The sequence below is a fragment of the Pseudomonas sp. FR229a genome, assembly GCF_030209115.1.
GTDB lineage: Bacteria > Pseudomonadota > Gammaproteobacteria > Pseudomonadales > Pseudomonadaceae > Aquipseudomonas > Aquipseudomonas moraviensis_A.
The window spans coordinates 110,967-168,637 of the sequence record NZ_JARVSP010000012.1 but is presented as its reverse complement, the minus strand read 5'-3'; the positions used below and the strand labels follow the sequence as shown (position 1 = coordinate 168,637).

Genomic DNA, 57,671 nt, shown 5'->3' with positions numbered 1-57,671 from the left:
ATTGCGGAATACATTTATCAGCAAGTCGCCGCCGGCGAGTTCATGATCCTGCCCCACGAACAAGGGCGCATGGCCTGGGCGCTGAAACAGAAAAATCCGCAACTGCTCTACAACGAGATGACTTCGATGGCGGAGAAAATGCGCGCCAAGGCCCGACAAAACAACGCGTGATCTTGTTCGTTGCCCGCCGCGTGGTTAGGGTGGCCGCCATGGTCACCCTGTCGAGACGCATTCCATGCTCAATTACCTGTGGTTCTTCCTGGCGGCGCTGTTTGAGATCGCCGGCTGTTTTGCTTTCTATTTGTGGCTGCGCCAGGGCAAAAGTGCGTTGTGGGTGATTCCCGCGCTACTCAGCCTGACCCTGTTCGCACTGTTGCTCACCCGTGTTGAAGCGGCCTACGCCGGGCGCGCCTATGCCGCGTATGGCGGGATCTACATCGTCGCTTCGATCGGCTGGCTCGCGGTCGTCGAACGGGTGCGCCCGCTGGGCTCGGACTGGATCGGCATGGCGCTGTGCGTGGTCGGTGCGAGTGTGATTCTGTTGGGGCCGCGCTTTTCCGCCGCCTGATTCCTTTGTGCGAAGCGTCTGACGGCTGCGGGCGTGGGAGGCTGTAGGGCAAGACTGATTTGCTCGTCATGCATTGTGGAGCCGCTGTAAGCCGCGCATCTTCAGGGTTTGCCAGTCCTGAAGGATGAATCCCATGCTTGTACTCAGCCGTGTGGTCGGTGAGTTGATTTCAATCGGTGACGACATCACCCTGCGTGTTCTGTCGGTGAATGGCTCCAGCGTGCGCTTCGGCGTCGAGGCGCCGAAGAAAGTCCATGTGCACCGCGCCGAGGTCTATGACCGGATCAAGCGCAAGGAGGCCGCAGCGAAGGCTGGCTGACGGTTTCAGTCGAACAGATGCTTGGGTACGTCGTGCTTGAGCATCAACTGGCACTGTTCGCTTTCCGGGTCGAACACGATCAGCGCCTGACCTTTGGTCAATGCCTGGCGCACGCGCAGTACGCGGGTTTCCAGCGGGGTGTCATCGCCGTTGTCGGTACCATCGCGGGTGACGAAATCCTCGATCAGGCGGGTGAGAGTGTCGACTTCAAGCGCGTCGTGGGGAATGAGCATGGGCACCTCGGTCAAATCAATGTCGGGATGCTACGGGGATTGGGTTTTACCTGCCAGTTTTTGTAGTGCCTCGACCGGCGCCATCGCGAGCAGGCTCACTCTTACAGGGGAACGCATTCCCAATGTAGGAGTGAGCCTGCTCGCGATAGCGATGTTTCAGGCAACCAGTCTTAACTGTCGGAACGCTGCCCAACCAGACTGTCCACCGGCGGCACGCGGGTCTCGCTTTCCATCTGCGTGTCATGCTCGATCTGGTGGCTGAAGCGGTCCAGGGAGGCATTGGCCGGCGCCGCATCGCTGGCGAAGACCGGCGGGCTCAGAATGTACGCGCCGAGCAAACGACTGAGCGCCGCCAGGCTGTCGATGTGCGTGCGTTCGTAACCATGCGTGGCGTCGCAGCCGAAAGCGAGCAGGGCGGTGCGGATGTCGTGGCCGGCGGTGACCGCCGAGTGCGCATCGCTGAAGTAATAGCGGAACATGTCGCGGCGCACCGGCAGTTCGTGTTCATCGGCCAGACGCAACAGATGCCGTGACAAGTGATAGTCATACGGGCCACCGGAATCCTGCATCGCCACGCTCACTGCATGTTCGCTGGAATGCTGGCCCGGCGCGACCGGCGCAATGTCGATGCCGACAAATTCGCTGACGTCCCATGGCAATGCCGCCGCCGCGCCGCTGCCGGTTTCCTCGGTGATGGTGAACAGCGGATGACAATCGATGTTCAGTTCCTGGCCGCTGTCGACAATCGCCTTCAGTGCGGCGAGCAGTGCGGCAACGCCGGCCTTGTCGTCGAGGTGGCGCGCGCTGATATGGCCGCTTTCGGTGAACTCCGGCAGCGGGTCGAACGCCACCACGTCACCGACATGAATGCCCAGGGATTCGCAATCGGCCTTGGTCGTGCAGTAGGCATCCAGACGCAGTTCGACGTGATCCCAACTGATCGGCATTTCATCGACCTGAGTATTGAACGCATGCCCGGAAGCCATTAGCGGCAGCACGCTGCCGCGAATCACACCAGTGTCGGTAAACAGGCTGACCCGGCTGCCCTCGGCAAAGCGGCTCGACCAGCAACCGACCGGGGCGAGGGTCAGGCGACCGTTGTCTTTCACCGCACGGACGGCGGCACCGATGGTGTCCAGGTGCGCAGACACGGCGCGGTCAGGGCTGCTCTTTTTGCCTTTCAACGTCGCGCGAATGGTGCCGCGCCGGGTCATTTCGAACGGAATGCCCAGCTCTTCAAGACGTTCGGCAACGTAGCGCACGATCGTGTCGGTGAAGCCGGTGGGACTGGGAATGGCGAGCATTTCCAGCAGGACTTTTTGTAGGTAAGCCAGATCCGGTTCAGGGATTTGTGTGGTCATGGTCATGGAAACTCCTGATGGGTTGAGCACACCGATGGTTTCGATGAGAGAAATTTGTGATGACGTTCGGGCCTCTTCGCGAGCAGGCTCGCTCCCACGGGGAAACGCATTCCAAATGTGGGAGCGAGCCTGCTCGCGAAGGCGTCAGCCGGAACAATGAAGGTTCAAGAGGCAGCCGGCTGACTGTGCGGAAACAACAGATCGACAAAGCGCTCCGCCGTCGGCTGCGGTTCATGGTTGGCCAGGCCGGCACGTTCGTTGGCTTCGATGAAAACGTACTCGGGCTGATCCGCCGCCGGCACCATGAGATCGAGGCCGACCATCGGAATGTCCAGCGCTCGCGCCGCACGCACCGCCGCGTCCACCAGGGTCGGATGAAGAATCGCCGTCACGTCTTCCAGCGTCCCGCCGGTGTGCAGATTGGCCGTGCGCCGCACGAACAGATGCTCGCCGGCCGGCAGAATGCTGCTGTAGTCATAACCGGCAGCGTGCAGCGTGCGTTGGGTTTCGTGGTCCAGCGGAATCTTGCTTTCGCCACTGGTGGCCGCTTGCCGGCGGCGGCTTTGCGCTTCGATCAGCGCACCGATCGAATGCTGACCATCGCCAACCACTTCCGCCGGACGGCGTATCGCTGCCGCAACCACTTCGAAACCGATCACCACAATCCGTAGATCAAGGCCTTCGTGGAAGCTTTCCAGCAGCACGCGACTGTCGAACTGCTTGGCGGTTTCGATGGCCTTCTGCACTTCTTCAATGGTGCGCAGATCCACAGCCACGCCGTGGCCCTGTTCGCCGTCGAGAGGCTTTACCACCACCCGTTGGTGTTCATCGAGAAAGGCCAGATTATCGTCGGCATTCCCCGCCAATTGCTGGGCCGGCAGTTTCAGGCCTGCGGCCTTCAGCACTTTATGGGTCAGACTTTTGTCTTGGCACAGGGTCATGCTGATCGCGCTGGTCAGGTCACTCAGCGACTCGCGGCAGCGCACGCGGCGGCCGCCATGGCTGAGGGTAAACAGCCCGGCGTCGGCGTCATCCACTTGCACATCGATACCGCGCCGATGCGCTTCTTCGACAATGATCCGTGCGTAAGGATTGAAATTCGCCTCCGGCCCCGGACCGAGAAACAGCGGCTGGTTGATACCGTTCTTGCGCTTGATGGCGAAGGTCGGCAGGTTGCGGAAGCCCAGTTTGGCGTAAAGGCTTTTCGCCTGACGGTTGTCATGCAGTACCGAGAGGTCGAGATAAGCCAGGCCGCGGCTCATGAAGTGCTCGACCAGGTGCCGCACCAGCACTTCACCGACGCCCGGACGCGAGCAATGCGGATCGACCGCCAGGCACCAAAGGCTGCTGCCGTGTTCCGGGTCGTTGAAGGCTTTTTCATGATTGAGACCCATGACACTGCCGATCACCGCGCCGCTGTCCTCGTCTTCCGCCAGCCAGTACACCGGGCCGCCCTGATGATGCGGGGTCAGCAGCTCCGGATCGATCGGCAACATGCCGCGCGCCTGATACAAACGGTTGATGCCCTGCCAGTCGGTTTCGCTCTGCGCACGACGAATGCGGAAGCCGCGAAACACCCGTGTCGCCTGACGATAATCGCTGAACCACAGGCGCAGGGTGTCGGATGGATCGAGAAACAGCTGAGTCGGCTCGAGGCCGAGAATCTGCTGCGGTGCGGCGACGTACAGGGCGATGTCGCGCTCGCCGGGCTGCTCGTTGAGCAGTTCCTGCGCCAGTGACGCCGGGTCGGGAAAGGTGTGACCGATCAGCAGCCTGCCCCAACCGCAATGCACGGCAATCGGGGCGGTGGCAGGTTCGCTGCCGTCTTCGGCCAAGCGCGCCTGCAAACGTTCATACGAAGGGGCCTGACCACGCAACAGACGTTGGTTGATGGACGTGGCATGGGGTTTCATCAATCAGATTCCTTGTTCACTGAGCCACAGGTTCAGGGCCGCCAGTTGCCACAATTTCGAACCGCGCAACGGGGTCAGCTGGCCTTGTGGATCAGTCAAAAGCTTGTCGAGCATGGTCGGGTTGAACAGGCCGCGATCCTGGCTCGGATCCAGCAGCAGTTCGCGCACCCAATTGAGCGTGTCGCCCTGCAAATGCTTGAGGCCCGGCACCGGGAAATAGCCTTTCTTGCGGTCGATCACTTCGCTTGGAATGACCCGACGCGCGGCTTCCTTGAGCACTTGTTTGCCGCCATCGGGGAGCTTGAATTTGCCGGGCACGCGGGCCGACAGTTCGACCAGTCGATAGTCGAGGAACGGTGTGCGCGCTTCCAGGCCCCAGGCCATGGTCATGTTGTCGACGCGTTTGACCGGGTCATCGACCAGCATCACCGTGCTGTCCAGACGCAAGGCTTTGTCCACCGCGGCATCAGCGCCAGGCTGGGCAAAATGCTCTTTGACGAAGTCGCCTGCTGCGTCGTGATCGACCAGCCATTTCGGCTGCACGGTTGCGGCATAGTCGTCATAGCTGCGGTCGAAAAACGCATCGCGGTAAGCCGCGTAAGGATCGGCCGCGCCGTCGACTTGCGGATACCAGTGATAGCCGGCAAATAACTCGTCGGCACCCTGACCGCTCTGCACCACTTTGCAGTGCTTGGCCACTTCCCGGGACAACAGGTAGAAGGCAATGCAGTCGTGGCTGACCATCGGCTCGCTCATCGCGCGGAACGCGGCGGGCAGTTGCTCGATGATTTCTTTCTCGTCGATGCGCAATTGGTGGTGGCGGGTGCCGTAGTGCTTGGCGATCAGGTCCGAGTACTGGAATTCGTCGCCGCGTTCGCCGCCGGCGTCCTGAAACCCGATGGAGAAGGTCGAGAGATTCTCTACACCGACTTCGCGCAACAGGCCGACGAGCATGCTCGAATCGACACCGCCCGAGAGCAACACACCGACATCAACCGCCGCACGCTGACGAATTGCCACCGCTTCGCGGGTGCTGTCGAGAACGCGATCGACCCAGTCTTCGAGGTTGAGGTTTTTCTCGTCCTCATGCGGGCCGTAGGGCAGGGTCCACCAGGTCTTCTGTTCGGTGCGGCCATCGGCTTCAACGCGCATCCAGGTGGCCGGCGGCAGTTTTTCGATGCCGGCCAGCAATGTGCGCGGCGCAGGCACGACTGCGTGGAAATTCAGGTAGTGGTTGAGCGCCACCGGATCGAGGATCGGGTTGATATCGCCGCCCTTGAGCAGGGCTGGCAGTGCCGAGGCAAAGCGCAAGCGCTGGCCGGTGCGCGACAGGTACAACGGCTTCACGCCGAGACGGTCACGAGCGATGAACAGGCGCTGGGCATCGCGCTCCCAAATGGCAAAGGCGAACATGCCGTTGAGTTTCGGCAGCAGCGCCTCGCCCCAGGCGTGATAACCCTTGAGCAGCACTTCGGTGTCGCCACCGGAATAGAAGGCATAACCCAGCGCTTCGAGCTCTTCGCGCAATTCCGGGAAGTTGTAGATCGCGCCGTTGAAGGCCACGGACAGGCCCAACTGGCTGTCGATCATCGGCTGCGCCGAGCCGTCCGACAGGTCCATGATTTTCAGGCGTCGATGGCCCAGGGCAATCGGCCCTTGGGCATGGAAGCCCCACGCGTCAGGGCCGCGAGGGGCCAGGTGATGGGTGATTCTCTCGATCGCTGCAAGGTCTGCAGGTTGTTGATCAAAACGTAACTCGCCAGCTAATCCGCACATAAAGTCCTTACCGGTTTTTCCGTTGGGGAAGGTCAAGCCGTACCACGCGGAAAGTGCGGGTACTCAGAAACTGACCTGTCTCGGTATGTGGAGTTTTAGATCGATAAGTTATAAGTCGGCCGCGCTGCCTCCTGTCGTCACGCTATCAGCGCGGATCGAGCGCCGGATTTGCATGCGTGCCTTTACACTTTTTGTGCATAAGCCCCCGCTGGGCGTCGACGTTCCGCGCGGGTGGTGCAGGGCTATTTTTTCCATACAAAAACACGGTTGATCTGCGCGGATTCGGCCCAGGAATTTGGACTGTTATTGGCCGTCCGGCACCGCTAGGGTCGAGGGTTCAAATCGCAATAAAGGACTATTGCCATGCCCACCCAAGACAAGACAAATCCACCGATTCAGGCCTCGGTCCTGAGCACCCTGTACGACGCTACAGGCGACCTCGACACCGCTGAAGTCCTGGAAAAACGCTTGCCGGCGTATTTGCTCAAGGCGTCCACGGCCACGCTGGTCAAGCTGGACGAAATCAATCGTGAGCTGCACACCCTGCAACTCAAGGTCGATAAGCAATTGACCCGGCTCAAACCTTTGCACAGCTTCTGCATCAGCGAACTCGACGCGGCGCTGAGCGCGAAATGGCCAGCGGTCTATGACGCAGGCGAGGATGTGCTCAGTCTGCCGGGCGTCGATTGCGGCTGCGATGCGACGGCGACGGATCAGGCCGGTATCGACCTGGTCAGACACGCAACCCAGACCCTGTTGCAAGCAGCCATGCAGAATTTCACCGAAGACGAGGAACTGGCCGACGGTTTCCCCGCCGGCAGTCTGGTGCGCATCAAAAGTGCGCCCGCTGGCGTGAAAGATCTGACGCCGGCAGCGTTCGCAGCGTTTTGCCGCAAGCTGGATCTGGGCAAGAAGTACCAGGAGCATCTGCAGCAAGTGTTCGGTCTGCGTGATGACAGCGGCAAAGTCGTCGCGACCAGTGCCATGACCCGCGATATCGCCGCATTGAAGCAATCGCTGCTGGAACTGGACGCCCATCTGGCCGCGCTCAAGGGCGATATCACTACGGCAGGCCTGCGCATGCTGCAGGATCTGATGGTGGCCGAGGGCGTGGCGTCGGCGCAAAACCTGCGCTACGGCAAAGACCCGATGATCATGCAGGGCATCAAAATTCTCGACAGTTGCGTGTGGGGCGTGGTCGTGTTTTCCAAACGCTCCGTGCAGCAACACCCTGAGGACGGATGCATGGTGTACATGCCCGGCGAGCCCGAGCGAGCGGTGTATGAATATCCGAGTTTCAACGCGTTCAAGCGCTACCTCGCGCAACAACTCAAGAGCACCGAATATCAGCGGTATTTCGCCGGCAGCCTCGATGAAGATGACAAGGCCGACTTCTTCAAATCGCTTGCCGAAAAACCTGATCTGGGGTTGGTCGAACAGTGGCCGATCAACGTGCCGCTCTTCGATTTCATGGTGCAGAGCCATGTCGGCAAGCTGCAGATCGACGCGCGCAAACTGGCGGTGCCGACGGCTGATATCGATGAAGCGGCGCGGCAGAAACGTCTGTTGGATTTCGTTCAGCGCGGGGTGAGCGTGGCGTCGGTGGCCGGGCTGTTCGTGCCGGTCCTGGGGCAATTGATGATGGGCGTCGCGGTCGGGCAATTGCTCGGTGAAGTGTATGAAGGCCTCGAGGACTGGCGTCGCGGTGATCATCAACAAGCGCTGTCACATCTGCTCAGTGTGGTCGAGAACGTCGCATTGATGGGCGTCTTTGCCGGCGGTCAGAAAGCGCTGGGCACCCTGGGCACAAAGCTGCTGCGCGCGCATCCGCAGTTCTTCGCGCAGTTCACCGCCATTCTCGGTCAGGCCGGCAAGCCACGCCTGTGGAAGGCTGATTTGAGCCCGTACGAGCATTCTCTGCCGGCCGGATTCACCATCGATGCCGGCTCCAAGGAGTTCTACCAGATTGGCAGCAAGACCATCGGCCGCCTCGAGCACCGCCTGTTGGCCGGCAACTTTGATACCGACACCCAGCGCTGGCGCCTGGAACACGCCGGCCGCGCACAAGCCTATGCCCCCGAACTGATCCGCCACGTCGAGGGCGGCTGGCGGCTCCCTGCCGAGGAGCCCGAAGAATGGGGCAGTTCCGCCTACACGCTCAAGCGCATCGATCCGCAGTTGAGCGAGTTTGCCGACAGTGATCTGGACATGCTGCGCCGGCTGAGCGACACCTCGCAGCAGGCGCTGCTCGACACGTTCAATGACAATCTGAAGTTGCCGGTACGCCTGCGCGATACCGTCGAGCGCGTGCGCATCGGGCGGCAGCTGCGGGAGCTGACGACGGAGCTGGCCAATGGCGAGTTTCACTCCGGGCAACCTGTCGAGGAACAGATGCATGCCTTGACGCAACTGCCGGGCTGGCCGACTGACCGCTACATCAAGGTCGCCGGTCATGAAGGTGACGTCGACACCACTTATCCTGCCAACAGCACGCTCGACGAAACCCTGGAAGTGCCGGTCACTCAAGGCCAGTTGGCACTCGGACGCTTGCTGCAAACCGTGATCGATGGCCTTTACCCGCATGAAGTCGAGGCCATGCTCGGCGGCCAAGTCGCGAAAACCACCCAGGCTTCTGCGCTGGCGAAAAAACTGGCTGCTGCGCTCAAGGCGGATTACCGCGCGGCGTTCGAGCGGATGTACAAGCGCTACGACCACAGTGACGCGCAGGATCTGGACAAATTGCGCAAGGTCTTCGCCGACATTCCGGCGCGCCTTGGCCAAAGGCTGATTGACCGCGCTCCGAGTGTCGAGCGCCTGCACCTGCGTTCGACCGGGCGCGTGCCATTGCGCCTGGGGCAGCGGGTTCGGGCCGGTGTGGCCGAGGTGCGGCTTGACCGGGCGCTGAGCGGGTTGCACTGGTCGCGACTGGCCAATGCCGACACAGACAAGCTGGCCGTGAAATTGCTGCCGCGCCTCAGCGGATGGGACACTCAACTGCGTCTGCAGGTACGCGACAAGGCCTTGACCGGACCGTTGCTCGAAGAGGTCGGCGATGCGTCGGCGACCTCCGACAATACCGGCTATCTGGTGAAGTCCACTGAGGGCTATGAAGCCTTTGGCGGCGACAGGAAATCCCTGGGCAAGGTGAAATCCGGCCCCGGCGCGTTATACATGGCCATCCTCAAGGCGCTGCCGTCACGTCAGCGGGCAGCGCTCGGATTTGCCGACGCCGGACAGGTCAGTACGCAACAGTTACGCAAAAAGCTGCTCAATGTTGCCCTCGACGAACGCGAGGTCACTGCGCGGAAATTGCTCGGCGACAGCATTGAACCGTCGGCTGTCGAGCCGGCCTGTGTGCAAGGCGATCAGGTCCCCGCGACAGCTCATTCCCGCAAGCTGCTGCGCAAAGTGCGCAAACTGTTTCCACGCCTGGACGACACCCAGGCCGGCCAATTGCTCGATGAACTGGGCGACGATTCGCTGAGCCGCGCAACCCGGGTCAAAGCCTTGCGCGAGGACGTGAAAACCCTGCGCGATGCGCTGTTTACCTGGAGTGAGGATGGCGTTGCCCTGGCGGCCATGGGCGGTGATCGGGCAGAGGCGCGACACAGCCGCAAAATGGCCGCTGAGCTGATCGAGGAGGGCTTTCGTCGATTCAATTGGATCAATGATGAGCAGGGCGACCGGGTCTGCGCCCTCAATCTGGACGGCATGCGGGTCGGTAAACTGCCGACCCTGCCAACGGGTTTGAGCTTTGCCCATATCCAGCACCTGTCGATGAGAAACATGGAGCAGGATGACGATATCGTGTACTTCCTCAAATCCTTCAAACAGCTCGAGTCGCTGGAACTGGACAACAATAAAATCACCCGGCTCCCTGAAGTGCTCTCGTATATGCCCAGGCTCAAACGGTTGAGTCTGCCGGGCAATAAGCTGAAGTTGACCGAGCAGACACTGGCGAAACTGAATCGGCTGCGGGCGGTGCGGTATCTGAATCTGGACAGCAATCCGTTGGGCGCTACCCCTGATGTCAGTCAGATGACCGACCTGCGTCGATTGACGCTGCGCGAGACAGGCATCACGGAATTGCCCGAAGGCCTCAACAATGCTGCGCACATTGAATGGATGGATCTGAGCAAAAACCAGATCAGGGAACTGCCCGACTGGCTGTTTGAAAAAAATCGACGATTCACCGGCGTGCTCGACCTGGGGCTGAATCCCTTCAACGAAACAAGCAAAACGCATCTGGATGACTATCGCGAAAATTTCGGTATCGGAATGGGCTATTCCGCCGATGACATTCCCCGCCTCAACGAGCAAACCGCGCGATCGTTATGGTTGACCAGAACGTCCGCTGCGGACTCGGCCGAGCAGGCGCGAATCTGGGCGGCATTTCGTGACGATACCCGCGCCGAAGGCCTGTTTCATTTACTTGCGCAACTGGGCGACACGGCCGACGCCACCAAGGGCAGCGCAGACATGCAGCGACGGGTCTGGAGAGTGTTGAAGGCGGCGGAGGCTGACGGTGCTCTGTGCGATCAGTTGCTCGATCTGGCCGCCAACCCGATCAACTGCATTGACAGCGCGGCGCTCAATTTCAGTCACCTGGAAGTCGCCGTTGAAGTTGATCAGGTCACCAAGGGGGCAGGCGGCAGAGTCACGGCCAAACCGCTGCTCAATCTGGGGCGCGGCCTGTTCCGGCTGGATCGGTTGAACGCGATTGCCCGCGAACATGCCGTCAAGGCTGTGAAGTCGGATCCGTTGGAGGTCAATCTGGCGTATCGCGTCGGGCTGGCCAAAGCGCTGGAGCTGCCCGGCCAGCCGCAAAGCATGCTGTTCAATGCGCAGAGCGGCGTCACTGCAACGGATCTGGAAACCGCAAAAAACCGCATCACGACCGCCGAACTCTCGCCTCAGTGGCTGAAATTCATCCAGGCGCAAACATTCTGGCGCGACTACCTGAAGCGTACGTTTACACGCAAATTTTCGCTGATCGATGAATCGTTCGCCCCGCGAATGAGCGCGCTGGATGAGCAGGCGGACACACTGCTCAGTGCCGACTATGTGAGTCAGGCGGATGCCCTCAAACTTGAGAAGGAACAGGCGCAAGAGGCCGTGATCAAGCGCCTGACCGAAGAATCGATCCGCTTGATGGACCTCGGCCTCTGCGCGATGCCCGATACGTGAGGTTCACTTGCCGCGAATCAACTGCCGTAATGCGAAACGGTTGGGATGGCAGGCTTCGGCCACGCTGCGTGGCAACGGCAGCGGCTCGTTGTCCAGCCACGCGGCAAGCAGTTCGCCGGACAGCGGCGCGGTGATCAGTCCGCGAGAACCGTGGCCGCTGTTGACGTAGAGTCCGTCGAGCCATGGGCAGGGCGCGTCTGGCACTTGCCGGGCATCCTTGCTCAGGGCCGCGTAGGTCTGGACAAAGGCTGCGCGATCGGCGAGCGGGCCGACGATCGGCAGGTAGTCCGGGCTGGTGCAGCGGAAGGCGGCGCGGCCCTCAAGGTGCTCAAGCGGCTGCTCGCTGATGTTCAGACGTGCCAGCAGATCGCTGGAGATCTCTTCGAGCATTGCCAGATTGCCTTGATGCTCGGCGGTCGTGGGCGTCAGATCGTCGCTGTTGAAGTCGAAACTGGCGCCCAGGGTGTGCTCGCCCAGACGCGCCGGGGCGACGTAGCCTTCGGCGCACACCACCGTCGCCAAGGCATGACTTTCTGCGGTTTCAGCCAGACGCGTGATCTGTCCGCGAATGCGCTTGAGCGGCAATTCGGCGCTCTGGGCGAAGCGTTTGATGTCTGCGGCTCCGGCCAGTACCACAACCGCTGCACTGGCGAGCAGGCGTTCGCCGTCGAAGGCTTGCCACTGGTCAGCGACCTTGCGCAGCTCCAGGGCATGGTGATGGCTGAGCAGTTCGATGTTGACGTGCATCGCCTGGGCCTGACACAGCGCCGGCGGATGCACCCAACCGCCCTCGGGATAGAACAAACCGCCATGGGCCACGCCTACACCGGCACGCGCCTGGGCTTCAGGCTGTTCCAGCCATTGCAGAAGATCTTCGGGAAACGCCGTCGCCAGTTGCCCATGACGTTCGGCTTCCTTGGCATTGAACGCCAATTGCAGCACGCCGCAGTCATCCCAGTCAGTACCGCGCTGCAGCGTTTCGAGCAGTCGCCGGGTGTAACCGAAGCCGCTGACAATCAACTGCGACAACGCGGTGCCATGGGCGGACAGCTTCAGATAGAGCACGCCTTGCGGATTGCCCGAGGCTTCTTGCGCCACCTCAGCATGACGCTCCAGCAGACTCACGTGCCAGCCGCGTGCCGCCAGGCTCGACGCCGTTGCGCAGCCGGCGAGACCGGCGCCGATCACCAACGCCCGGCGTTCGCCGCGCAACGGAGCAGGGCGGGCAAACCAGGGTTTTGCCGGCACTGGCGCCGCCACCTCGGCGGGCCAGCCGAGAAACTCGCCACGCAGGATTTCCCATTTGTGGCCAATGCCCGGCGTGCGTTTCATCTTGAACCCGGCAGCATTGAGCAAGCGTCGCACCCAACCGGTGCTGGTAAAGGTGCTGATGGTCGAGCCCGGCGCGGCCAGACGCGCCAGTTCGACGAACAGTTCAGCCGTCCACATGTCGGGGTTTTTCGCCGGGGCGAAACCGTCGAGAAACCACGCGTCGATCTGCGCATCGAGTTGCGGCAGTTGCTCCAGTGCCTCGCCAATCAGCAAGGTCAGCGTCACCCGACCTCCGGCCAGCGTGATGCGCTGAAAGCCTGGATGAATCGCTACGTAGTGCTTGAGTAACTGATCGGCCAACGGCTTGAGCTCCGGCCACAAGGCCAAGGCTCGGTGCAGGTCCGCAGGCGCCAGCGGGTACTTCTCGACGCTGACAAAATGCAGGCGCGCGCCCGCCACTGCGTGTTGCTCGAACAGCTGCCAGGCACAGAGAAAATTCAACCCGGTGCCGAAGCCGGTTTCGCCAATGACCAGGCGCCCATTGGCCGGCAGCGCAGCGAAACGCTCGGCCAGGCGGTTCTGTTCGAGGAACACGTAACGGGTTTCCTCCAGCCCCGACTGGTCGGAAAAATACACGTCATCGAACACCCGCGAACGTGGGCGTCCGTGGTCATCCCAGTCGAGTTGGGCGTGGGGCATTTCGGCTTTCATGGCAGGCTCGGCAAACACAAGGCGGCCATTCTAGCCGATCGCGCGAGGGCTGCCTGATCCAGCGCAAGGTCCAGCATCGACCGCTCGGGGACAATCGTTGAACACAGGGAATTTCTGCGCCGCGCCCGTGCCCAATCCGCTAGTCTTGCTGAACCCTGGAAGGAGCCGTCCCATGTTTGAATCCGCTGAAATCGGTCACGCCATCGACAAAGACACTTATGAGGCGGCGGTCCCTGCGCTGCGTGAAGCCTTGCTGGAAGCGCAGTTCGAGTTGCAGCAGCAGAAGCGCTTCCCGGTGATCATCCTGATCAACGGCATCGAAGGGGCGGGCAAGGGCGAGACGGTCAAACTGCTCAATGAATGGATGGACCCGCGCCTGATCGAAGTGCGCACCTTCGACCAGCAAACCGATGAAGAACTCGCGCGGCCACCGGCCTGGCGCTACTGGCGGATGCTGCCGGCCAAGGGGCGGATGGGGGTGTTCTTCGGCAACTGGTACAGCCAGATGCTGCAGGGCAGGGTTCATGGGTTGTTCAAGGATCCCCGTCTGGATCAGGCGATTGCCGGCGCCGAGCGTCTGGAAAAGATGCTCTGCGATGAAGGTGCGCTGATCTTCAAGTTCTGGTTTCACCTGTCCAAAAAGCAGATGAAAGCGCGGCTCAAATCACTGGCCGACGACCCGCTGCACAGCTGGCGCATCAGTCCGCTGGACTGGCAGCAATCGCAGACCTACGACAAGTTCGTCAAATACGGCGAGCGCGTGTTGCGCCGCACCAGCCGCGACTATGCGCCGTGGCACATCATTGAAGGCGCCGACGCCAACTACCGCAGCCTGGCGGTGGGCAAGATTCTCCTTGAAGGACTGCAAAGTGCGCTCAAACGTGCCGAGGTCAATCCGCGTGAGGTGAGCGCCGCGCCGTTGGGGGCGCCGGTCGATCAGTTGAACCTGCTTGACAGCCTCGACCTGACACAGCGTCTGGACAAGAAAGACTACGAAGAACAACTGATCAGCGAGCAAGCGCGCCTGTCCGGGCTGATGCGCGATAAACGCATGCGTCGCCATGCGCTGATTGCGGTGTTCGAAGGCAACGATGCGGCCGGCAAGGGCGGCGCGATCCGGCGGGTGGCGGCGGCGCTCGACCCGCGTCAGTACAGCATCGTGCCGATTGCCGCGCCGACCGAAGAAGAGCGCGCGCAACCGTACCTGTGGCGGTTCTGGCGACACATTCCGGCACGGGGCAAATTCACCGTGTTCGACCGCTCGTGGTATGGGCGGGTGCTGGTCGAGCGCGTCGAAGGCTTCTGCACCCAGGCCGACTGGTTGCGCGCCTATGGCGAGATCAATGATTTCGAGGAGCAGCTGACCGACGCCGGGGTCATCGTCGTCAAGTTCTGGCTGGCCATCGACAAGGACACCCAGATGGAGCGCTTTCAGGAGCGCGAAGAGATTTCCTTCAAGCGTTTCAAGATCACTGAAGACGACTGGCGCAATCGGGAGAAGTGGGACGCCTATCGTGGAGCAGTCGGTGACATGGTCGATCGCACCAGCACCGAGATCGCGCCGTGGACCCTGGTCGAGGCCAACGACAAGCGCTGGGCACGGGTGAAAGTCCTGCGCACCATCAACCGCGCGCTGGAAGACGCGTTCGAGAAGTCCGACAAGAAGGCCCGGAAGCACAAGGACTGAGACGATGGCCGCGCATACGCCGGGTGAATGATCCTCGCGGTCGGCAAGAAGGTGGACTTATGCTCAGGTCCACTCTCAACCGACAACAACAATGAGGTATGCCATGCGTGAAGTGGTGATCGTCGACAGCGTGCGGACCGGCCTGGCCAAATCCTTTCGCGGCAAGTTCAACCAGACCCGCCCCGATGACATGGCGGCCCACTGCGTCAATGCGCTGCTGACACGCAACGATATCGACCCGGCGAGCGTCGAGGATTGCATCGTTGGCGCCGGCTCCAACGAAGGCGCGCAGGGCTACAACATCGGCCGCAACGTCGCGGTGCTCTCGCGATTGGGCACCGGCACCGCCGGCATGACCCTCAACCGCTTCTGCTCGTCGGGCCTGCAGGCGATTGCGATCGCCGCCAACCAGATCGCCTCCGGTTGCAGCGAGATCATCGTTGCCGGCGGCGTCGAGTCGATCAGCCTGACCCTGAAAAGCGTCAACACCGATCACCTGATCAACCCTCTGCTCAAGCAGCAGACTCCCGGCATCTACTACACCATGGGCCAGACCGCCGAAGTGGTGGCGCGCCGTTACGGCGTCAGCCGCGAAGCGCAGGATCGTTATGCGCTGCAAAGCCAGATGCGTACGGCGCAAGCGCAAGCAGCCGGCCTGTTCGATGACGAGATCGTGCCGATGGCGGTGAAATACCGCGTCGAAGACAAGACCAGCGGTGAAGTGCAGATTGTCGACGGTGTCGTCGAGCGCGACGACTGCAACCGTCCGGACACGACCTACGAAAGCCTTGCCGGTTTGAAGCCGGTATTCGCCGACGACGGTTCGGTGACGGCGGGCAATTCATCACAGCTGTCCGACGGTGCGTCGATGACGCTGGTGATGAGTCTGGACAAAGCCCTGGAGCTGGGGCTCAAACCCAAAGCGTTTTTCCGCGGTTTCACTGTGGCCGGTTGCGAGCCGGACGAAATGGGCATCGGCCCGGTGTTCTCGGTGCCGAAACTGCTCAAGGCCAAGGGCCTGCAAGTGGCGGATATCGATCTGTGGGAATTGAACGAGGCGTTCGCTTCGCAGTGCCTGTACAGCCGCGATCGGCTGGAGATCGACAACGAGAAGTACAACGTCAATGGCGGCTCGATTTCCATCGGCCACCCGTTCGGCATGACCGGCTCGCGCCAGGTCGGGCATCTGGTTCGCGAGTTGCAGCGGCGCAATCTCCGTTACGGCATCGTCACCATGTGTGTGGGTGGCGGGATGGGGGCAAGCGGGTTGTTTGAGGCGGTGCGCTAAATCCTGAAGATTGTGTTGATTGATCAACCGCTATCGCGAGCAGGCTCACTCCTACAGGGGAACGCGTTCCAAATGTAGGAGTGAGCCTGCTCGCGATGGCATCAACCGGTTGTCCGATTGGAATCCTGCCGCTGCATCCGCGCGATATAAGCCTGAATCTCCCGCTCAATCACCTGACTGTCAAACGGCCCCTCAAGGGTATTTTCCCGGGTGCTGAAATACAGCTCGCCATTGACCCGACACACACGGTCGCTGCGAAAACGGGTGGCGGGGGCGCTGTCCTCGGCGCGCATGGCGTACATGTCGGTCTCCCTGATCAATGTGTGGAAAAGTCTGCAATCAGCTTATGCCTGAAGCACTTGGCGCGCCTGTCCGGCCGATCAACGGCGGCGTGGCGGTTTACTGCTGCGACCTGCACAGTTTCATTCGCGGCCTGCCGGCAACTGTCCCTGTGTTGCACGGGACAGGGCGCCTAGAATGACCGCTCTTGTCAGCAGGCTTTTGGGGTTCGCATGCACATTTCATCGGGGCGCTGGGTGTACGGACTGTTCCTGGCGCTGCTGACCGCGTTTCTGTGGGGCATCCTGCCGATCAAGCTCAAACAGGTGCTGCTGGTGATGGACCCGGTCACGGTGACCTGGTTTCGCCTGTTGGTGTCCGGCGGCTGCCTGTTCATCTATCTGGCCTCGGTCAAACGCCTGCCGAGTCGCAAGGTGCTCGGCCCCAAGGGCGGCTGGTTGGTGCTGATGGCCGTGCTGGGGCTGGTCGGCAATTACGTGCTGTACCTGATGGGCCTCAACCTGCTCAGCCCCGGCACCGCGCAACTGGTGGTGCAAATGGGCCCGATCATGTTGCTGATTGCCAGCCTGTTCGTGTTCAGGGAACGCTTCAGCATCGGCCAGGGCATCGGCTTGCTGGTGCTGCTGATCGGCTTTGGTCTGTTCTTCAATCAGCGCCTGGCCGAACTGCTGACCTCGCTGTCCGATTACACCGCTGGCGTGCTGTTGGTGTTGCTGGCGTCGACCGTCTGGACCTTTTACGCGCTGGGTCAGAAGCAATTGCTGACGGTGTGGAATTCGTTGCAGGTGATGATGGTGATCTACCTGTTCTGCGCGCTGTTGCTGACGCCGTGGGTGCATCCGCTGGAAGCGCTGGCGCTGAGCCCGCTGCAGGGCTGGCTGTTGCTGGCGTGTTGCATGAATACCTTGATCGCTTACGGCGCATTCGCTGAAGCGCTGGCGCATTGGGAAGCGTCGCGGGTCAGTGCGACGCTGGCGATCACGCCGTTGGTGACGTTTGTTGCGGTGGCCATTGCGGCGCGGATCTGGCCCGAGTATGTGCATGCCGAGCAGATCAATGCCCTGGGCTATGGCGGGGCGGTGCTGGTGGTGCTGGGTTCGGCGCTGGTGGCGCTGGGGCCATCGTTGATTGCCGGGCTCAGGGCGCGGCGGCTGAAGATGGCAGCCAGTTAAACCGCGTCATCTTCATCGCGAGCAGGCTCACTCCTACAGTTGAAATGCGTACCCCCTGTAGGAGTGAGCCTGCTCGCGATGACTTACTAACAGACGCTACAGATCTAGCCCTTGGCGCCCGCTTCGATCATGTTCTCCGGCCGCACCCACGCATCGAACTCTTCATCGGTCAGATAACCCAGCTGCAGCGCCGCCTCACGCAAGGTCAGCCCTTCGCTGTAGGCCTTCTTGGCGATCTCCGCCGACTTGTCATAACCGATGTGCGGGTTCAGTGCAGTCACCAGCATCAGCCCACGCTCCAGATGTTTGGCCATGGCCTCGGCATCCGGCTCGAGTCCGGCGATGCAGTGCTGCTGGAAGTTGCTGCAGCCATCGCCGAGCAAGCGGATCGATTGCAGCAGGTTGTGGATGATCACTGGTTTGAACACGTTCAACTGCAAGTGCCCCTGGCTCGCAGCAATACCGATCGCCACGTCGTTGCCGAGCACCTGACAGGCGAGCATCGACAGCGCTTCGCACTGGGTCGGGTTGACCTTGCCGGGCATGATCGAGCTGCCCGGTTCGTTGGCCGGCAGCTTCACTTCCGCGAACCCCCCGCGCGGACCCGAGCCAAGCAGACGCAGGTCGTTGGCAATTTTCATCAGCGCCACAGCGAGGGTTTTCAGCGCACCGGACAGGGTGACCAGCGGCTCATGGCCGGCCAGCGCGGCAAATTTGTTCGGCGCGGTGACGAACGGCAAGCCGGACAGCGCAGCGAGCTCGGCAGCAATCGCCTCACCGAAGCCGTGGGGCGAATTCAGCCCGGTGCCCACCGCAGTGCCGCCCTGCGCCAGCTCGCAGACCGCGGGCAATGCGGCACGAATCGCGCGCTCGGCATAATCCAGTTGCGCGATGAACCCGGACAGCTCCTGACCGAAGGTGATCGGCGTCGCGTCCATCATGTGCGTGCGCCCGGTCTTCACCAGTTTCATATGGCGCGCCGCCAGTTCAGCGAGGCCGCCGGACAACTCGGCAATCGCCGGCAGCAGCTGTTCCTGCACCGCTTTGGCGGTGGCGATGCTCATGGCGGTAGGGAAGCAGTCGTTGGAGCTTTGCGAGCGGTTGACGTGATCGTTCGGGTGCACCGGCGACTTGCCGCCGCGCGGGTTGCCGGCCAGTTCATTGGCGCGGCCGGCGATCACCTCGTTGACATTCATGTTGCTCTGGGTGCCGCTGCCGGTCTGCCAGACCACCAGCGGAAACTGCTCGTCGTGCTCACCGGCGAGGACTTCATCGGCGGCCTGTTCGATCAGGCGGGCGATGTCGGCGGGCAGATCGCCGTTGCGGTCGTTGACCCGCGCGGCGGCTTTCTTGATTAGCGCCAGGGCATGCAGCACCGGTAGCGGCATGCGTTCCTGACCAATGGCGAAGTTGATCAGCGAGCGTTGCGTCTGAGCACCCCAGTAAGCGTCGTCCGGGACTTCGATCTGGCCCAGGCTGTCGGTTTCGATACGGCTCATCGTGCACACTCCTGTTGGTCTGTTGGCGCAATTTAGGCCGGCATCGGCCCGGGTGGTTCCATCGGCTCGATTGTTGACCGCAAAGCCCCGCCAATCAAGCGCGGCAAGGGGCGGGGGTTGAGCCACAGCGATTGTTAGGCGCAGAATGGTCGCCCTTGGGGTTCGACCTCGCTTTGCTTAAAGGAAACTCGATGACTCGTCTTCGCGCCATCTGTACCGCGGTTGCACTGGTTTGCGCCAGCGGCCAGGTGCTTGCCGATACCGCCAGCCACAACGCCAGTGCCGAAGCTTTCCTGACGCTGGCTCACGCTGACAAGCTGGGTACCCCGGTGTACATGCAAGTGCAGCAAATGTTCGCCCAGCGCTTTGAACAGACCAAAGCGCCGGAGTCGAAGAAAGCCGTTCTCGAAACCTACCAGGCCAAGGCCAACGCCGCGCTGGACCAGGCCATCGGCTGGAACAAGCTCAAGCCGGACATGGTCAAGCTCTACACCAGCAACTTCAGCGAATCCGAGCTGAAGGATCTGGTGGCTTTCTACCAGTCGCCACTGGGCAAGAAAGTCCTCGAAAAAATGCCGCAGCTGACCCAGCAGTCGGCGCAGATGACCCAGGGCAAACTCGAAAGCGCGGTGCCTGTGGTCAACAAGCTGCTCGACGACATGACCAAAGAGCTGGACCCGAAAGGCGCTGCTGCGCCGGCCAAGAAGAAGTAAGCGGAGTTCGTGATGACCATGCAACAACGCATCGAATCGACGCTGGCTTTGTTACAGCCTGAGCACCTGCAAGTGCTGGACGAAAGCCACATGCACAGTCGCGGGTTACAGACCCACTACAAGGCTGTGGTGGTCAGCGCGCAGTTCGAAGGCCTGAACCGGGTCAAGCGTCACCAGAAAGTCTACGGCACGCTCGGCGAGCTGATGGGCGAGTTCCATGCGTTGGCGCTGCACACCTATACCCCGCAGGAATGGGCAGAGCTCGATGGCGCCCCGGCGTCGCCGACCTGTGCTGGCGGTAGCAAACACTGAGGATAGTGAGGGCTGTTGTGGCAAGGGAGCTTGCTCCCGCTGGAGTGCGCAGCGCTCCCGAGGCTGCAAAGGTGCACGGGCTGAAGGAATGCGCTTGCTGGTTTTATGACTGCTGCGCAGCCAAGCGGGAACAAGCTCCCTCGCCACAGAGATATCAGTGCACCGTCAATTGACCGTGTTTTTTGCTAGAATCCGCAACGCGCCGCTTAGCCGGCGCGTTTTTTTTGAATCCGGTTCACCCTTTGCGAGGGTAGCCACCTGGAGAAATACCCATGACACAACCGATTGTCGTGGCGGCACTGTACAAGTTCGTCACCCTCGAAGATTACGTTGACCTGCGCGAGCCACTGCTGCAAGCGATGGTCGACAACGGCATCAAAGGCACCCTGTTGATCGCCGAAGAAGGCATCAACGGCACGGTTTCCGGCAGCCGTGAGGGTATCGATGGTCTGCTCGCCTGGCTGAAGAACGATCCGCGCATGGTCGATATCGACCACAAGGAATCCTACTGCGACGAGCAGCCGTTCTACCGCACCAAGGTCAAGCTGAAGAAAGAGATCGTCACCCTCGGCGTCGAAGGCGTTGACCCGAACAAGAAGGTCGGCACCTACGTCGAGCCGCAGGACTGGAATGCGCTGATCAGCGACCCGGAAGTGCTGCTGATCGACACGCGCAACGATTACGAAGTGTCGATCGGCACCTTCGAAGGCGCCATCGATCCGAAAACCACCAGTTTTCGCGAGTTTCCCGACTACATCAAAGAACACTTCGACCCGGCCGTGCACAAGAAGGTCGCGATGTTCTGCACCGGCGGCATTCGCTGCGAAAAAGCCTCGAGCTACATGCTCGGCGAAGGTTTCGAAGAGGTCTACCACCTCAAGGGCGGCATTCTGAAATACCTCGAAGAGGTGCCGCAGGAAGAAACCAAGTGGCACGGCGACTGTTTCGTCTTCGACAACCGCGTGACCGTGCGTCACGACCTGACGGAAGGCGACTACGATCAATGTCATGCCTGCCGCACACCGGTCAGCGTTGAGGATCGCGCCTCCGAGCACTACGTCGCCGGCATCAGTTGCCCGCATTGCTGGGACAAGCTCAGCGAGAAGACCCGGCGCAGCGCCATCGATCGGCAAAAGCAGATCGAACTGGCCAAGGCGCGCAACCAGCCGCACCCGATCGGCTACAACTATAAGCAAGCATCCACCGAGGCTTAACCATGTCTGCGCGCCTGCTCTATGTGATGGATCCGATGTGTTCATGGTGCTGGGGATTTGCTCCGGTGGCCAAGGCACTGGTCGAGCAGGCGCAGGCAGCCGGGGTCGAGCTGCATCTGGTGGTTGGCGGTTTGCGTACCGGCAGCGGTTCGGCGCTGGAGCCGACCACGCGACGCTACATTCTGGAGCACTGGCAAGCGGTCACCGAGGCCACCGGCCAGCCGTTCAAATTCGACGGCGCGTTGCCTGACGGATTTGTCTACGACACCGAACCGGCCTGTCGCGCCATCGTCACCGCGCGCAGTCTGGCGCCGGATTGCGCGTGGACGTTGGTCGGGCTGATCCAGCAGGCGTTCTATGCCGAAGGTCGCGATGTCACTCAGGCCAGCGTGCTGGTCGAACTGGCGGAGCAGGCCGGTGTGCCGCGTATCGAATTCGCCGCGCTGTTCGATCATGCCGAGCAGCACAAGGCGACCCAGGCCGATTTCAGCTGGGTGCAGGATCTGGGCATCGCCGGATTCCCGACCCTGCTCGCCGAGCGCAACGGTCAACTGGCGCTGCTGACCAACGGCTATCAACCGCTCAGCGAGCTTTCGCCATTGCTCGGCCGCTGGCTGGAGCGCGCGGCCTGTGTCTGACCGGGCCGATGACACGCCAGCCGTAGAGCGTGTCGACCGGCTGAGCTGGGCCGAAGTCCGGCGTCTGGCATTGCATCACAAGAAATCCCTGTGGATCGCCAACGGCGTGGCTGTGCTGGCGACGTTGTGCAGTGTGCCGATTCCGTTGCTGCTGCCATTGCTGGTCGACGAAGTCCTGCTCGGCCACGGCGATGCGGCACTGAAAGTCATGAACCATTTCCTGCCGAGCATGTGGCAGCAGGCGGCGGGTTATATCGGCCTGATGCTGGTGGTGACCCTGACTCTGCGTTGCAGCGCCCTGTGTTTTGGTGTTTTGCAGTCGCGGCTGTTCGCGCGGCTGGCCAAGGACATCGTCTACCGGATTCGCGTGCGTCTGATCGAACGGCTCAAGCGTATCTCCCTCGGCGAATACGAAAGCCTTGGCAGCGGTACGGTGACGACGCATCTGGTCACCGATCTGGACACGCTGGATAAATTCGTCGGCGAAACCCTTAGCCGCTTCCTTGTGGCCATGCTGACCCTGGTCGGCACCGCCAGCATCCTGATGTGGATGCACTGGAAGCTGGCGCTGCTGATTCTGCTGTTCAACCCGTTGGTGATCTACGCCACGGTGCAGTTGGGCAAACGTGTCAAACATCTGAAGAAACTGGAGAACGACAGCACTTCGCGCTTCACCCAGGCGCTGAGTGAAACCCTCGATGCGATTCAGGAAGTGCGCGCCGGCAACCGCCAGGGCTATTTCCTCGGGCGTCTCGGGGTGCGAGCGCAGGAAGTGCGCAACTACGCGGTCAACTCGCAGTGGAAAACCGACGCCTCGAACCGCGCCAGTGGTTTGCTGTTCCAGTTCGGCATCGACATCTTCCGCGCAGCAGCGATGCTCACCGTGCTGTTTTCCGACCTGTCGATCGGCCAGATGCTCGCGGTGTTCAGTTACCTGTGGTTCATGATCGGCCCGGTCGAACAGTTGCTTAACCTGCAATACGCCTACTACGCGGCGGGCGGCGCACTGGCGCGGATCAATGAACTGCTGGCGCGCGCCGACGAGCCGCAGTATCCCGGCGGCGTCGATCCGTTCAAGGGCCGCGACACCGTCGGCATCGAGGTGCAAGGCCTGAGCTTCGGTTATGGCGACGAGCTGGTGCTGGATCAGATGAACCTGTCGATCCTGCCCGGCGAGAAAGTTGCGATTGTCGGCGCCAGCGGCGGCGGCAAGAGTACCTTGGTGCAGCTGCTGTTGGGCCTGTACACGCCAGCGGCCGGGACCATCCGCTTCGGCGGCTCGACCCAGCAGGAAATCGGTCTGGAGACGGTGCGCGAGAACGTCGCGGTGGTGCTGCAGCATCCGGCACTGTTCAACGACAGCGTGCGCGCCAACCTGACCATGGGCCGGATTCGCAGCGACGAAGCCTGCTGGCAGGCTCTGGAAATTGCGCAAATGGCCTCGACCATCCGCGCGCTGCCAGATGGCCTCAACAGCATCGTCGGTCGTTCCGGCGTGCGTTTGTCCGGCGGCCAGCGCCAACGTCTGGCGATCGCACGGATGATCCTCGCCGAGCCGAAAGTGGTCATTCTCGACGAAGCCACCTCGGCCCTCGACGCCGCCACCGAGTACAACCTGCATCAGGCGATGGCGAAATTTCTCAACGGTCGCACCACATTGATCATTGCCCATCGCCTTTCGGCGGTTAAGCAGGCGGACCGGGTGCTGGTGTTCGACGGCGGGCAGATCGCCGAGGACGGCGACCATCGCCAACTGATCGCCGACGGCGGTCTGTACGCCAAGCTCTACGGCAACTTGCAACAGCACTGATCGAAACCTTCGCCGACCTGTCAGACGTTCTGCGCGCGGTGTAAGGCCGCGCCTTGCCTTGAACGAGAACCCCACCTAGTCTCGTCATAGCGAATTCGCCCGGAAGGCGAGCGGGCAGTGCTCATGCAAGGACTCTCATGAAGCAAAAGCAGACTCTGGGAACACCACGGTTGTTGGGTATCGTCTGGCCCTTTATTGCTGTCGTGGTGTTCCAGGCATTACTCGGGGGCGTGAGCCTTTACGTGCTTTCGGCCGTGCGTGGCTACGTGGCTGGAGAAAGCCTGTGGTCCAAGGGCCAGAAAGACGCCATCTATTATTTGAACCTCTACGCCGACAGCCGTGACGAGGCGATCTACCGCAAGTACCTGACGGCCATCGCCGTGCCCCAAGGCGGGCACGAATTGCGCCTGGCGCTGGATCGTCAGCCGCCGGATCTGCAGGCCGCGCGCGAAGGGATACTCAAGGGTGGTAATCACCCCGACGACGTTTCCAGCCTGATCTGGCTGTACCTCAATTTCCGTCACTTCAGTTATCTCGAAACGGCGATCGAGCGCTGGACCGTCGGCGACGCCTATCTCGACCGACTGCACGAAGTCGCGCAGGAGATGCATCAGGGCATTGCCCGGAACCAGGCCAGCCCCGGCGATGTGCAGCGCTGGAAAGTGCAGATCTTCGCCATCAACGATGCCGTGACCCCGGCAGCCAGGGCTTTCAGCGATGCCTTGGGCGAAGGGTCGCGGGTGATCATGCGGATTTTGCTGTTCACCAACCTGGCCACCGCGCTGGGTCTGATCGTGCTGGCGCTGTGGCGCACGCACAAACTGCTCAAACAACGACATGAGTTTGCCCAGGCACTGCAACTGGAGAAGGATCGCGCGCATATCACCTTGCAGTCGATTGGCGATGGCGTGATCACCACCGACGTCAACGGCGCGATCGATTACATGAACCCGGCCGCCGAAGCCATGACCCACTGGAAGGCCGAGCAGGCGGCGGGCCTGCCGCTGTCTGCGCTGTTCAACCTGCTCGACGAGAATGCCCAGACCGAAGGGCTGACCTTGATCGAGCACATTCTCAGCGGTCAGCTCAGCGGCGGCAGCGAGCATTCCAAATTGATTCAGCGTCTGGATGGCAGCACGTTGTCGGTGACCCTGGTCGGTGCGCCGATCCGCAATGCCGGCAATGTCAGCGGCACCGTGCTGGTGTTGCACGACATGACCCAGGAGCGGCAGTACATCGCCAATCTGTCGTGGCAGGCGACCCATGATGCGCTGACCGGGCTGGCCAACCGCCGCGAATTCGAATATCGCCTCGAACAGGCCTTGCACAACCTGACACGCCAGCCCGGGCGGCATGCGCTGATGTTCCTCGATCTGGACCAGTTCAAACTGGTCAACGACACCTGCGGCCATGCGGCAGGCGATGAGTTGTTGCGGCATATCTGCACGCTGCTGCAATCGGGCCTGCGCGAGGGCGACACGCTGGCGCGGTTGGGCGGCGACGAATTCGGCATCCTGCTGGAGAACTGCCCGCCGGAGGTGGCGGAGAAGATTGCCGAGAGCCTGCGCCAGACCGTGCAGAACCTGCATTTTGTCTGGAAAGGGCGGCCGTTTCTGACCACGGTCAGTATCGGCCTGGTCCACGTGGCGCAGAATCCGACCACCCTTGAGGCCTCGCTGCGGGCGGCGGACATGGCCTGCTACATGGCCAAGGAAAAGGGCCGCAACCGCGTGCAGGTCTATCACGCCGACGATTCCGAACTGTCCATGCGCTTCGGTGAAATGGCCTGGGTGCAACGGCTGCACATGGCGCTGGAGGAAAACCGCTTCTGCCTGTATGCGCAACAGATCGCGCCGCTCAAACCGCAACCCGGTCAGGCCGGGCACATCGAGATCCTCCTGCGTCTGCACGATGAGTCGGGGCGGATGATTTTGCCGGACAGCTTTATTCCGGCGGCAGAGCGCTATGGTTTGATGACCCAGTTAGATCGCTGGGTAGTTCAGAACGTGTTTAAGGTAATTGCTCAGTGTATTGAGCAGGAACATGAACTTCCGTTAGCGATGTGTGCGATTAATCTGTCAGGCATTACTATCGGAGATGACGCGTTTTTGCACTTCCTGCGCGAACAGTTTGTTAACTACGCTATACCGCCTGAAATGATTTGTTTTGAAATTACTGAAACCAGTGCAATCGCCAATCTTGGCAGCGCAATTCGTTTTATCAATGAACTCAAAGGCTTAGGTTGTCACTTTTCCCTGGATGACTTTTGTGCCGGAATGTCTTCATTCGCTTACTTGAAACATTTGCCTGTAGACTTCCTGAAGATCGACGGGAGTTTCGTAAAGGACATGCTGGACGACCCGATTAATCGGGCAATGGTCGAGGTGATCAATCACATCGGCCATGTTATGGGTAAGCAGACAATTGCCGAGTTTGTTGAAACTAACCAGATCGAACAGGCATTGCTTGAAATAGGTGTGGATTATGCTCAGGGTTATGTCATAGAGCGTCCGCAGTTGTTTACCTGTGACAGTTTGCAAAGTCGCCCTGCCAGACCGCAGCCGTTGTTGTTCAAAGCGCCTGGCACGTTCCGTTGAAGTCTCTCGCCGATCCTTGCCATCACAACTCAAAAGGAGCCGAACAGTGATCGACACATTCAACCGAACCGGACCCCTCATGGAAGCTGCAAGTTATCCTGCCTGGGCACAACAGCTCATCAAGGATTGCAGCGAGAGCAAGCGCCGGGTTGTCGAACATGAACTTTATCAGCGCATGCGTGACAACAAACTCAGCGCGAAAACCATGCGCCAGTACCTGATCGGCGGCTGGCCGGTGGTCGAGCAGTTTGCCTTGTACATGGCGCAGAACCTCACCAAGACCCGCTTCGCCCGCCATCCCGGCGAGGACATGGCGCGGCGCTGGCTGATGCGCAACATCCGCGTCGAACTCAATCACGCCGACTACTGGATGCACTGGAGCCGCGCCCATGGCGTCAGCCTCGAAGATCTCCAGGCTCAGCAAGTGCCACCGGAGCTGCACGCCCTGAGTCACTGGTGCTGGCACACCAGCTCGGCGGATTCGCTGATCGTCGCGATCGCCGCGACCAACTATGCGATCGAGGGCGCGACCGGGGAGTGGTCAGCGGTGGTCTGCTCGACCGGGGTCTATGCGGCGGCGTTCCCGGAAGAGGACCGCAAGCGCGCGATGAAGTGGTTGAAGATGCACGCCCAGTACGATGATGCCCACCCGTGGGAAGCGCTGGAAATCATCTGCACCCTGGCCGGCCTGAACCCGACCAAGGCTTTGCAGGCCGAGCTGCGGCAGGCGATCTGCAAGAGCTACGACTACATGTACCTGTTCCTCGAACGGTGCATGCAGCTTGAAACGTCGGAGCGGTTGCTGGTCGGCCGCGAGCGCAGGACCGTAACCGAGAGCTGATAGAACTGTGGGAGCGAGCCTGCTCGCGAAAGCGGTGGGTCATTCAACGAATCGTTGTCTGACACTCCCTCTTCGCGAGCAGGCTCGCTCCCACAATGATTTCTAGCCGGCCATCGCCAGCCGGTTACGCCCCTCGCGCTTTGCGACATAGAGCGCACTGTCCGCGCGGCGCAGCAAGCTGTCCGCCGATTCGCCCGGCAACAACGTCGAGCATCCCAGGCTCACGGTGATCTCGATCAACTGGCCATCGGCGAAATATTCCTCCGACTGCGTCGCCTGGCGCAAACGCTCGCCGACCATCGCCGCCGCTTCACGGCCGGTGTTGGACAGCAGGATCAGAAACTCCTCGCCGCCATAACGGAACACCATGTCGACGTTGCGCAGCTGCGCCTTGATCGACGCTGCGATAGCCTTGAGCACGTCATCCCCGGCGCCGTGGCCGTGTTCGTCGTTGACCCGTTTGAAGTGGTCGATGTCGAGCATCAGCACCGACAGCGGCTGCACATGGCGGCGCGACATGTCGATCTCGCGCTGTAAGGTCTGCTCCATCGCCACGCGATTGCCGGCGCCGGTCAACGGGTCGCGCAAGGCACTTTGAGTGGCGGCGCGATAGAGCAGGGCGTTGCGCATCGGATAGAGCAGGCAGGACAGCAGCGACTCGAGGTCGCCCTGTTCCTTGTCGTTGAAACGCTGATTGCGGCGGAAGACCAGCTCGCCCATGTGCTCGCCTTCGTGGCTCAGGGTGTAGCTGACCGAATGGTGGCCGCGCGCGCCGAACTCCAGGCGCAGATCACTGGCCTTATGCACGTAGCTCAGCGCGTCCAACGGCACCAGCCGCTGGATTTCGCGGAAAAAGAGGCCAAGGATGCGCTGTGGCTCAAGGCTGGTTTGCAGTTGCAGGCTCATTTGCTGACGCAATTGCGCCAGGCTGGTCGGGCGCTCGATCAGCGCCGGTAGTTGACCGAAGCCCAGGCGCTGCAATTTGGCACTGTCAAAGTCAATTGCATGGGTCTGGGAAGGAGATTTCATATGGCGTGAGCCCCTAAGCAGTAAGTCTGTCTTACAGGCTGGGTGAGAGCGGCTATGGGCTGCGCGTCGTACTGATCCATCAGTCCCGTAGGACGTTTGGCGTAAGTTTAGTCTGCCGCAGGACGATCAGTCAGCTATCGAAATCGGCGTTGCCCCATGGCCATCACACGGCATGTTTTGAGGGAATTTAGAGCGAAACCCGTGCCATTCGGTTCGATTTTATTTAAAGCTTTTCGAATCAATGACTTGCTGAAAGGTGCCAGCGTCTAGCGCTGGGTAATTGGCGGCTTTGTGACGCTTCTGAGCGGCAATGGTTTGCCGCGACAGCATTCTGCCGCGGCAACAAATGCGACGTATGGCGTTATTGAGCGTTGAAAGCCTGGCCATTGACGCCTGTGCTGTCGGGACCCATCAGGTACAGATACACCGGCATGATCTCTTCCGGCGTCGGGTTGTTCAGCGGATTTTCCGCCGGGTATGCCTGCGCACGCATGCTGGTGCGGGTGCCGCCGGGGTTGATGCTGTTGGAGCGCACCGGCGCCACGCCTTCGACTTCGTCGGCCAGGGTTTGCATCAGGCCTTCGGTGGCGAATTTCGACACGCCGTAGGCGCCCCAATACGCACGGCCCTTGCGCCCGACGCTGCTGGAGGTGAACACCACCGAAGCATCCTGGGACAGCTTGAGCAGCGGCAGCAAGGTGCTGGTCAGCATGAACATCGCGTTGACGTTGACCTGCATGACGCGCATGAAGTTTTCGCCGGACAGTTGCTCGATCGGCGTGCGTGGGCCGATGATCGAGGCGTTGTGCAGCAGCCCGTCGAGGTGGCCGAACTCGGTTTCGATCATCGCTGCCAGTTCATCGTACTGATGGGGCAGGGCAGTCTCAAGGTTGAACGGGATCACCGCCGGCTGCGGATGACCGGCCGCTTCGATCTCGTCGTAGACCTCGGTCAGATTGGCCTCTGTCTTGCCCAGCAGCAGCACGGTGGCGCCGTGTGCGGCATAGGTCTTCGCCGCAGCCGCGCCAATGCCACGACCGGCACCCGTGACGAGGATGACCCGGTCCTTGAGCAATTCGGGGCGAGCGGTGTAATCAAACATAAAAACCTCATAGTCCTTAAAAGATCGTCCGAACGCGGCCCGAGCCTTCGGCAGCTCCTGCATGGGAATGCATTCTCCTGTAGGAGCTGCCGAAGGCTGCGATCTTTTGATTTTGGTCAGCAGTTGCAAAGCGCGCTATCGAGCACCTTGCGCAACTCCAGCGGGTGATCCACGACCACGTCCGCGCCCCAATGCCGCGGGTTGTCATCAGGGTGAATGTAGCCGTAGGTCACCGCAGCGGTCTTGGTGCCGGCGTCGCGGCCCGATTCGATATCGCGCAGATCATCGCCGATAAACAGCACGGTCGACGGATCCAGATCAAGCATCTTGCAGGCGAGGATCAACGGCTCCGGGTCCGGCTTGCTGTTCTTCACATGGTCCGGGCAGATCAGCAGCGCCGAACGCTCGGCCAGCCCCAGACGTTGCATGATCGGCTCGGCGAAGCGCACCGGTTTGTTGGTGACCACACCCCAGATCAGATTGGCCTTTTCGATGTCGGCGAGCAGTTCGCTCATGCCGTCGAACAGTCTGCTGTGCACTGCGCAGCCGACCAGATAGCGCTCGAGAAACTCCAGGCGCAGCTCCTCGAAGCCTGGCGATTCGGGGTCCATCGAGAACGTCACCGCGACCATCGCCTTGGCGCCGCCGGAGATTTCATCGCGAATGTGCTTGTCGTTGATCGGCGGCAAACCGCGATCGGCGCGCATTGCCTGGCAGATGGCAATGAAGTCCGGCGCGGTGTCGAGCAGGGTGCCGTCCATGTCGAAAAGTACCGCTCTGATGGCCATCGGCTTATTCCTCGCGCAGGGTCTGGATCATGTAGTTGACGTCAACGTCGTTGGCCAGCTTGTAGTGCTTGGTCAGCGGGTTGTAGGTCAGACCGATGATGTCCTTGACCGTCAGGCCGGCCATGCGGCTCCACGCGCCGAGCTCGGACGGGCGAATGAATTTCTTGAAATCATGGGTGCCGCGCGGCAGCAGCTTCATGATGTATTCGGCGCCGATGATCGCGAACAGATACGCCTTCGGGTTGCGGTTGATGGTCGAGAAGAACACCTGGCCGCCCGGCTTGACCATGCGGAAGCAGGCGCGGATCACTGAGGACGGATCCGGCACGTGCTCGAGCATTTCCAGGCAGGTGACCACATCGAACTGCTCGGGCATCTCGTCAGCGAGGGCTTCGGCGGTGATCTGCCGGTATTCGACGCTGACCCCGGATTCCAGCTGATGCAGTTGCGCGACCGCCAGCGGCGCTTCGCCCATATCGATGCCCATCACCGTGGCGCCGCGCTGGGCCATGGCTTCGCTGAGGATGCCGCCGCCGCAGCCGACGTCGAGGACTTTCTTGCCGGCCAGGTTGACCCGTTCGTCGATCCAGTTGACCCGCAGCGGGTTGATGTCGTGCAGTGGCTTGAATTCGCTTTCGCGGTCCCACCAGCGATGGGCCAGGGCCTCGAATTTGGCGATTTCGGCGTGGTCGACGTTGCTCATGTTCAATTCCTCGAAAAACCTGAAAAGGGCTGTAGCCGCGGATATTGCGCCGCGGTGTTTACGATTCGGTATGGCCGCTGATGCGCTGGCCCCAGTGGCGGGCGGTCTCGCCCAGCTGTTGTTCGTCCATGCGGGTCAGGCGCCGATCGTCGAGCAGTTGTTTGCCGGCGACCCACAGGTGTTTCACGCAATCGCGCCCGGTGGCATAGATCAACTGCGACACCGGGTCGTACACCGGTTGCTGCGCCAGACCGGACAGATCGAAAGCGACGATGTCCGCGGCTTTGCCGATCTCCAGCGAGCCAACCTGCGTCTCGATGCCCAATGCACGGGCGCCATTCAGCGTGGCCATGCGCAAGGCGCGATGGGCATCCAGCGCGGTGGCGGAGCCAGCGACGGCTTTGGCCAGCAGGGCGGCAGTGCGGGTTTCCCCGAGCAGGTCGAGATCATTGTTGCTCGCCGCGCCATCGGTGCCGACAGCCACATTGACCCCAGCCTGCCACAAACGCTCGACCGGGCAGAAGCCGCTGGCCAGTTTGAGGTTGGATTCCGGGCAGTGGATCACGCTGCTGTTGCTTTCTACCAGCAGGGCGAGGTCGTCATCGCTGATCTGGGTCATGTGCACGGCCTGGAAGCGCGGGCCGAGCAGGCCAAGGCGCGCGAGGCGCGCCAGTGGCCGTTCGCCGGTCTGCTCGACGGCCTGCTGCACCTCGAATGCGGTTTCGTGCACGTGCATGTGGATCGAGGCGTCCAGCTCCTCGGCGATCACCCTGATTTTCTCGAGGTTCTCATCGCCGACGGTGTAGGGTGCATGAGGGCCGAAAGTGATCTTGATGCGTTCGTGATGCTTGAGGTCGCCGAACAACTCGACGCCCTGACGAATGGCTTCGTCGGCGCTGCTGGCACCGGGGATCGGGAAATCGAGGATCGGAATGGCGATCTGCGCACGGATGCCGCTGTTGTGCACGCGCTCGCTGGCGACTTTCGGGAAGAAATACATGTCCGAAAAACAGCTGATGCCGCCCTTGATCTGCTCGGCGATCGCCAGATCGGTGCCGTCGCGGACGAAGTCTTCATCGACCCATTTGCCTTCGGCCGGCCAGATGTGATTTTCCAGCCAGGTCATCAGCGGCAGATCGTCGGCCAGGCCCCGGAACAGTGTCATCGCCGCATGGCCGTGGGCGTTGATCAGCCCCGGCGCCAGCAAGATATCCGGCAGTTCACGGATCTGCGTGGCGTTACACTTCAATGCTTCAGCCCGCGGGCCGATAAATACGATGCGACCATCACGGATGCCCAGGCCGTGCTCCTTGAGCACCACGCCTGCAGGTTCGACGGGAACCAGCCAGGTCGGCAGCAATAACAGGTCGAGCGCAATGGCAGGTTTCGGCATCGAGGGTCGGTTCCAGTGCTTTTGTAAAGGATGGCGAAGTATACCCGAGCGTCTTCGCGGGGGGATCGCTATAATCGGCGGCTTTTGTTCATGAGTGCGGGGTGTGGGATGCGCGATCGACTGTTGGCTGCGGAGAAAGTGAAGGCCATCGATTGGCGTGATGGCGCGCTGCACCTGCTGGATCAGCGTATTTTGCCGTTCGAGGAAACCTGGATCGCTTACACCAGCGCCGCCGGCGTGGCCGAGGCGATTCGCTCGATGGTCGTGCGTGGCGCGCCGGCCATCGGCATCAGCGCGGCCTATGGCATCGTCCTCGCGGCGCGGGCGCGGATTGCCGAGGGTGGCGACTGGTACGCGGCGCTGGAAGAGGATTTTGCTTTGCTGGCGGATTCGCGGCCGACTGCGGTCAATCTGTTCTGGGCGCTGGGCCGCATGCACGATCGCCTGGATCGGTTGAAGAGCAACGCCGATCCGCTGGCGGCGCTCGAGGCCGAAGCCATCGCCATTCACCAAAGCGACCGCGAAGCCAACCTGACCATGGCGCAACTCGGCGTCGATCTGATTCGCAAGCATCAGGGCAACGCTCAGGCCATTCTGACTCACTGCAACACTGGCGCGCTGGCGACCGGCGGGTTCGGTACTGCGCTGGGTGTGATCCGCGCCGCTTATATAGAAGGCATGGTCGAGCGCGTCTACGCCGACGAAACCCGACCGTGGCTGCAGGGCTCGCGGCTGACCGCGTGGGAGCTGGCCAACGAAGGCATTCCGGTGACCCTGAACGCCGACTCCGCCGCCGCGCACATCATGAAAACCAAAGGCGTGACCTGGGTGATCGTCGGCGCTGATCGCATCACCGCCAATGGCGACGTGGCGAACAAGATCGGGACTTATCAACTGGCGGTGAACGCCATGCATCACGGCGTGCGCTTCATGGTGGTGGCGCCGAGTTCGACCATCGACATGAATCTGGCCAGCGGCGATGACATCCCGATCGAAGAGCGTGATGGCGCCGAGCTGCTGGAAGTTGGCGGCAAACGCGTCGGTGCCGACGTTGAAGCGTTCAACCCGGTGTTCGATGTCACTCCGGCGGATCTGATCGACGCGATCGTCACCGAAAAAGGCATCGTCGAGCGGCCGGACACCGCGAAAATGGCCCAGCTGATGTGCCGCAAGCGCCTGCATTGACAGGCTCTGGTCTTGCATTGAGCCCTTCGCGAGCAGGCTCGCTCCCACAGGTTTCGTGATCGCCACAGACCATTGTGGGAGCGAGCCTGCTCGCGAAGAGGCCGGTAAAGTCAATAAACACCTCCAATTCAGGCCGAGATTTCACATTCAACGAAGCTCTGAGCCTCTCTCGTCCCCCTCAAGCCTGTCATCGGTCAACTAACTATGCTCCATGCGCATCTGGGGGATAGGTGCGTGGCGGCCTTTGTGATAACATCCGGCGTTTTCCGAGGCGGCTCCACGGAGCTGTCTTTACTGCGCAAATCCGCGATCCAATGTTGATTTGTCGTAAGTCGGCGCATGGCACTCGGCCGGCCCCGACGAGCTTCGTTGCTCCCACATGGATATGACGAAGTTTCACCAGAAAAAGGAATCAGGCTTCTCATGGGCGAACTGGCCAAAGAAATCCTCCCGGTCAATATCGAAGACGAGCTGAAACAGTCCTACCTCGACTACGCAATGAGCGTGATCGTCGGCCGTGCACTGCCGGATGCGCGCGATGGCCTCAAGCCCGTGCACCGTCGCGTACTGTTCGCGATGAGCGAGCTGGGCAACGACTACAACAAGCCGTACAAGAAATCTGCCCGTGTCGTCGGCGACGTGATCGGTAAGTATCACCCGCACGGTGACACTGCCGTGTACGACACCATCGTTCGTATGGCCCAGCCTTTCTCCCTGCGCTACCTGCTGGTCGACGGCCAGGGCAACTTCGGTTCGGTCGACGGCGACAACGCCGCGGCCATGCGATACACCGAAGTGCGCATGACCAAGCTGGCGCACGAGCTGCTGGCTGACCTGCACAAGGAAACCGTGGACTGGGTGCCGAACTACGACGGCACCGAACTGATCCCGGCGGTCATGCCGACCCGCGTACCGAACCTCCTGGTCAACGGTTCCAGCGGTATCGCCGTGGGCATGGCGACCAACATTCCGCCGCACAACCTCGGTGAAGTCATCGACGGTTGCCTGGCCCTCATCGACAACCCCGAGCTGACCGTCGATGAGCTGATGCAATACATCCCCGGTCCGGACTTCCCGACTGCCGCGATCATCAACGGTCGCGCCGGCATCATCGAAGCCTATCGCACCGGTCGCGGGCGCATTTACATGCGTGCCCGCTCGATCATCGAAGACATCGACAAGGTCGGTGGCCGTCAGCAGATCGTCATCACCGAACTGCCTTACCAGTTGAACAAGGCGCGTCTGATCGAGAAAATCGCCGAACTGGTCAAGGAGAAGAAGCTCGAAGGTATCACCGAGCTGCGTGACGAGTCCGACAAGGACGGTATGCGCGTCGTGATCGAACTGCGTCGCGGCGAAGTGCCTGAGGTGATCCTCAACAACCTCTACGCCCAGACCCAGCTGCAATCGGTGTTCGGTATCAACATCGTCGCGCTGATCGACGGCCGTCCGCGCATCCTCAATCTCAAGGATTTGCTGGAAGCCTTCGTCCGTCACCGTCGCGAAGTGGTCACCCGCCGCACCGTGTTCGAACTGCGCAAGGCGCGCGAGCGCGGGCACATTCTCGAAGGCCAGGCCGTTGCCCTGTCGAACATCGACCCGGTGATCGCCCTGATCAAGGCCTCGCCAACGCCGTCGGAAGCCAAGGAAGCGCTGATCAGCACGCCTTGGGAATCCTCGGCGGTGGTGGCGATGGTTGAACGTGCCGGTGCCGATTCGTGCCGTCCGGAAAACCTCGATCCGCAATACGGTCTGCGCGAAGGCAAGTACTTCCTTTCGCCAGAACAGGCTCAAGCCATTCTCGAACTGCGTCTGCACCGCCTGACCGGTCTGGAGCACGAGAAGCTGCTGGCCGAGTACCAGGAGATCCTCAACCAGATCGGCGAGCTGATCCGCATCCTCAACAGCGCCGTGCGCCTGATGGAAGTGATCCGCGAAGAGCTGGAAGTGATCCGCGCCGAATACGGCGACGTGCGCCGCACCGAAATTCTCGATGCCCGTCTTGACCTGACCCTGGGTGACATGATCCCGGAAGAAGAGCGCGTCGTGACCATTTCCCACGGTGGCTACGCCAAGACCCAGCCGCTGGCTGCGTACCAGGCTCAGCGTCGTGGCGGCAAAGGCAAGTCGGCCACCGGCGTCAAGGACGAGGACTACATCGCTCACCTGCTGGTCGCCAACAGCCACACCACGCTGCTGCTGTTCTCCAGCAAGGGCAAGGTGTACTGGCTCAAGACCTACGAAATTCCGGAAGCATCCCGCGCGGCCCGTGGTCGTCCGCTGGTCAACCTGCTGCCGCTGGATGACGGTGAATACATCACCACCATGCTGCCGGTCGAGGAATACACCGAAGGTCACTACATCTTCATGGCCACCGCCAACGGCACCGTGAAGAAGACCCCGCTGGAATCCTTCAGTCGTCAGCGCAGCGTCGGTCTGATCGCGCTGGAGCTGGACGAAGGCGACGTGCTGATCTCTGCGGCCATTACCGATGGCCAGCGCGAAGTGATGCTGTTCTCCGACGGCGGCAAGGTCACCCGCTTCAAAGAGTCCGATGTACGTGCCATGGGCCGTACCGCGCGCGGCGTGCGCGGTATGCGTCTGCCGGAAGGGCAGAAGCTGATTTCCATGCTGATCCCGGAAGAAGGCAGCCAGATCCTCACCGCTTCCGAGCGTGGTTATGGCAAGCGCACCGCGATCACCGAGTTCCCTGAATACAAGCGTGGCGGCCAGGGCGTGATCGCCATGGTCAGCAACGAGCGTAACGGCCGTCTGGTCGGCGCGGTGCAGGTGCTCGACGGTGAAGAAATCATGCTGATCTCCGATCAGGGCACTCTGGTGCGTACCCGTGTCGGCGAAGTGTCGAGCCTGGGTCGTAACACTCAGGGCGTGACGCTGATCAAGCTGGCCAAGGATGAAACCCTGGTCGGGCTGGAGCGGGTCCAGGAGCCTTCGGAAGTCGAAGGCGAAGAGCTCGAAGGTGAAGAGGGCGAGGAATTCGCAGGCAGCGTCGGCATCGACGAGGCAGGTGAAGACCAGCAACTCGACGCCGCAGCTGACGAAGAACCGCAGGAATAAGCGGACAAACGAGGGGGCGGATGAGAATTCGCCCCCTTGTTATTTGTCCGGTATGAAATATCGTCAGGCAAGGAGATCCCCTGTAGGAGTGAGCCTGCTCGCGATAGCGGTGTTTCAGTCAGCGAATGTTTATCTGACACACCGCTATCGCGAGCAGGCTCACTCCTACACTGGAAAGCGGTTTATCGCCGTTCCAGTGTCGACGGTCGATACGATTTAATGCGTGATATCAAATCAGAGCGAGATTGGATGTGAGCAAGCGAGCCTATAACTTCTGCGCCGGTCCTGCGGCGCTGCCTGAAGCTGTCCTGCAGCGCGCCCAGGGTGAACTCCTTGATTGGCACGGCAAGGGTCTGTCGGTCATGGAAATGAGCCATCGCAGCGATGAGTTCGTGTCCATTGCCACCCAGGCCGAGCAGGATCTGCGTGACCTGCTGAATATCCCGTCGAACTACAAAGTGTTGTTCCTGCAGGGCGGCGCCAGCCAGCAGTTCGCACAGATCCCGCTGAACCTGCTGCCCGAAGGTGGTTCGGCCGACTACATCGACACCGGTATCTGGTCGCAGAAAGCCATCGAAGAAGCCTCGCGCTACGGTCACGTCAACGTTGCCGCCACCGCCAAGCCTTACGACTATTTCGCCATTCCCGGCCAGAACGAGTGGAATCTGTCGAAAGACGCCGCGTACGTTCACTACGCGCCGAACGAAACCATCGGCGGTCTGGAATTCCAGTGGATCCCGCAAACCGGTGACGTGCCGCTGGTGGCCGACATGTCCTCGGACATTCTCTCGCGTCCGGTCGACATCTCGCGTTTCGGCATGATCTACGCCGGCGCACAGAAGAACATCGGCCCGAGCGGCATCCTCGTCAACATCATCCGCGAAGACCTGCTCGGCAAGGCCCGCTCGCTGTGCCCGACCATGCTCGACTACAAGGTCGCGGCCGACAACGGCTCGATGTACAACACCCCGCCGACCCTGGCCTGGTACCTGTCCGGTCTGGTGTTCCAGTGGCTGAAAGAGCAGGGCGGCGTCGAAGCGATCGCCAGGCTCAATGACGTCAAGCAACGCACTCTGTACGACTTCATCGATGCCAGCGGCCTCTACAGCAACCCGATCAACAAATCGGATCGCTCGTGGATGAACGTGCCGTTCCGTCTGGCTGATGATCGTCTGGACAAGCCGTTCCTCGCCGGTGCCGACGAGCGCGGTCTGCTCAACCTCAAGGGCCACCGCTCGGTGGGCGGCATGCGCGCCTCCATCTACAACGCTGTCGACATCACTGCGGTCAACGCGCTGGTGGCTTACATGGCGGAATTCGAGAAGGAACACGGCTGATGTCCGAGCAAGAACTCAAGGCACTGCGCGTTCGCATCGACGCTCTGGACACCAAAGTCCTCGAGCTGATCAGTGAGCGTGCGCGTTGCGCCCAGGAAGTCGCCCGCGTGAAGATGGCCTCGCTGGCCGAAGGCGAAGTGCCGGTGTTCTATCGTCCCGAGCGCGAAGCTCAGGTGCTCAAGCGCGTGATGGAGCGCAATCAGGGGCCGCTGGGCAACGAAGAGATGGCGCGGCTGTTTCGCGAAATCATGTCCTCGTGCCTGGCGCTGGAGCAGCCGCTGAAAGTGGCGTATCTGGGCCCTGAGGGCACTTTCACCCAAGCGGCGGCGATGAAGCACTTCGGTCACGCAGTGATCAGCAAGCCAATGGCGGCGATCGACGAAGTGTTCCGTGAAGTCGCCGCCGGTGCGGTGAATTTCGGCGTGGTGCCGGTGGAAAACTCCACTGAAGGCGCGGTCAACCACACGCTGGACAGCTTCCTCGAGCACGACATGGTGATCTGCGGCGAAGTCGAGCTGCGCATCCACCATCATCTGCTGGTCGGCGAAAACACCAAGACCGACAGCATCAGCCGCATCTATTCCCATGCGCAGTCGCTGGCCCAGTGCCGCAAGTGGCTGGACGCGCATTACCCGAATGTCGAGCGCGTCGCGGTGTCGAGCAACGCCGAAGCGGCCAAGCGGGTCAAGGGTGAGTGGAATTCCGCGGCGATCGCCGGCGACATGGCAGCGGGGCTGTACGGCCTGACGCGCCTGGCCGAGAAGATCGAAGACCGTCCGGACAACTCCACGCGCTTTTTGATGATCGGTAATCAGGAAGTGCCGCCGACCGGCGACGACAAGACCTCGATCATTGTGTCGATGAGCAACAAGCCCGGCGCGCTCCATGAGCTGCTGGTGCCGTTCCATGACAATGGCATCGACCTGACCCGCATCGAAACCCGTCCGTCGCGCAGCGGCAAATGGACCTACGTGTTCTTCATCGACTTCGTCGGCCACCACCGTGATCCGTTGATCAAAGGTGTGCTGGAAAAGATCAGTCAGGAAGCAGTAGCACTCAAAGTGCTGGGTTCCTACCCGAAAGCAGTTCTCTAAGGGGCGGTAGCAAATGAGTGGCAACTTCCTCGCTCTGGCACAGCCGGGCGTGCAACAACTTTCGCCGTACGTTCCGGGCAAGCCTGTGGACGAACTGGCGCGCGAGCTGGATCTGGATCCGGCAAAAATCGTCAAACTGGCGAGCAATGAAAACCCGCTGGGCGCCAGCCCGAAAGCCTTGGCGGCGATTCGCGAAGAGCTGGCCGAGCTGACTCGTTACCCGGACGGCAACGGTTTCGCCCTGAAATCGCTGCTCGCCGAGCAGTGCCGCGTCGAGCTGAATCAGGTCACCCTGGGCAATGGCTCTAACGATATTCTTGAGCTGGTTGCCCGTGCCTATCTGGCACCGGGCCTGAATGCGGTGTTCAGCGAGCACGCTTTCGCCGTATATCCGATTGCCACCCAAGCGGTCGGTGCACAAGCCAAAGTCGTGCCGGCCAAGGATTGGGGACATGATCTGCCAGCGATGCTTGCGGCCATCGATGCCAACACCCGCGTGGTGTTCATTGCCAACCCGAACAACCCGACCGGCACCTGGTTCGGCGCAGAAGCGCTGGACGAGTTCCTGCAGGACGTTCCCGAGCACGTGCTGGTAGTGCTAGATGAGGCTTACATCGAATACGCCGAAGGCAGCGACTTGCCGGACGGCCTCGACTTTCTTGCGGCTTATCCAAACCTGCTGGTGTCGCGCACGTTCTCCAAAGCCTATGGCCTGGCAGCGCTGCGCGTCGGTTACGGCTTGTCGACGCCTGTGGTGGCAGATGTGCTGAACCGCGTTCGCCAGCCGTTCAACGTCAACAGCCTCGCCCTCGCCGCAGCTTGTGCAGCATTGAAGGACGATGAGTATCTGGCGCAGAGCCGTCAGCTCAACGAAGCAGGCATGCAGCAGTTGCAGGCTGGTTTCCGTGAGCTGGATCTGGGCTGGATCGAGTCCAAAGGCAACTTCATTTGCGTCGATCTCGGCCAGGTCGCGGCGCCGGTTTTCCAGGGCTTGCTGCGCGAAGGCGTGATCGTGCGTCCGGTGGCCAATTACGGCATGCCGAACCACCTGCGGGTGACCATTGGTCTGCCAGCGGAAAACAGCCGTTTCCTCGAGGCGCTGCGCAAGGTTCTGGCTCGTGGTTGATGTCACTGCGCTGCAACCTGCTGCACCTATGATCGATCGCCTTGTGGTGGTCGGTCTGGGATTGATCGGTGGTTCGTTTGCCAAAGGCTTGCGTGAAAGCGGCCTGTGCCGTGAAGTGGTCGGCGTCGATCTGGATCCGCAATCGCGCAAGCTCGCGGTCGAGTTGGGGGTCGTCGATCGCTGTGAAGACGACTTGGCGGCAGCCTGCGTCGGCGCTGATGTGATTCAGCTGGCGGTGCCGATTCTGGCGATGGAAAAACTGCTCGCACGTCTGGCTGTAATGGATCTGGGGCAGGCGATCCTCACGGATGTCGGCAGCGCCAAGGGCAATGTGGTGCGCGCGGCGACCGAAGCGTTCGGCGGCATGCCGGCGCGGTTCGTGCCGGGCCACCCGATTGCCGGTTCCGAGCAGAGCGGGGTGGAAGCCTCGAATGCCGAGCTGTTCCGTCGGCACAAGGTGATCCTGACGCCGCTTGAGCAGACCGATCCTGCCGCGCTGGCGCTGGTCGATCGCCTGTGGCGCGAGCTGGGCGCCGATGTCGAGCACATGCAGGTCGAGCGTCACGACGAAGTGCTTGCCGCGACCAGTCATCTACCGCACCTGCTGGCCTTTGGTCTGGTCGATTCGTTGGCCAAGCGCAATGAAAATCTGGAGATCTTCCGTTACGCTGCCGGTGGTTTTCGCGATTTCACAAGAATCGCCGGAAGCGACCCGGTGATGTGGCACGACATCTTCCTCGCCAACCGCGAGGCTGTCCTGCGCACACTCGATACATTTCGCAGCGACCTCGACGCCTTGCGCGACGCGGTCGATGCAGGGGATGGGCACCAATTGTTGGGCGTTTTCACGCGCGCCCGGGTTGCCCGCGAGCATTTCAGTAAAATCCTGGCCCGCAGGGCCTATGTGGACGCTATGAATTCCAACGATCTGATCTTCCTGGCTCAACCTGGTGGCCGCCTGTCCGGTCGGATTCGCGTACCGGGTGACAAATCGATTTCCCACCGTTCGATCATGCTCGGCTCGCTGGCCGAAGGCGTCACCGAAGTCGAAGGCTTCCTCGAGGGCGAAGACGCCCTGGCGACCTTGCAGGCGTTTCGCGACATGGGCGTGGTCATCGAAGGCCCGCACCACGGCCGCGTGACCATTCACGGTGTCGGCCTGCACGGCCTGAAACCGGCGCCGGGCCCGATCTATCTGGGCAACTCCGGCACCTCGATGCGCCTGCTCTCCGGCCTGCTGGCGGCGCAGAACTTCGACAGTACACTGACAGGCGACGCGTCGCTGTCCAAGCGTCCGATGAATCGTGTGGCCAATCCTCTGCGGGAAATGGGCGCCGTGATCGAAACCGCCGCTGAAGGTCGTCCGCCAATGACCATTCGCGGTGGCCACAAGCTCAAAGGCCTGACCTACACCATGCCGATGGCCAGCGCTCAGGTGAAATCCTGCCTGCTGCTTGCCGGCCTGTACGCCGAAGGCAAGACCACCGTCACCGAGCCAGCACCGACCCGTGACCACACCGAGCGCATGCTGCGTGGCTTCGGCTACCCGGTCAGCGTTGACGGTGCCACGGCTTCGGTCGAGTCCGGCGGCAAGCTCACTGCAACTCACATCGAAGTGCCGGGCGATATCTCGTCATCGGCGTTCTTCCTCGTCGCGGCCTCGATCGCCGAGGGTTCCGAGCTGGTGCTGGAGCACGTCGGTATCAACCCGACCCGTACTGGCGTGATCGACATCCTGCGTTTGATGGGCGCTGATATCACTCTGGAAAACCAGCGCGAAGTCGGCGGTGAGCCAGTGGCTGACTTGCGCGTGCGGGAAGCTAGACTCAAAGGTATCGAGATTCCGGAAGAACTGGTGCCGCTGGCGATCGACGAATTCCCGGTACTGTTCGTGGCTGCTGCATGCGCCGAAGGGCGGACCGTGCTGACCGGCGCCGAAGAGCTGCGGGTCAAGGAATCCGACCGGATCCAGGTCATGGCGGACGGTTTGCTGGCGCTGGGCGTCAAGTGCGAACCGACCCCGGACGGCATCATCATCGACGGCGGCCCGATCGGCGGCGGTGAAGTGCACGGTCACGGCGATCACCGTATTGCCATGGCTTTCAGCGTTGCCTCGTTGCGCGCTACCGCACCGATCCGCATCCACGATTGCGCTAACGTCGCGACCTCGTTCCCCAACTTCCTCGCGCTGTGCGGGCAAGTCGGCATTCGTGTGGCACAAGAGGCTCAGTCGTGAAAAACATTGCACCGGTCATCACCATCGATGGGCCAAGCGGCTCCGGCAAAGGCACGGTCGCCGGGATTCTGGCCAAGCGTCTGGGCTGGAACCTGCTGGATTCCGGTGCGCTTTATCGTTTGCTCGCGTTCGCTGCGCACAATCATGGCGTCGACCTGACCAACGAAGAGCTGTTGAAGACATTGGCCGCTCATCTGGATGTGCAGTTCATCGCCGCGACCGAAGGTCAGTTACAGCGGATCATTCTGGAAGGCGATGAAGTCAGCGATGTCATTCGCACTGAAAGCGTCGGTTCCGGTGCCTCGCAAGTGGCTGCGCTGCCCGCCGTCCGCGAGGCGCTGCTGCAGCGCCAGCGCGCATTCCAGGAGGCGCCAGGCCTGGTGGCTGACGGTCGCGACATGGGTACGGTGGTTTTTCCGGATGCACCGCTGAAGATTTTCCTGACCGCCAGTGCCGAGGAGCGGGCGCGCCGTCGATATTTGCAGTTGAAGGGCAAAGTCGAGGGTGTTAGTCTGTCGAGTCTGCTAGATGAGATCCGTGCACGCGATGAGCGTGACACCCAGCGCGCAGTAGCCCCGCTCAAGCCGGCGGCCGACGCGATTCAGCTGGATTCCACGGAGCTTTCCATCGATCAGGTGCTTGAACGCATCATGAGCGAGATCGCCATTCGCGATATCGCCGGGTGACCAAGAGGGCCGCAGGGGCCCAGTCATAGTCCTGCGGTGCTTCTTTTAAATGAAACTAACCCACACCGTCTGGGGTGTGGAGATGGGCGTTTACTTCGCCCTCATCTACAGGAATTAAAATGAGCGAAAGCTTTGCGGAACTCTTTGAAGAAAGCCTGAAAACCCTGAACCTTCAGGCAGGCTCCATCATCACCGGTGTTATCGTTGATATCGATTACCAGGCTCGCTGGGTAACCGTTCACGCTGGTCTGAAGTCTGAAGCACTCATCCCGCTTGAGCAGTTCTACAACGATGCTGGCGAACTGAACATCAACGTTGGTGATGAAGTTCACGTTGCTCTGGATTCGGTTGAAGACGGCTTTGGCGAAACCAAGCTGTCCCGTGAAAAAGCCAAGCGCGCTGAATGCTGGATCGTTCTGGAAGCAGCCTTCGCAGCCGAGGAAGTGGTCAAGGGCGTTATTAACGGTAAGGTTAAAGGCGGCTTCACTGTCGACGTTAACGGCATCCGTGCGTTCCTGCCAGGTTCCCTGGTTGACGTCCGTCCTGTGCGCGACACCACGCACCTGGAAGGCAAAGAGCTGGAATTCAAGGTCATCAAGCTGGACCAGAAGCGCAACAACGTTGTCGTTTCCCGTCGCAGCGTCCTCGAAGCCGAGAACTCCGCCGAGCGTGAAGCTCTGCTGGAATCCCTGCAGGAAGGCCAGCAAGTCAAAGGTATCGTCAAAAACCTCACCGATTACGGCGCATTCGTCGATCTGGGTGGCGTGGACGGCCTGCTGCACATCACCGACATGGCCTGGAAGCGCATCAAGCATCCTTCCGAGATCGTCAACGTTGGTGACGAAATCGACGTCAAGGTTCTGAAATACGATCGCGAACGCAACCGTGTTTCCCTGGGCCTGAAGCAACTGGGCGAAGATCCATGGGTTGCTATCAAAGCCCGTTACCCAGAAGGCACTCGCGTAACCGCTCGTGTAACCAACCTGACTGACTACGGCTGCTTCGCTGAGCTGGAAGAAGGCGTTGAAGGCCTGGTACACGTTTCGGAAATGGACTGGACCAACAAGAACATCCACCCTTCGAAAGTCGTACAAGTCGGCGACGAAGTGGAAGTCATGGTTCTGGACATCGACGAAGAGCGTCGTCGTATCTCCCTGGGCATCAAGCAGTGCAAGTCGAACCCATGGGAAGACTTTTCTGGCCAGTTCAACAAGGGCGACAAGATCTCCGGCACCATCAAGTCGATCACCGATTTCGGTATCTTCATTGGTCTGGACGGCGGCATCGACGGTCTGGTTCACCTGTCCGACATCTCCTGGAACGAAGTGGGCGAAGAAGCCGTACGTCGTTTCAAGAAGGGCGACGAGCTGGACACTGTCATCCTGTCGGTTGACCCGGAGCGCGAGCGCATCTCCCTGGGCATCAAGCAACTGGAAAGCGATCCGTTCTCCGAGTACGTCTCGGTTAACGACAAGGGCGCTATCGTGACCGGTACCGTGAAAGAAGTTGACGCCAAAGGCGCCATCATCGTTCTGGCCGACGACATCGAAGCTACCCTGAAAGCCTCCGAAATCAGCCGTGACCGCGTTGAAGACGCGCGCAACGTTCTGAAAGAAGGTCAGGAAGTTGAAGCCAAGATCATCAGCGTTGATCGCAAGAGCCGCGTAATCCAGCTCTCGATCAAGTCGAAAGACGATGCTGAAGAGAAAGAAGCCATCCAGAGCCTGAAAGCAGCTCCGGAAGGTGAAGCAGCTGACACCACTATGGCGGCACTGCTGCGTCAAGCAATGGCCAAACAGAACTAAGTTCTGCTTGATCATGAAAAAGGGCGACTTCGGTCGCCCTTTTTTGTGTCTGCGATTTGGTCTTTGTACGCCCGTGCATGAAACCATTGCGTCCGCCTGTGGGTCTGTTTCTTTAATCGGATCAATCGCCTATTCGCGACTAAGCTTGGTCTTGAGCGTGTAGTCGTCGGGCTTGCCTGGCATAAGGAAGTGGATGAACAAGTTATATGTTGTTGCAATGGTATTGGCGCTGGCAGGGTGTACCACCAGCGCAAAGACCCATGCAGTGCGTGGCGTTAGCGGTATCGAGGTCGACTGCTCGGGGCTGGGCTCCGGTTGGGAAAAGTGTCAGAAACGTGCAGCGAAGGAGTGTAAGGGCAAGGGATACAAGGTGATCACCCGCTCTGATGATGCGAAAGATGAAGACGACTATCCGTTCGGCTTCAATCCCGCAGGCTTTGTCACCCGGACCATGCTGGTGATGTGTCGCTAGGTGCGCAGCGTTCCGGCTCGCGGGTTCGATGCCCTGAAAATGGGCGTTTTAACGCGGGGGAAGATATGTCAATCCCTGGGCTGTTCAAATTCTTCGGGGCATGCTAAAACCTTTCAAGCGCTGATCTAGCTGCTTGAAAAAGAAGGGAAAAATATGACGAAGTCGGAGTTGATCGAACGAATTGTCACCCATCAAGGGCTACTCTCATCCAAGGATGTTGAGCTGGCTATCAAGACCATGCTTGAACAAATGTCTCAGTGCCTTGCCACCGGTGATCGCATTGAGATCCGTGGATTCGGCAGCTTCTCCCTGCACTACCGCGCGCCCCGCGTCGGCCGTAACCCAAAGACCGGCCAGTCTGTCAGTCTGGACGGCAAATTCGTTCCGCATTTCAAACCGGGCAAGGAATTGCGTGACCGCGTGAACGAGGAAGAGGAGGAGGGCGCTTGATCTTCGCTATTCAAATTCGAGGGCGCGTGAATGCGTAATCTGAAACGCATACTGCTTGGCGTATTTCTTCTGTTGATGGTTCTGGTTGTTCTGGCGTTTGTACTGGAGAACCAGCAATCGGTTGCGCTTTTGTTTCTGGGTTTTTCCGGCCCGCAGTTGCCAGTCTCGGTGGTTACAGTATTGGCGCTGCTGATCGGCATGCTGATCGGCCCGGTGTTGGGCTGGCTTCTGGGGCGTTCGTCCAGAGCTGCACGCAAGCGAATGGTCTGAAAACGGCAGGCGCACGGCATCTGTCGAAATTGCGCCTCGGCCTGTCTTTATCCATTAGTAAAACCATCATTAAGCTGTAAAATGCGTCCCTTGTTCGATCGTGCCTTCTGCATGTCGATTCAGACTGACTCTGACGGATGCCGACTGATAGTGGCTTCTGCAATCATGGACTAGACCGCGCTCGCTGGCAGCGCTGTCCGCAGCTCAAGGGTATCGCTTCGCGTGAAAATTCTAGTTACCGGCGGTGCCGGCTTCATTGGCTCGGCAGTCATCCGTCACATCATCTCCAACACTTCCGATGCAGTCGTTAACGTCGATAAACTCACGTACGCCGGCAATCTGGAGTCCTTGGCGGAAGTCAGCCAGAATTCGCGTTATGCGTTCGAGCGAGTCGATATCTGTGATCGTGAGCAGATCGACCGCGTTCTGCGTGAGCATCAACCGGATGCAATCATGCACCTGGCCGCAGAATCCCACGTCGATCGCTCGATATCGGGCCCGTCTGACTTCATCCAGACCAATATCATCGGTACCTACACGCTGCTCGAGGCCGCGCGCCACTACTGGGCTGCGCTGGACGATGCGCGTAAAGCGCGCTTCCGCTTCCACCACATTTCGACTGACGAAGTTTACGGAGACCTCGAAGGTCCGGAAGACCTCTTCACCGAAACCACGCCTTATCAACCAAGCTCACCCTACTCGGCGAGCAAGGCCAGCTCCGATCATCTGGTTCGTGCCTGGGCACGCACTTATGGCTTGCCTACGCTGGTGACCAACTGCTCGAACAACTATGGCCCATGTCACTTCCCTGAGAAGCTGATCCCGCTGATCATTCTCAACGCACTTGAAGGCAAGCCGCTGCCGGTGTACGGCAAAGGCGATCAGGTTCGCGATTGGTTGTATGTCGAGGATCATGCTCGTGCGTTGTACAAAGTAGTCACCGAAGGCGTCATCGGTGAGACCTACAACATCGGTGGACACAACGAAAAACAGAACATCGACGTGGTGCATACCCTGTGTTCGTTGCTCGATGAGTTGCGACCTGATTCGGCCCATCGTCCCCATGCCAGCCTGATTACCTATGTCCAGGACCGCCCGGGGCATGATCAGCGTTATGCAATCGATGCCAGCAAGATCCAGCGGGAATTGGGTTGGGCGCCTGAAGAGACCTTCGAGACCGGGATCCGCAAGACCGTCGAATGGTATTTGAACAACGCTGATTGGGTTGAGCACGTGAAGAGCGGCAGCTATCAGCAGTGGATCGATCAGAACTACACGGATCGCTCGAACAACGCATGAAAATTCTGTTGCTGGGCAAGAACGGTCAGGTGGGCTGGGAGCTGCAACGCTCTCTGGCTCCGCTTGGAGAGTTGATTGCACTTGATCGCCATCAGGCCGATGGATTGAATGGCGATCTGTCGAATCCCGAGGCTCTTCGCGCGACGATTCGGCAGGTGCGGCCCAACGTTATCGTTAACGCTGCTGCTTACACTGCCGTTGATAAAGCCGAATCGGAAACCGAGTTGGCTGACCGTGTAAACGGCATTGCAGCGGGTGTTATGGCTGAAGAAGCCGCCGCCTCCGGTGCCTGGCTGGTTCATTACTCGACCGATTACGTTTTCAATGGCCAGGGCACTGCCGCGTGGCGGGAAACCGATGCCGTTGCGCCGGTGAACCACTATGGCTCCAGCAAACTCGCCGGCGAGCGGGCAATCACTGCATCGGACTGCAAGCACCTGATCTTCCGTACCAGCTGGGTTTATGGTGCTCGCGGTAACAACTTCGCGAAGACGATGCTGCGCTTGGCCAGCGATCGCGAAACGTTGAGCGTGGTCGCGGATCAGATTGGTGCGCCTACCGGTGCAGATCTGATTGCCGACGTAACGGCTCAGGCGCTTCGCCAGGCCCTGCAACAGCCCGAGCTGGCGGGGTTGTACCACTTGGCAGCCGCTGGTGAAGTGTCCTGGCATGGCTACGCAAGCGAGGTGATCGCTTTCGCTAAAGCCAATGGTGAATTACTCGCCGTGAAGGCTATCGAGCCGGTCGAAACCACTGCCTATCCGACGCCCGCACACCGGCCGCTTAACTCGCGACTGGATACTCAAAAGCTGCGCACTACTTTTTCTCTACACTTGCCGGATTGGCAAAGTGGTGTAACCCGAATGCTCAGGGAAATTCTGAATAAATGATCAAGACCAATCGTAAAGGCATCATTCTGGCAGGTGGCTCCGGGACACGTTTGCATCCGGTCACGCTGGGGGTGTCCAAGCAGCTGCTGCCTATCTACGACAAACCGATGATTTTCTATCCGTTGTCGGTGCTCATGCTCGCGGGCATACGAGAAATCCTGATCATTTCGACCCCTGAAGACTTGCCCAATTTCCGCAAGCTCTTGGGTGACGGCAGTCTGTATGGCATCGAGTTGAGTTATGCCGAGCAGCCGAGCCCGGACGGCCTTGCGCAGGCGTTCATCATCGGCGAGTCGTTTATCGGTAGCGACCCTTGCTGCCTGATTCTCGGCGACAATATCTTTTACGGTCAGTACTTCACTGAAAACCTGCGCTCTGCCAACGCTCAGGCCTCAGGCGCGACAGTGTTCGGCTATCACGTGTCCGACCCGGAGCGTTTCGGAGTGGTGGAATTCGATGCCAATGGCTGCGCGCTGAGCATCGAAGAAAAGCCACTGAAGCCGAAATCCAACTACGCCGTGACCGGGTTGTACTTCTACGATAACCAGGTCGTTGAAATTGCCAAGAACATCAAACCGTCGGAGCGGGGCGAGCTGGAAATCACCGACATCAATCGCGCGTATCTGGAACAGAAAACCCTGAACGTCGAAATGTTGGGGCGCGGCTTTGCCTGGCTGGATACCGGTACGCATGACTCGCTGCTGGAAGCCGGGCATTTCGTCCACACCATCGAGCACCGTCAGGGGCTCAAAGTCGCTTGCCTTGAAGAAATCGCCTACCACAACGGCTGGATCAGCGCAGAGCAAGTCGAAGCTCAGGCGCTGCGCCTGAAGAAAACCGGTTACGGGCAATATCTGCAGAAGCTGCTCGATCAGCCAGCACGTTGACGGGCGCGGTTTATCGAGCGCTGTTTGTTGCATTCTGTCGAGGTATCAATTGCGATTGGCGCTGTAGAATGGCAGGCAATTACGCAACGTATTCAGCGCTCGCGAGGGCGCATGTGTCATCAGTCCCGCTGTCTTGAGATCGAGAGGCGGGGCAAGGATTCTGCACCGGGTTTGGTGCAGTTGGATTGCAAACATAATTGAGACTGCTTTCCTGACAATCACTGGCGGGAGAGAGGGTTAAGGACTTTGAGCATGGAACTGATTCCCGTAATTTTGTCTGGCGGAGTGGGCAGCCGGTTGTGGCCTGTATCCCGTGAAGCCCATCCCAAGCCCTTCATGGAGTTGCCGGATGGTCAGAATCTGATCCAGAAGACGTTCCTGCGTGCCTCACGGCTGGACGGTGTGGTGGAAGTCCTCACCGTGACCAATCGTGAGCTGCTGTTCAAGACTGAAGATGAATACGGCCTCGTCAACACGGCCAGGCACGCGCAGGGCTTCATTCTCGAGCCGTTCGGGCGCAATACTGCCGCTGCAGTCGCGGCGGCAGCCTTGCAACTGGAGGCCACCCACGGCCCCGATGCGCACATGCTGGTGCTCGCAGCCGATCATTTGATTCAGGACGAAAAAGCCTTTGCCGCGGCGGTGTCCAATGCCGTGGCGCTGGCCAGTGAAGGCTGGCTGGTCACGTTCGGCATTCAGCCGACCTATCCGGAAACCGGGTTCGGTTACATCGAGGCGCAGAAAGAGGCGCCGCTCAAAGGCGGGCTGAAGGTCGCCCGGTTTGTCGAGAAGCCTGATCTGGAGACTGCACAGAACTACGTCGGTGCCGGCAACTATTTCTGGAACTCGGGCATGTTCTGTTTCCGTGTAGGCACCGTCCTGGAAGAGCTTCGGCTGCACGCCCCCGACGTTGTCGAGGCAGTTGCAAAGACTATCGAGGTGTCTCGCCTGACTTCCTCCAACAAATATCGTTGCCTGGCGCTGGACAGCGAAAGCTTTGCGCAGGTGCCGGATATTTCAATCGACTATGCATTGATGGAGCGTTCCCAGAAAGTCGCAACCATTCCGTGTGACATCGGCTGGAGTGACATCGGCTCATGGAACGCGGTGAGCGAACTGACTGCGCCGGATGAAAACGGCAACCGCTTTGAAGGCGAAGTGCTGTCCCATGGCTCGCGCAATAATTATGTGAACAGCGAAGGTCGTCTGACCGCGCTGGTCGGTGTGGAAGACCTGTTGGTCATCGACACACCTGATGCGGTGATGATTGCTCATAAAGATCACGCTCAAGACGTGAAACACATCGTCAATCAGCTCAAGGCGTGCAGCCATACCGTGCATTTGCTGCACCGTACGGTCCACCGTCCATGGGGGACCTACACGACCCTGGAAAATGGCGAACGCTTCAAGATCAAGCGGATTGTCGTAAAGCCCAAGGCGTCGCTGTCGCTGCAGATGCATCATCACCGCAGTGAACACTGGATCGTCGTCAGCGGGATGGCGGTCGTGGTCAACGACCAGCAGGAACTGATGCTCAACACCAACGAGTCGACGTTCATCCGTGCCGGTCACCAGCATCGCCTCATGAACCCGGGCGTCATTGACCTGGTGCTGATCGAGGTGCAGAGCGGCGATTATCTGGGTGAAGACGATATCGTCCGCTTCGAAGACAACTATGGTCGCGTAGATAAATAACAGCGGGTTGCAGCCATAAGCCTGATCGGCGATTTTACCGGTCGGGCTTATTTGTATGTGTTGACCTTCAAAATTCTATCCTCATAGATGATGTGCCGTTGCGGTCAGGTGCGTCATCGCAGATTCCCGGGCAAGAGATCAGAATGCATACCCCTATCAAAACCCTGTGTTTCAAGGCTTATGACATCCGTGGCCAAGTGCCTTCGGATCTCAACGAGGACGTTGCCTATCAAATTGGCCGGGCAATGGTCACCGAGTTGCGAGGTAAAAGCATCGTATTGGGGCGGGATATGCGGCTGGAAAGCCCGATGCTGGCTGATGCGATGACTCGCGGGCTAATTGAGGCTGGCGCAGACGTTATCGATATCGGGCTGTGCGGCACCGAGGAAGTGTACTTCGCCACGAGCGCATTCGATGCGGATGGCGGCGTGATGATTACTGCAAGCCACAATCCCAAGGGTTATAACGGGATGAAACTGGTCAAGTCGCAATCGCGCCCGATCAGCGGTGACACCGGTCTGAACGCCATCCGTGATCGTGTGGAAAGTGGAGACCTGGGCGAGTTGGCCGACAAGGCTGGCGAAGTCCGCCACGAGTCAGACAAAACTCGTTACATCGATCACTTGCTCTCCTACATCAACGTTGCGGATTTGAAGCCTCTGAAGGTACTGGCAGATCCGGGTAATGGCGCTGCCGGCCCGGTTCTGCAGGCATTGATCGACAAACTGCCGTTCGAATGGGTGCTGATCAATGCTGAGCCAGACGGTAATTTCCCCAATGGCGTACCGAACCCGTTGTTGCCCGAAAACCGTGAGCTGACTCGTCAGGCGCTGCTCGACAACGCTTGCGATCTCGGGTTGGCCTGGGATGGGGATTTCGACCGCTGTTTCTTTTTCGATGAAACAGGCCGGTTTATCGAAGGTTATTACCTGGTCGGTCTACTGGCGGAAATGCTCCTCAAGCAACATCCGGGCAGCAAGATCATTCACGACCCGCGCCTGACCTGGAACACCATCGATCAGGTTGAGCAGGCGGGCGGAGTGCCGGTGCTGTGCAAGACCGGGCATGCCTTCATCAAAGAGCGGATGCGCGTTGAAGATGCAATCTATGGTGGTGAAATGAGTGCCCACCACTACTTTCGTGACTTTGCCTACTGCGACAGCGGGATGATTCCGTGGTTGTTGGTGACGGCTTTGATGTCTTCCACTGGCAAGACTTTGGCCCAACTGGTTGATGAACGTATTTCTGCATACCCTTGCACCGGTGAGATCAATTACCGGGTCGAGGATGTGCCGGCCATGTTGCAGAAGGTTCTGGAGCATTACTTGCCTCAGAATCCAAAGCTCGACAAAACCGACGGTATCAGCGTTTCCTTTGCAGATTGGCGCTTTAATTTGCGCGGCTCAAATACCGAGCCGCTGTTGCGATTGAACGTTGAAGCGAAGGGCGATGAGGCGCTGATGTGGGCGCGTCTGAAGGATCTCGAGTTGTTGATCAAGGGGGCGTGAGAACTCCGGTTTTTTGGTATTCATCGGCGCCCGTGCTTCGATGGTCGCAACATTGTGGCGCGGTCGCGGGTTGTGAAATATCAATTCAATAGGTTCATATTTTGAAAACGGTTTTATTGCTAAGTACTTACCCAATTATCAGCCCCCGACATGGCGGGCAGGTCCGTGTCGCCAATATCGCGAAAACGTTCAGCGAAAACGGTTGGGATGTTACACACCTGGCGGTTTATGAACCCGAAGGCTATCCGCCGTCGACATTGGGTGCCAACGACGTCAAATTCCCGGCCGGTAGCATCTTCAGAAAGTACAAGGGCACCTATGTGCCGTTGATCAACGATCTGCTTTCGGGTGAGTTCGCGGCTTCGCAAGAGGGCGGCTTTGCCGAGATTCTCAAGAAGCTGCCTGCGGTCATCGATGTGATTCATGTTGAGCAACCATGGCTTTGGCCTCTGGTGATGAAAATCAAGGAGATGCCTCAGTACAGCAACGCGTGCCTTGTTTATGGTTCGCAGAATATCGAGGCGCCGCTCAAGCTGGAAATCCTCGACAGTTACAACATCAAGGGTGCCGAGCCGGTCATTGCCGATATCGAAGCGCTTGAGCGCAAGGCTGCGCTGGAGGCCGACATCGCCGTGGCCGTCACGCAGGCGGACTTCGACATCCTCAGGGAGTGGGGCGCGAAAATGCCTTTGCTCGCTCCCAACGGCATCGCGCCCTGGAATGCCAAGGCTGACGTGCTTGAAACCTGGAAGTCGCGTTTGCCCCGGTCGCCGTGGATTCTCTATGTTGCCAGCGCTCATCCTCCCAACTTCAAAGGTTTCAACGAGTGCCTGGGCAGTTCCCTGGCCTGCATTCCACCCGACAGTAAACTGGTTGTGGTCGGCAGTGTCTGTGAACACCTGGAGTCGACACTTCGGGACAGTCGCTGGGGTCAGTTGAACCTCTCGCGCCTGCAGCTTTTATACATGCTGCCGGATGACGACCTGGATGCAGTTAAAACCCTCGCCCATGCATTTTTGTTGCCGATTCCTCATGGCGGCGGTTCAAACATCAAGACGGCTGAAGCCATCTATTCGGGCAAGTACGTTGTCGGTACCGAATCGGCGTTCCGGGGTTTCGAGCAGCACTTGAATCTTCCGGAAATCAGCGTTGCCCGCACGCCAAGTGAATTTCATGCGGCCATCCGTAACCGTTTGACAGGGCCTGCGACAGTTGACAGCAAGGGGCCGGACAAGGACGCCCGGGAGTCTCTGACCTGGGCGCGAAGCCTGGAATCAATACCGCTTGCAGCGGCAGCAGTCATAGAGAAGAAGGCGCAAGCATGACCACGTGGTTTGATGTAACGACCATCCTGGGCTGGCATCGGCCAGCGGTAGGCATTATTCGTACCGAGGCGGAAGCGGCTGCCCATGCGCTTGAACTGATTGCGGCGGGTGAGGATGTGAAGTTCTGCTTCTACAACCACTCTACGGGTTACAGCGCCATTGGCGCGGGCGAAGTGACAGCGACGCTGAAAAGAATATCGGCAGGGCATTCAAGTGCCCCGTCTCAAGTGGCTGTCATCAGTTCGAACAAGAGTTCGATCGAAGCCCGTGTCAAAGAAAAAGCCCTTAAAGTGTTGAATCGACTGCCGACGAAAATCAGCGGTCGCATCTATCAGTTTTTCCAACAGCGACGCGTATCCATCGTCGAGGCCGTTGTCGGTGTTCGGCACCTGCGCTCGGCGCTCAGAGGCTTTTTCAAGCCTGCTCATCGAGGCCACGTATTTAATCCGTCGTCGCAACAGGCGAGCATCACTGAACATCCTTTTTCAAAAGGTGACAGTTACATTTCTGTCGGGCTGGATTGGGATAACAAGAACCTTCCATACCTGTATGAGCTGAAGAAGAATGTCGGCCTGCGCGTTGTTCTCTTCTGCTACGACGTCATTCCGGTCAGGCTTCCTCACCTGTGTGTCGGCGATGTGGCAGCCAGGTTTGCCAATTACTTCACCGACGTTGCCTGGTGCGCGGACAAGATTCTGTGTATCTCTGAATGCACCCGCAAGGATCTTGTGGCGCTGCTGGAAGAGTTGGGTGCGCCTGTACCCGAGACCGCCGTGGTCAAGCTGGGATGTCAGCTCTCTCATGAGTTGAGCGACAATATTTCCCCTGAAGTGAAAGCGCTGCTCAAAGAGCGGTTTGTGCTGTTCGTTTCGACGATCGAGCGCCGCAAGAACCATGAAGTCCTTTACCGAGCCTACGCCCGTTTGATTGACGAGGGCGTTCAGGATTTGCCCAAACTTGTATTCGTCGGAATGCCGGGATGGGGGGTTGGAGACTTACTGGCGGACATTCGGCTGGATCCGAGAACGAAGCCCTACATCCGCATTCTCAACAATGTGTCCGATTCTGATCTCATGCATTTATATCGTCATTGCATGATGACTGCGTTTCCATCGTTGTATGAAGGGTGGGGGTTGCCGGTTGCGGAAAGCCTGGCGGCCGGCAAGTATTGCCTGGCTTCGAGCGCCGCATCAATTCCTGAAGTCGGTGGAGAGCTTCTGGATTATCTGGAGCCGTGGGATGTTTCGGTGTGGGCCACCGAACTACAGAAATATGCTTTCGATCCTTTCGCACTTGCTGCCAAGGAAGAGGCTATCAACCGAGATTATAAACCTGTGGCCTGGGCTGAGACCGCACAGTTCATCTTTGCAAGTCTGAAGTAGCAGTAACACGTTTTCGGTGGATCACAGGGTGATCCACCGAAAACGCAGATTCAGACAATCGTGTTGGTATTAAAAATGCTCAGCGGCTTGGTGATGTCTTGCGTTGTCAGCAACTCAGGATTTGCTGACCATCTATCAATGATATGTGCAAAGTGATCGACCGCCGAGATGATTACTTGTGCGCGACGAACTACCGGGATGGCTTGTTCAAGTCGGTGTGCATAGTTTTCAGCTGTAAATGTTTCTTTCGCCCACGCTTGTGCATTTTTTCCAATATCCACGGTAGAGGCGCGATCGTTGTGCAGCGAAAGAAAGATCTGCTTCAGATCCTCCATCTCCTGGTCGGGCGACACCTTGCGCACATACTGGTCTGGTAGTTCTTTATAAAAACCGGTGTCTGTCACGATCGTTGCTTTGCCGTAGAGCATCGCTTCAATGGCTGAAGCTGAGGCGGCTTCCAGGCTTGGCCACCGCAGACAGCTGATCACATCGGCTTCCCTGATGGCCTGTGACAAAGTAGCGTCATCGACTTCATTGGAAATAACCAGTTCGACACCGCTGCTGGCCGCCAACTCTGTGAGCTGTTGGGCAACTTCGGGAGCAACTGCGCCGACCAGCCGATAGCTCAGGTTTTTCCTCAGCAGAGGATCGCTCGCAATTGCCTTGATGCAACTCTCAACTCGTTTATTCGGATTGACGTGACCAATGGTCAATACCTTCAGTTTTTTACCACCACTGGATTGACCTGTCGCCGTGATAGCGCCTGGCGCATCGTAGGCGAGTGGCGTTACAAAAACCGGGCCTGCGCATGCCGCCATGACCCGATCACAACCCCAATAACTATGAGTCATCACGCCGGTGGCAAGCGAACTGATCCATTCAGTCAAAGGTGCAGCTTCCCGGGTCGACCTGATAAAGGCCGCGCTGTCACTGACGTTGAAGTAATCGGCCGCAATTTGCTCTCCGTACCACCGGGTCAGCACGCTATGGGCTTGATCGCGTCGCTCCTGCGACCAGCCCCAGAATAAATGGCCAAGAAAAAAGTCGTGCAGGCAGACGATGCCAGGTGCCTTTTGGAGCCAGGTTACGCCACCTTCATGAAACTCGTAGTTATCGCCAATTTGATAAATCAGGCTATCAGCGGTCGCTATTTCATGGGCGACCTGCGCTTCGTCCGTCCACTGCAATAGCGTACAGCCGAAGTCGTGGGGTTCTCTGGAGAGAACATGTTGACTTTCGGTTCGGACGAGAACTACGTGATGCTTTTGCGCCAGCAAGGCACGCACGACGAGACGTGTCATTCGACCAATGGCTGAAGATTTGACACCTGGTGTGAAAATGACAAGTTTCATTTGAGCAGCGCCTCGACGGTCTCGGGCCAGTTTATGCCAAGGCTGTTCCACAATGCCTGGGCGTCCTCGCCATACTGTTGGGTGCGGGTCTTGTTTTCATAGGCGGCGCTCATTGCTTCAGCCAGACCTTGCACTGTCGGTTCCGCTCTCCAGCCGGTTTCCTCGTGATTGACCAGTCCGAGGATGCCACCGCTGTCGGTAGTCGTGATCAAGGCCTTACGAGCGGTGGCTGCTTCCATGGCCACATAACCCAGCGAATCTTCATCAAAAGGAATGTATGCCACGGCCAGGGCGCGATTAACGTAATCCGCGTACGTGGCTCGGGGCAAGAAACGCAGGTCAAGCTTTACGCGATCCTGTAAGCCGAACTCTTCAACGATCGAATGCAGTTGCTTCGTGTCGGAATCGGATTCAGGTGGGCCGGCGATAATTAACTTGACCCGTTTGTCGGCTTTGGCCAGCGCTTGCAGTAGCAAGTATTGGCGCTTCATGCCATTTACTCTGCCGCCGGCAAAAATATAGTCGTCATGCTTGCCGCCGCCAAAGGCTTGCGGATCATTGACGGGGGGGAGCAGCACCTGAGAATCAAAGCCGTTGTACTTGAGCAGCCGCTGCCGAGTGATTTCGGAATTGGTATAGATATGACGACTTTCAGCAAAACTTTCATTATCAGCATGGATAATTGCTTTTCGAATGTCATCGCCAGTTTTGTCCGCAGGCAGGTTGGTTTGCCCTACATCGAACAGATCATAGGCCTGGCGGTATTGATGAAGCAGCCATAGGGATTTTCTGTGGTGCCGGATCAGATACGCCGGAAACTTGAGAGCAATGACGTGATCAGCATTGAAGACTTCAAGAGTACGTGCCAGCAACATCTGCGAGGGGATCCTGGAAGCCGGTTCCCATTGAAAAGGAATACGCATGATTTCCGCATCATGCCCGGCAATGATCAGATTTTTTTCCAGGTTGACAGCCAGTTCTTCTGCGCCGCCCCAGATGAACGGAGCCATGTTGTTAACGATCAAGACTTTCATGCCAAAAGGCGCTCCAACACATGCGACCAAGAAATTTTCAAATCAACCAGTCGCTGTTTGGCGTTCTTGCCCATGGCTTCTGTCACGTTTCGCTCCCTGAACAATTTGTCCATTGCGTTGGCTAATGACTCGGG

Annotated in this window: 47 protein-coding genes (2 of these 47 cut by a window edge); 32 read left to right on the top strand and 15 right to left on the bottom strand. The window is 59.7% G+C overall.

Annotation, left to right across the window (positions count from 1 at the left end):
- From QRN33_RS11300 to csrA, 3 genes are all read left to right on the top strand, one after another.
- Window positions 1-171 carry the end of an SDR family oxidoreductase gene (locus QRN33_RS11300; RefSeq protein WP_281923300.1) on the top strand. The gene continues 645 nt to the left of window position 1, outside the view, so the window shows 171 of its 816 coding nt (coding positions 646-816); its start codon lies beyond the left edge, outside the window; it ends in the stop codon at window positions 169-171.
- Between the two features lie 64 nt (window positions 172-235).
- Complete coding sequence (locus tag QRN33_RS11295; RefSeq protein WP_042607961.1) at window positions 236-568, top strand: YnfA family protein; 333 nt, start codon at window positions 236-238, stop codon at window positions 566-568.
- 133 nt (window positions 569-701) lie between these two features.
- Complete coding sequence (gene csrA / locus QRN33_RS11290; protein WP_024013891.1) at window positions 702-887, top strand: carbon storage regulator CsrA; 186 nt, start codon at window positions 702-704, stop codon at window positions 885-887.
- A 5-nt stretch (window positions 888-892) separates the two neighbouring features.
- Here the strand turns inward: csrA and QRN33_RS11285 are convergent, their stop codons facing one another.
- The 4 genes from QRN33_RS11285 to QRN33_RS11270 all read right to left on the bottom strand — a co-directional run bounded on the left by QRN33_RS11285 (window position 893) and on the right by QRN33_RS11270 (window position 6,170).
- Window positions 893-1,120 (bottom strand): YheU family protein, encoded by a 228-nt coding sequence (locus QRN33_RS11285; RefSeq protein ID WP_003172962.1) that lies wholly within the window; start codon window positions 1,118-1,120, stop codon window positions 893-895.
- Window positions 1,121-1,290: 170 nt separating this feature from the next.
- On the bottom strand, window positions 1,291-2,481 hold the full coding sequence (locus tag QRN33_RS11280) for an osmoprotectant NAGGN system M42 family peptidase (RefSeq protein WP_024013890.1): 1,191 nt from the start codon (window positions 2,479-2,481) through the stop codon (window positions 1,291-1,293).
- A 164-nt stretch (window positions 2,482-2,645) separates the two neighbouring features.
- Window positions 2,646-4,394, bottom strand: a complete 1,749-nt coding sequence (gene ngg / locus QRN33_RS11275) for an N-acetylglutaminylglutamine synthetase (protein WP_159245565.1) — start codon at window positions 4,392-4,394, stop codon at window positions 2,646-2,648.
- 3 nt (window positions 4,395-4,397) lie between these two features.
- Window positions 4,398-6,170, bottom strand: coding sequence for an N-acetylglutaminylglutamine amidotransferase (locus QRN33_RS11270; protein ID WP_285408603.1), 1,773 nt, complete (start codon window positions 6,168-6,170; stop codon window positions 4,398-4,400).
- Between the two features lie 363 nt (window positions 6,171-6,533).
- Between QRN33_RS11270 and QRN33_RS11265 the strand changes: the two genes are divergently transcribed.
- A complete protein-coding gene (locus QRN33_RS11265) occupies window positions 6,534-11,357 on the top strand; it encodes an NEL-type E3 ubiquitin ligase domain-containing protein (RefSeq protein ID WP_285408601.1) in 4,824 nt (1,607 codons plus the stop codon).
- A 3-nt stretch (window positions 11,358-11,360) separates the two neighbouring features.
- Here QRN33_RS11265 and mnmC read toward each other — a convergent pair whose 3' ends face one another.
- Window positions 11,361-13,340, bottom strand: a complete 1,980-nt coding sequence (gene mnmC / locus QRN33_RS11260) for a bifunctional tRNA (5-methylaminomethyl-2-thiouridine)(34)-methyltransferase MnmC2/FAD-dependent 5-carboxymethylaminomethyl-2-thiouridine(34) oxidoreductase MnmC1 (RefSeq protein ID WP_285408599.1) — start codon at window positions 13,338-13,340, stop codon at window positions 11,361-11,363.
- Window positions 13,341-13,512: 172 nt separating this feature from the next.
- On the opposite strand from mnmC, the gene pap reads away from it, so the two are divergent.
- Both pap and QRN33_RS11250 read left to right on the top strand, forming a co-directional pair.
- A complete protein-coding gene (gene pap / locus QRN33_RS11255; RefSeq protein WP_042607955.1) occupies window positions 13,513-15,027 on the top strand; it encodes a polyphosphate:AMP phosphotransferase in 1,515 nt (504 codons plus the stop codon).
- Between the two features lie 103 nt (window positions 15,028-15,130).
- Window positions 15,131-16,315: a thiolase family protein gene (locus QRN33_RS11250; RefSeq protein WP_116657992.1), complete on the top strand. Its 1,185-nt coding sequence runs from the start codon at window positions 15,131-15,133 to the stop codon at window positions 16,313-16,315.
- Window positions 16,316-16,416: 101 nt separating this feature from the next.
- Here QRN33_RS11250 and QRN33_RS11245 read toward each other — a convergent pair whose 3' ends face one another.
- Window positions 16,417-16,617 carry a DUF6316 family protein gene (locus QRN33_RS11245; protein WP_083352236.1) on the bottom strand — a complete coding sequence of 67 codons (201 nt, stop codon included), beginning with the start codon at window positions 16,615-16,617 and terminating at the stop codon, window positions 16,417-16,419.
- Between the two features lie 210 nt (window positions 16,618-16,827).
- On the opposite strand from QRN33_RS11245, the gene QRN33_RS11240 reads away from it, so the two are divergent.
- Window positions 16,828-17,787 (top strand): DMT family transporter, encoded by a 960-nt coding sequence (locus QRN33_RS11240; RefSeq protein ID WP_083352237.1) that lies wholly within the window; start codon window positions 16,828-16,830, stop codon window positions 17,785-17,787.
- 104 nt (window positions 17,788-17,891) lie between these two features.
- Here QRN33_RS11240 and QRN33_RS11235 read toward each other — a convergent pair whose 3' ends face one another.
- Window positions 17,892-19,286 carry a class II fumarate hydratase gene (locus QRN33_RS11235; RefSeq protein ID WP_285408594.1) on the bottom strand — a complete coding sequence of 465 codons (1,395 nt, stop codon included), beginning with the start codon at window positions 19,284-19,286 and terminating at the stop codon, window positions 17,892-17,894.
- A gap of 191 nt (window positions 19,287-19,477) precedes the next feature.
- On the opposite strand from QRN33_RS11235, the gene QRN33_RS11230 reads away from it, so the two are divergent.
- The 7 genes from QRN33_RS11230 to QRN33_RS11200 all read left to right on the top strand — a co-directional run bounded on the left by QRN33_RS11230 (window position 19,478) and on the right by QRN33_RS11200 (window position 27,411).
- Window positions 19,478-19,999, top strand: a complete 522-nt coding sequence (locus QRN33_RS11230) for a DUF2059 domain-containing protein (protein ID WP_039760068.1) — start codon at window positions 19,478-19,480, stop codon at window positions 19,997-19,999.
- Window positions 20,000-20,011: 12 nt separating this feature from the next.
- Complete coding sequence (locus QRN33_RS11225) at window positions 20,012-20,311, top strand: BolA family protein (RefSeq protein WP_065616855.1); 300 nt, start codon at window positions 20,012-20,014, stop codon at window positions 20,309-20,311.
- A 272-nt stretch (window positions 20,312-20,583) separates the two neighbouring features.
- Window positions 20,584-21,525, top strand: a complete 942-nt coding sequence (gene trhO, locus QRN33_RS11220) for an oxygen-dependent tRNA uridine(34) hydroxylase TrhO (protein WP_064361494.1) — start codon at window positions 20,584-20,586, stop codon at window positions 21,523-21,525.
- Window positions 21,526-21,560: 35 nt separating this feature from the next.
- A complete protein-coding gene (locus QRN33_RS11215) occupies window positions 21,561-22,163 on the top strand; it encodes a DsbA family protein (RefSeq protein WP_172667887.1) in 603 nt (200 codons plus the stop codon).
- Window positions 22,156-23,973, top strand: coding sequence for an ABC transporter ATP-binding protein (locus tag QRN33_RS11210; protein ID WP_285408593.1), 1,818 nt, complete (start codon window positions 22,156-22,158; stop codon window positions 23,971-23,973). Before QRN33_RS11215 ends, QRN33_RS11210 begins: the two co-directional genes overlap by 8 nt.
- Window positions 23,974-24,110: 137 nt before the next feature.
- A complete protein-coding gene (locus QRN33_RS11205; protein ID WP_123418998.1) occupies window positions 24,111-26,570 on the top strand; it encodes an EAL domain-containing protein in 2,460 nt (819 codons plus the stop codon).
- A gap of 46 nt (window positions 26,571-26,616) precedes the next feature.
- Window positions 26,617-27,411 (top strand): iron-containing redox enzyme family protein, encoded by a 795-nt coding sequence (locus tag QRN33_RS11200; protein ID WP_285408591.1) that lies wholly within the window; start codon window positions 26,617-26,619, stop codon window positions 27,409-27,411.
- A 102-nt stretch (window positions 27,412-27,513) separates the two neighbouring features.
- On the opposite strand, the gene QRN33_RS11195 is transcribed toward QRN33_RS11200, so the two are convergent.
- From QRN33_RS11195 to QRN33_RS11175, 5 genes are all read right to left on the bottom strand, one after another.
- Window positions 27,514-28,440 carry a GGDEF domain-containing protein gene (locus QRN33_RS11195; protein WP_042607945.1) on the bottom strand — a complete coding sequence of 309 codons (927 nt, stop codon included), beginning with the start codon at window positions 28,438-28,440 and terminating at the stop codon, window positions 27,514-27,516.
- 361 nt (window positions 28,441-28,801) lie between these two features.
- Window positions 28,802-29,542 (bottom strand): YciK family oxidoreductase, encoded by a 741-nt coding sequence (locus QRN33_RS11190; RefSeq protein WP_042607972.1) that lies wholly within the window; start codon window positions 29,540-29,542, stop codon window positions 28,802-28,804.
- A 116-nt stretch (window positions 29,543-29,658) separates the two neighbouring features.
- Complete coding sequence (mupP, locus tag QRN33_RS11185; protein WP_064361499.1) at window positions 29,659-30,330, bottom strand: N-acetylmuramic acid 6-phosphate phosphatase MupP; 672 nt, start codon at window positions 30,328-30,330, stop codon at window positions 29,659-29,661.
- A 4-nt stretch (window positions 30,331-30,334) separates the two neighbouring features.
- The gene (gene ubiG, locus QRN33_RS11180) at window positions 30,335-31,033 is read right to left on the bottom strand and encodes a bifunctional 2-polyprenyl-6-hydroxyphenol methylase/3-demethylubiquinol 3-O-methyltransferase UbiG (RefSeq protein ID WP_024013875.1); all 699 of its coding nucleotides are present in this window, start codon (window positions 31,031-31,033) and stop codon (window positions 30,335-30,337) included.
- 58 nt (window positions 31,034-31,091) lie between these two features.
- Window positions 31,092-32,426, bottom strand: a complete 1,335-nt coding sequence (locus tag QRN33_RS11175) for a TRZ/ATZ family hydrolase (protein WP_042607943.1) — start codon at window positions 32,424-32,426, stop codon at window positions 31,092-31,094.
- A gap of 108 nt (window positions 32,427-32,534) precedes the next feature.
- Between QRN33_RS11175 and mtnA the strand changes: the two genes are divergently transcribed.
- The 18 genes from mtnA to QRN33_RS11085 all read left to right on the top strand — a co-directional run bounded on the left by mtnA (window position 32,535) and on the right by QRN33_RS11085 (window position 55,151).
- A complete protein-coding gene (mtnA, locus tag QRN33_RS11170; RefSeq protein ID WP_042607942.1) occupies window positions 32,535-33,611 on the top strand; it encodes an S-methyl-5-thioribose-1-phosphate isomerase in 1,077 nt (358 codons plus the stop codon).
- A gap of 423 nt (window positions 33,612-34,034) precedes the next feature.
- Complete coding sequence (gene gyrA / locus QRN33_RS11165; RefSeq protein ID WP_252873176.1) at window positions 34,035-36,689, top strand: DNA gyrase subunit A; 2,655 nt, start codon at window positions 34,035-34,037, stop codon at window positions 36,687-36,689.
- A 251-nt stretch (window positions 36,690-36,940) separates the two neighbouring features.
- Window positions 36,941-38,026: a 3-phosphoserine/phosphohydroxythreonine transaminase gene (serC, locus tag QRN33_RS11160; protein WP_064361501.1), complete on the top strand. Its 1,086-nt coding sequence runs from the start codon at window positions 36,941-36,943 to the stop codon at window positions 38,024-38,026.
- Window positions 38,026-39,120, top strand: coding sequence for a prephenate dehydratase (pheA, locus tag QRN33_RS11155; protein ID WP_016770924.1), 1,095 nt, complete (start codon window positions 38,026-38,028; stop codon window positions 39,118-39,120). The genes serC and pheA overlap by 1 nt, the downstream gene beginning before the upstream one ends.
- A 13-nt stretch (window positions 39,121-39,133) precedes the next feature.
- Window positions 39,134-40,246 (top strand): histidinol-phosphate transaminase, encoded by a 1,113-nt coding sequence (gene hisC / locus QRN33_RS11150; protein WP_042607939.1) that lies wholly within the window; start codon window positions 39,134-39,136, stop codon window positions 40,244-40,246.
- A gap of 28 nt (window positions 40,247-40,274) precedes the next feature.
- Entirely contained in the window at window positions 40,275-42,482 is a 2,208-nt protein-coding gene (locus tag QRN33_RS11145; protein WP_285408583.1) for a bifunctional prephenate dehydrogenase/3-phosphoshikimate 1-carboxyvinyltransferase, read from the top strand.
- Window positions 42,479-43,168, top strand: a complete 690-nt coding sequence (gene cmk / locus QRN33_RS11140; protein WP_024013869.1) for a (d)CMP kinase — start codon at window positions 42,479-42,481, stop codon at window positions 43,166-43,168. The genes QRN33_RS11145 and cmk overlap by 4 nt, the downstream gene beginning before the upstream one ends.
- Window positions 43,169-43,287: 119 nt before the next feature.
- Complete coding sequence (gene rpsA, locus QRN33_RS11135) at window positions 43,288-44,973, top strand: 30S ribosomal protein S1 (protein WP_016770920.1); 1,686 nt, start codon at window positions 43,288-43,290, stop codon at window positions 44,971-44,973.
- A gap of 193 nt (window positions 44,974-45,166) precedes the next feature.
- Window positions 45,167-45,445, top strand: a complete 279-nt coding sequence (locus QRN33_RS11130) for a hypothetical protein (protein WP_281923329.1) — start codon at window positions 45,167-45,169, stop codon at window positions 45,443-45,445.
- A gap of 153 nt (window positions 45,446-45,598) precedes the next feature.
- On the top strand, window positions 45,599-45,895 hold the full coding sequence (gene ihfB / locus QRN33_RS11125; protein WP_007950920.1) for an integration host factor subunit beta: 297 nt from the start codon (window positions 45,599-45,601) through the stop codon (window positions 45,893-45,895).
- A 30-nt stretch (window positions 45,896-45,925) separates the two neighbouring features.
- Complete coding sequence (locus QRN33_RS11120; protein WP_285408578.1) at window positions 45,926-46,165, top strand: LapA family protein; 240 nt, start codon at window positions 45,926-45,928, stop codon at window positions 46,163-46,165.
- Between the two features lie 222 nt (window positions 46,166-46,387).
- Window positions 46,388-47,464 carry a dTDP-glucose 4,6-dehydratase gene (gene rfbB / locus QRN33_RS11115; protein WP_042607936.1) on the top strand — a complete coding sequence of 359 codons (1,077 nt, stop codon included), beginning with the start codon at window positions 46,388-46,390 and terminating at the stop codon, window positions 47,462-47,464.
- Entirely contained in the window at window positions 47,461-48,354 is an 894-nt protein-coding gene (gene rfbD, locus QRN33_RS11110; RefSeq protein WP_285408575.1) for a dTDP-4-dehydrorhamnose reductase, read from the top strand. The genes rfbB and rfbD overlap by 4 nt, the downstream gene beginning before the upstream one ends.
- Complete coding sequence (rfbA, locus tag QRN33_RS11105) at window positions 48,351-49,241, top strand: glucose-1-phosphate thymidylyltransferase RfbA (protein ID WP_064361506.1); 891 nt, start codon at window positions 48,351-48,353, stop codon at window positions 49,239-49,241. Before rfbD ends, rfbA begins: the two co-directional genes overlap by 4 nt.
- 252 nt (window positions 49,242-49,493) lie before the next feature.
- Entirely contained in the window at window positions 49,494-50,936 is a 1,443-nt protein-coding gene (locus QRN33_RS11100) for a mannose-1-phosphate guanylyltransferase/mannose-6-phosphate isomerase (protein ID WP_285408573.1), read from the top strand.
- A 143-nt stretch (window positions 50,937-51,079) separates the two neighbouring features.
- Window positions 51,080-52,444 (top strand): phosphohexomutase domain-containing protein, encoded by a 1,365-nt coding sequence (locus QRN33_RS11095; protein ID WP_285408572.1) that lies wholly within the window; start codon window positions 51,080-51,082, stop codon window positions 52,442-52,444.
- 101 nt (window positions 52,445-52,545) lie between these two features.
- The gene (locus QRN33_RS11090) at window positions 52,546-53,769 is read left to right on the top strand and encodes a glycosyltransferase family protein (RefSeq protein ID WP_285408571.1); all 1,224 of its coding nucleotides are present in this window, start codon (window positions 52,546-52,548) and stop codon (window positions 53,767-53,769) included.
- A complete protein-coding gene (locus QRN33_RS11085; protein ID WP_285408570.1) occupies window positions 53,766-55,151 on the top strand; it encodes a glycosyltransferase family 4 protein in 1,386 nt (461 codons plus the stop codon). Before QRN33_RS11090 ends, QRN33_RS11085 begins: the two co-directional genes overlap by 4 nt.
- Window positions 55,152-55,201: 50 nt before the next feature.
- On the opposite strand, the gene QRN33_RS11080 is transcribed toward QRN33_RS11085, so the two are convergent.
- The 3 genes in view from QRN33_RS11080 to QRN33_RS11070 are tightly spaced (each overlapping or abutting the next) and all read right to left on the bottom strand, a layout consistent with a single transcriptional unit that may run on beyond the window.
- On the bottom strand, window positions 55,202-56,503 hold the full coding sequence (locus tag QRN33_RS11080; protein ID WP_285408569.1) for a glycosyltransferase: 1,302 nt from the start codon (window positions 56,501-56,503) through the stop codon (window positions 55,202-55,204).
- Entirely contained in the window at window positions 56,500-57,537 is a 1,038-nt protein-coding gene (locus tag QRN33_RS11075) for a glycosyltransferase family 4 protein (RefSeq protein WP_285408568.1), read from the bottom strand. The genes QRN33_RS11080 and QRN33_RS11075 overlap by 4 nt, the downstream gene beginning before the upstream one ends.
- Window positions 57,534-57,671: the 3' end of a glycosyltransferase family 4 protein gene (locus QRN33_RS11070; protein WP_285408567.1), read on the bottom strand. 897 nt of this gene lie beyond the right edge of the window; 138 of the gene's 1,035 nt are visible here — the last part of the coding sequence; its start codon lies beyond the right edge, outside the window — the gene reads right to left on this strand; its stop codon occupies window positions 57,534-57,536. The genes QRN33_RS11075 and QRN33_RS11070 overlap by 4 nt, the downstream gene beginning before the upstream one ends.

Bases quoted from the DNA above. Each gene is read 5' to 3' on its own strand.
- QRN33_RS11295 (WP_042607961.1), top strand. From the start codon at position 236: ATGCTCAATTACCTGTGGTTCTTCCTGGCGGCGCTGTTTGAGATCGCC.
- csrA (WP_024013891.1), top strand. From the start codon at position 702: ATGCTTGTACTCAGCCGTGTGGTCGGTGAGTTGATTTCAATCGGTGAC.
- QRN33_RS11285 (WP_003172962.1), bottom strand. From the start codon at position 1,120: ATGCTCATTCCCCACGACGCGCTTGAAGTCGACACTCTCACCCGCCTG.
- QRN33_RS11280 (WP_024013890.1), bottom strand. From the start codon at position 2,481: ATGACCACACAAATCCCTGAACCGGATCTGGCTTACCTACAAAAAGTC.
- ngg (WP_159245565.1), bottom strand. From the start codon at position 4,394: ATGAAACCCCATGCCACGTCCATCAACCAACGTCTGTTGCGTGGTCAG.
- QRN33_RS11270 (WP_285408603.1), bottom strand. From the start codon at position 6,170: ATGTGCGGATTAGCTGGCGAGTTACGTTTTGATCAACAACCTGCAGAC.
- QRN33_RS11265 (WP_285408601.1), top strand. From the start codon at position 6,534: ATGCCCACCCAAGACAAGACAAATCCACCGATTCAGGCCTCGGTCCTG.
- mnmC (WP_285408599.1), bottom strand. From the start codon at position 13,340: ATGAAAGCCGAAATGCCCCACGCCCAACTCGACTGGGATGACCACGGA.
- pap (WP_042607955.1), top strand. From the start codon at position 13,513: ATGTTTGAATCCGCTGAAATCGGTCACGCCATCGACAAAGACACTTAT.
- QRN33_RS11250 (WP_116657992.1), top strand. From the start codon at position 15,131: ATGCGTGAAGTGGTGATCGTCGACAGCGTGCGGACCGGCCTGGCCAAA.
- QRN33_RS11245 (WP_083352236.1), bottom strand. From the start codon at position 16,617: ATGTACGCCATGCGCGCCGAGGACAGCGCCCCCGCCACCCGTTTTCGC.
- QRN33_RS11240 (WP_083352237.1), top strand. From the start codon at position 16,828: ATGCACATTTCATCGGGGCGCTGGGTGTACGGACTGTTCCTGGCGCTG.
- QRN33_RS11235 (WP_285408594.1), bottom strand. From the start codon at position 19,286: ATGAGCCGTATCGAAACCGACAGCCTGGGCCAGATCGAAGTCCCGGAC.
- QRN33_RS11230 (WP_039760068.1), top strand. From the start codon at position 19,478: ATGACTCGTCTTCGCGCCATCTGTACCGCGGTTGCACTGGTTTGCGCC.
- QRN33_RS11225 (WP_065616855.1), top strand. From the start codon at position 20,012: ATGACCATGCAACAACGCATCGAATCGACGCTGGCTTTGTTACAGCCT.
- trhO (WP_064361494.1), top strand. From the start codon at position 20,584: ATGACACAACCGATTGTCGTGGCGGCACTGTACAAGTTCGTCACCCTC.
- QRN33_RS11215 (WP_172667887.1), top strand. From the start codon at position 21,561: ATGTGTTCATGGTGCTGGGGATTTGCTCCGGTGGCCAAGGCACTGGTC.
- QRN33_RS11205 (WP_123418998.1), top strand. From the start codon at position 24,111: ATGAAGCAAAAGCAGACTCTGGGAACACCACGGTTGTTGGGTATCGTC.
- QRN33_RS11195 (WP_042607945.1), bottom strand. From the start codon at position 28,440: ATGAAATCTCCTTCCCAGACCCATGCAATTGACTTTGACAGTGCCAAA.
- QRN33_RS11190 (WP_042607972.1), bottom strand. From the start codon at position 29,542: ATGTTTGATTACACCGCTCGCCCCGAATTGCTCAAGGACCGGGTCATC.
- mupP (WP_064361499.1), bottom strand. From the start codon at position 30,330: ATGGCCATCAGAGCGGTACTTTTCGACATGGACGGCACCCTGCTCGAC.
- ubiG (WP_024013875.1), bottom strand. From the start codon at position 31,033: ATGAGCAACGTCGACCACGCCGAAATCGCCAAATTCGAGGCCCTGGCC.
- QRN33_RS11175 (WP_042607943.1), bottom strand. From the start codon at position 32,426: ATGCCGAAACCTGCCATTGCGCTCGACCTGTTATTGCTGCCGACCTGG.
- mtnA (WP_042607942.1), top strand. From the start codon at position 32,535: ATGCGCGATCGACTGTTGGCTGCGGAGAAAGTGAAGGCCATCGATTGG.
- gyrA (WP_252873176.1), top strand. From the start codon at position 34,035: ATGGGCGAACTGGCCAAAGAAATCCTCCCGGTCAATATCGAAGACGAG.
- pheA (WP_016770924.1), top strand. From the start codon at position 38,026: ATGTCCGAGCAAGAACTCAAGGCACTGCGCGTTCGCATCGACGCTCTG.
- hisC (WP_042607939.1), top strand. From the start codon at position 39,134: ATGAGTGGCAACTTCCTCGCTCTGGCACAGCCGGGCGTGCAACAACTT.
- QRN33_RS11145 (WP_285408583.1), top strand. From the start codon at position 40,275: ATGATCGATCGCCTTGTGGTGGTCGGTCTGGGATTGATCGGTGGTTCG.
- rpsA (WP_016770920.1), top strand. From the start codon at position 43,288: ATGAGCGAAAGCTTTGCGGAACTCTTTGAAGAAAGCCTGAAAACCCTG.
- QRN33_RS11130 (WP_281923329.1), top strand. From the start codon at position 45,167: ATGAACAAGTTATATGTTGTTGCAATGGTATTGGCGCTGGCAGGGTGT.
- ihfB (WP_007950920.1), top strand. From the start codon at position 45,599: ATGACGAAGTCGGAGTTGATCGAACGAATTGTCACCCATCAAGGGCTA.
- QRN33_RS11120 (WP_285408578.1), top strand. From the start codon at position 45,926: ATGCGTAATCTGAAACGCATACTGCTTGGCGTATTTCTTCTGTTGATG.
- rfbD (WP_285408575.1), top strand. From the start codon at position 47,461: ATGAAAATTCTGTTGCTGGGCAAGAACGGTCAGGTGGGCTGGGAGCTG.
- rfbA (WP_064361506.1), top strand. From the start codon at position 48,351: ATGATCAAGACCAATCGTAAAGGCATCATTCTGGCAGGTGGCTCCGGG.
- QRN33_RS11100 (WP_285408573.1), top strand. From the start codon at position 49,494: ATGGAACTGATTCCCGTAATTTTGTCTGGCGGAGTGGGCAGCCGGTTG.
- QRN33_RS11095 (WP_285408572.1), top strand. From the start codon at position 51,080: ATGCATACCCCTATCAAAACCCTGTGTTTCAAGGCTTATGACATCCGT.
- QRN33_RS11085 (WP_285408570.1), top strand. From the start codon at position 53,766: ATGACCACGTGGTTTGATGTAACGACCATCCTGGGCTGGCATCGGCCA.
- QRN33_RS11080 (WP_285408569.1), bottom strand. From the start codon at position 56,503: ATGAAACTTGTCATTTTCACACCAGGTGTCAAATCTTCAGCCATTGGT.
- QRN33_RS11075 (WP_285408568.1), bottom strand. From the start codon at position 57,537: ATGAAAGTCTTGATCGTTAACAACATGGCTCCGTTCATCTGGGGCGGC.